The organism is Sulfitobacter albidus, assembly GCF_018200035.1.
GTDB classification, from domain to species: domain Bacteria; phylum Pseudomonadota; class Alphaproteobacteria; order Rhodobacterales; family Rhodobacteraceae; genus Sulfitobacter; species Sulfitobacter albidus.
Genome location: NZ_CP073581.1, coordinates 923777 through 980300, shown reverse-complemented (window position 1 = coordinate 980300; position 56524 = coordinate 923777). Strand labels below are relative to the sequence as shown.

Below are 56524 nucleotides of genomic sequence, written 5' to 3'. Positions count from 1 at the left end.
TTGTCATCCTCACGCAAGTATTGCGAGGCCGCCCCTTCGGTATCCTTGAAATTGATGCCGACGATGGGGATGCCTTCGGCCTCCATGCGCAAAAGGCGCGGATGCTCTGCCCGGCAGGGCGGGCACCAGCTGGCCCAGAAGTTCACCAGCGTCACCTCCCCGCTTGCCAGCATGGCGTCGCTGGCTTGCGGGAAATCGCTGAGCGCGCGTTCGGGCACGGCGGGGGCCGCGCGCCCCACAAGGGTCGAGGGCAGCGCGTCGGGGTCATCGCGGTACATCCCGACTGCGGCCAGCCCGACAAAGGCGGCAAAGATCAGCGGCGGGGCGATCATGAGGGGGCTTAATTTAGGCATCCGGGCTCCCTTCCCGTTCGATGTGTTTCAGCGCCGCACGCGCCCGGCGCCCGGCGCGCAGGGTCACGATCAGCAACACCGCAATCAGCGCCAGCGAGATCCCGTAGGCGCTCAGCACTTCGCCCGCGTATTTTCCCAGATCCGGCATCATGCCACCCGCTCCTGCCGGGCCGTCAGCGCGCGCGCCCGGCGCAGCGCGATCTCAGTGCCCGTTCGGTAAAGCACCAGCGCCAGAAACAGCAGCGTGAAGCCCGCGATGCAGATCACAAGCGGCAGCCAGAACACGTCAGAGATGTTCTCTTCCTTGTCGAGGCTCAGGCTCGCGCCCTGATGCAATCCCTGGCTCCAGAACAACACCGCGTAGCGCGACATCAGCGCAAAGACCGACCCGACGAGGCACAGCACAGATGTCAGATCGGCAGCGGTGTCGGGATCGTCAATCGCCGCCCAAAGCGCGATGTAGCCCAGATAGAACAGAAACAGGATCAGGAACGAGGTCAGCCGCGGATCCCACGCCCACCACGTCCCCCACATGGGCTGGCCCCAGATCGCGCCGGTCAGCAGGCCGATCACCGTCATCACGAGCCCCACGGGTGCCGCCGCCTTGGCGGCCAGCGCGCTGACGTGGTGCCGCCGCACCAGCCAAATGAGCGAGGCGACCAGCATCATGATCCACGCGTTGATCGCGATCCAGGCGGAGGGCACGTGCAAATAGATGATCTTGACCGTCGATCCCTGCCGGAAATCATCCGGCGTGCCGAAAAAGCCCCAGACAAGGCCCACGACAATCCCCACGGCGGCAAGACCCCAGGCATAGGGCTGCACCTTGGCGCTCAGGGCCAGAAACCTGACCGGATTTGCGTATTCCCAGATCGACATGAGGGGTATCTAATGCTCCGCCAGCGCAGGCTCAATGGACAAAGCGTCGCTCACCTGATCGTCATCCGCAGCGCGGCGGCGGCGGCAAAGGGCAAGAGCGCCACGCAGCCCAGCGAGATCCCCGCCAGCAGGATCAGCGGCGTCTCGACGCTCATGCCCACAGCCCCCCGGCGCGCGGCCTCGGCGCCGAAAATCAGCGTCGGCACGTAAAGCGGCAGCACCAGAAGCGACAACAGCAGTCCGCCGCGTTTGATCCCCACCGTCAGCGCCGCACCGAAGGTGCCGATCATCGACAACGCGGGCGTGCCGAGCGCCAGCGAGACCACCAGCCAGCCATACCCCTGCGCGGGCAGGTTCAGCAACACGCCAAGCGCGGGGGCGGCCACCACCAGCGGCAGGCCCGTGGTGATCCAATGGGCCACGCCCTTGACCGCCAGTGCGGCCTCCAACGGCAGCGGAGCGGTGGCCAGCACATCCAGCGTGCCGTCCTCATAATCCAGCGCCAGCAGCCGGTCGAGCGACAAAAGACACGCCAGCAACGCGCCCAGCCACAGCACGCCCGGTGCGATGGTCGATAAAAGCGTGCTTTGCGGGCCGACGCTGAAGGGCACCAGCACCGTGAGGATCAAAAAGAACGCAAGACCCAGACCAAAGCCGCCGCCCGCGCGCAGCGCCAGCCGCAGATCCCGCACCAGCAGCGCGATCACAGGAACGCCTCGTCGCTGGCGCCCAGCAATTCGGTGGGGGCGGCACGCAGATCGGTGATGTCGAATACCGTCGCCTCAAGGCCCAGATCAATGTGGGTGGCGATCACCGCCATGCCACCGCCCGCCAGATGCGCGCGCAAACAATCCGCAAACCACCCCACGGCCTCGCGGTCCAGCGACACCGTGGGTTCATCCATCACCCACAGGGGCCGCCCTGTCACCAGCAACCGCGCCAGCCCCGCGCGGCGTTTCTGCCCCGCCGAAAGCGAGCCCGCCAGCCGGTCCTGTAGCTGCGTCAGGTGATAGGCATCCAGCGCCGCACCGATATCATGCTGCCCGTAGATGCGCGCCCAGAACGACAGGTTTTCCGCGACGCTCAGCATCGCCTTTAGCCCGTCGGCGTGGCCCGCGTAAGCGACGGTATCCTCTGCCCCGGCGATCCGCCCCGTCAGCGGGGGTTGCAGCCCGGCGATGGTGCGCAGCAGCGTCGTCTTGCCCGCACCATTGGGGCCGCGCAGGATCAGCGTGTTACCCGGTTCCACCCGCAGGTTGACACCGCTGAGCACCGGCACGCCGCCGCGCGCGACGGCCACATCTCTCAGCCGCAGGCTCACCTAGATCGGCAACAGGGCCAGCGCCACGCGCCGCCCCTCGCTCAGCAGCACGTTGTAGGTGCGTGCCGCCGCCGGGGAGGCCATCGCCTCGACCCCCACACCGGCCGCTTCCAGGGTCGCGATCATCTCGGGCGGCAGATGCGCGATCTCGGCCCCGGTGCCGATGAAAATCACGTCCGTCTGACCGGCAAGGGCCACCAGAGGGTCGGTATCGCCAAGCCCGCCCCACGTCTGCGTCCCCGTCTGCGCCGTGATGACAGGGCCGTGGATCACCTGCCCCCCGATGCGGAAAAAGCCCGGGCCATACCCCTCGACCGGTTTGGCGTCGTTAAAGACCACTTCGTTCAATCGCATGTGTTCACCCCTTCCAGATCGGCAGGCCGATGATAGCCGACGCCGCGATGACGATATAGGCCACGCTGCGGAAAAGTCGCTCCGCGCCCGGATCGAACAGGCGCGCGCCGATGACGTTGGCCACAAGGTTGGGGATGCCTACCAAAAGGCCCAGCACGGCGATCGACCAGTTCATCAGCCCGAGGATCCACAGCAGCGGCACCAGCAGCAGGTCGAGCGCCAGAAGATAGAGCAGAAAATTCGCCCGAATGACCGAGATCGGCAGCGTCGACGCCATGTACAGCATGATGACAGGCGGTCCGGGGATGCCCGCAAAACCGGTCATCCAGCCGCCCACGGCGCCGGTGAAGATCGTCAGCCGCCGGGTGAGCGCGCCGCGCAGGCGCCAGCCCGTCATCATCAGCCCCAGCAGGGCGAGCACGGTCATTGAGACGATCCAGCCAAAGGCAGCGGGCTGCATCACGCTGAGCATCCAGACCCCAAAGGGCAACGCCAGCACGGCGCCCGCGATCAGCAGGCCTACGTCACGCGGCGCGCCCTCGCGCCATGCGGACCGCAGGTTGGGCAGCGGGCCGATCAGCTCAGCCGCGACAAGGAAAATCACCGCCTCCACCGGGCTGAGCACCGAGGACGCCACCGGCATGATGATCATCGCAGAGCCAAATCCCGCAAAGCCGCGCACCAGCCCCGCGACAAAGACCGCCAGAACCAGCCAATGCAGCCCCGGCACCGCCAGAGCTGCGATCAGCGTTTCAGGCATCGATATTGGCGTATTGGTTGCCAGCGTTCGCGTCGGGCTTGGACCAGTCCCGCTTGACCCCGAAATACAGCAGCGCCGCCGTGGCCACGAAGATCGACGAATAGGTGCCCACGATCACACCCCAGATCATCGCAAAGACAAAGCCGCGAATGACGTCCCCACCCAGCACAAACAGCGAAATCAGCGCCAGCAGTGTCGTGACCGAGGTCATGAAGGTCCGGCTCAGCGTTTCGTTGATCGAGACGTTAAGCACTTCTTTCAGCGGGCGTTTCTTGTATTTGCGCAGGTTCTCGCGGACCCGGTCAAAAACTACCACGGTGTCGTTCAGCGAATAACCCACGATTGTCAGCAAGGCCGCGATGATCGCGAGATCGAACCGGATCTGAAGCTCCGAAAAGACGCCGATGGTCAGGACGACATCGTGCACCAGCGCCAGCACGGCACCGGCGGCGAACTGCCATTCGAACCGCAGCCAGATGTAGATCAGGACCGCCCCGATCGCCAAGGCGACGGCGATGATCGCGGTATTGATCAGCTCCCCCGACACCTTTGGCCCCACGGATTCGACCGACACGAACTTGATGTCCGGGCGCACCTTGACCAGCGCTGCCTCGACCGCTTCGATCACATCCGTCGTGACCGCCTCCTGCCCGTCCTGGGCCTGAATGCGGATCATCGCCACGTTTTGGTCGTCACGGAACTGCGGATCGAACACTTCGGTGATCGAAATATCGCCTAGCTCCAGCGGCGCGATGGCATCGCGGTACAGGCCGATTTCGACCGGCAGCGGGCTTTCGGTGCGGATCGTCGTGCCGCCGCGGAAGTCGATGCCGAAGTTCAGCCCCTGCAACAGGAACGACACCAGCGCCACCACCATCATGATGCCGGAGATCCCCAGCCACATCTTCCAACGGTTGAAGAAATCGAAATTCGTATTCTGTTTGACCAGTCTCAGGCGCATATCAAATCTCGATTGTTTTGGGGCGGCGGCGTTCGTACCAGATCACGACCATCAGGCGTGTGACGAAAATCGCGGTGAAGACGGAAGTTACAATGCCGATGCCCAGCGTAATCGCGAACCCGCGCACCGGGCCAGACCCCATGGCAAAGAGGATCACGGCGGTGATGAACGTCGTGATGTTGGCGTCAAGGATCGCGCTGAGCGCCTTTTCATAGCCAAGCTGGATCGCGCGCGCCGGCCCCTTGGCCGATTTCGCCTCTTCGCGGATCCGCTCGAAGATCAGCACGTTTGCGTCCACCGCCATGCCGACGGTCAGCACGATGCCCGCGATGCCCGGCAGGGTCAGCGTGGCGCCGATGAGGCTGAGCAGCCCGAACAGCAGCCCGACGTTCACGATCAGGGCCACATTGGCGAAAATCCCGAACAGCCCGTAGCTGGCGAACATGAAAAACAGCACGGCGACAAAGGCCACGATGGTGGCCACCTTGCCTGCGTCGATGCTGTCCTGGCCCAGCTCGGGGCCGATGGTGCGCTCTTCGAGGAAGTCCAGCTCGGCGGGCAGCGCGCCCGCGCGCAACAGCACGGCAAGCCGCGTCGATTCCTCGACCGTGAAATTCCCCGTGATGATGCCCGATCCGCCTGGAATATGGCTCTGGATCGTGGGGGCGCTTACCACCTCGTCGTCGAGCACGATGGCAAAGGGCGCGCCGATATTCTCGGCCGTGTAATCCCCGAATTTGCGCGCGCCAGTGGTGTTGAACCGGAAGTTCACCGCCGGGTTGCCGTTCTGGTCAAACGCGGGCTGCGCATCGACCAGCTCTTCGCCGGTCACGACGGGGGCGCTTTCGATGACGTAGAACACGCCCGGCTCGTCGAGCGAGGGAATCGTTTCATTCCCGATCCCTGCGTTGTCTGAGCCATCATTGGTGCGGCGCACCACGGGGCTGAACGTCAGCTGCGCGGTCGTGCCGATGATCGCCTTCAGCTCAGCCGCCGAGCCGATGCCCGGCACCTGGATGAGGATACGGTCGGTGCCCTGACGCTGGATCGTCGGCTCGCGCGTGCCGACCTCGTCGATACGGCGGCGGATGATTTCGAGCGATTGCTGCATCGTGCGCTCGTCGGTGGCGGATTTCTCGGCCTCCGACAGCACGATGGTAAGGATGCCGTCAGTGGCGGAAACTTCGATGTCGTTGGCCCCCACCCCGGTGAGCGTTTGCACCGGCTGCGCCAGACCGCGCACGATCTGCAACGCTTCGGCGGTCTTTTCCGGCTCATTGAGGCGCAGGCGCAGCTCATCCGAGGGGGCCTGCTGGCGGCGCACGGGCGTCAGCGCGCGCAGGCTGTCGCGCACCTCGGGCCACATCGCCTCAAGCCGGGCGGCATAGACATCCTGCACGCGGACCTCGGCCAGCAGATGCGCGCCGCCGCGCAAGTCGAGGCCCAGATTGACCAAACCGCTTGGCAACCATTCGGGCCACAGATCGCGCTGCGCCTCAAGCGCGGCGGTGCTGCCCGCCTGCTCGATCTCCTGCACGGCGTCATTGTGGCCCTCGACCACCGTGTAGAACGCATTTGGCATCGCCAACAGCAGCCCCGCCACACAGGTCAGCACGATGGCGATACGTTTGAACAGACCGATCTGGAGCATGCCGCCCGCCTTTGTCTTGGAATCCGAGGGGGTGGTTACTTCGCCGGTTCGGTTTTGTTGATGACCGTGGCGATGGTGTTCTGGATCACGCGGACCTTGACGCCATCGGCGATCTCGACCTCGATCTCACCGTCGTCCTTGACCTTGACGACCTTGCCGACGATGCCGCCCTGCGTGACGACCTGATCACCCCGGCGCAGCGCGGCGACCATCGCCTGATGGTCCTTGAGCTTTTTCTGCTGGGGACGGATCAGCAGGAAATACATGATCGCGAAGATCAGGATCAGCGGGATAAATTGCTCGATACCACCCATGGTGAAGTCCTTTGCGGCAGGTCGCGGCACGCGGGCGCGCCGGGCGTTTGAATTTGGCAGAACCTATGCGGCGACCGGGGGGTTTGCAAGGCGCGGCGGCGGCTTATTTGACCGCGCGCGCGCCCGCATCAGCCCCCTACCCCGCGCGCCAAGATGGGCCATAACCCGGCCATCTGATTCACACCCTGGAGGACAGTATCATGCATGACATCCGTGCAATCCGCGACAATCCCGCCGCCTTTGACGCAGCCCTTGCGCGTCGCGGGGATGCGCCGCTGTCCTCCGAGCTGCTTGCCCTCGACAGTGCGCGGCGCGCCAAGATTCAGGCCGCCGAGGCCGCGCAGGCCGACCAGAACGCCGCCTCGAAACAGGTGGGTGCTGCCAAGGCGTCGGGTGACGAGGCCGAATTCGAGCGGCTGCGCGCACTGGTGGGCGAGAAGAAGGCCGAAGTCGCCGCCATGCAAGCCGAGGCCAAGGAGCTGGACGCGCAGTTGACAGATGCGCTCGGGCGCATCCCCAACCTGCCCGCCGAAGACGTGCCCGAGGGCGCGGATGAGGCCGACAACGTCGAGGTAAAGGTCTGGGGTGACAAGCCCGCCTTTGCCTTCACGCCCAAGGAGCATTACGAGATCGCCGCCGTTGCCCGCGCGATGGATTTCGAGACGGCGGCCAAGACCTCCGGCGCGCGGTTCGTGATGCTCAAACGCGGGGTGGCGCGCATTCACCGCGCGCTGGCGCAATTCATGATCGACACCCATGTGGATCAGAACGGCCTCACAGAGGTCAACACCCCCGTGCTGGTACGCGACGAGGCGATGTATGGCACCGACAAGCTGCCCAAATTCGGCGAGGAAAGCTACCGCACCGAGGAAGGCATGTGGCTGGTCCCCACCTCGGAAGTGCCGCTGACCTACACGGTCGCCGATCAGACGCTGGATGCCTCCGACCTGCCGCGCCGGATGACCGCGCATACGCTGTGCTTCCGCTCGGAGGCGGGCAGCGCCGGGCGCGACACTGCGGGCATGCTGCGCCAGCACCAGTTCGAAAAGGTCGAGATGGTGTCGATCACCCTGCCGGAGGACAGCGACGCCGAGCAAAAGCGCATGCTCGCCTGCGCCGAAGGGATCCTTGAGGCGCTCGGCATCCCCTACCGCACGGTGATCCTGTGCACCGGCGACATGGGCTTCGGCGCGCGCCGCACCTACGATATCGAGGCGTGGGTGCCCGGGCAGGACAGCTACCGCGAAATCTCCTCCGTCTCGACCACGGGCGATTTTCAGGCGCGGCGCATGAATGCGCGGTTCAAACCCGAAGGGGGGGCAAGCCGCAATTCGTGCACACGCTCAACGGATCTGGCCTTGCGGTGGGGCGCTGCCTGATCGCGGTGCTTGAGAACGGCCAGCAGGAGGACGGCACAGTGCTGCTGCCCGACGCCCTTGCCCCCTATCTGGGCGGTAAGCTGACGCTGGGCCTCGACGGTGATCTGATCTAGGCGATCAGCGCCCCGGCTCCGGCCGGTCGGGGCGCGTCTGCGTCCCGATAGGCGGCTCGCCGAACAGTTCTGGCATCAGATTTTTCAGCGAGCGCGGCCGGTAGTCGCGCCGTTTGGCCACGCGGGAATGCGCGCTTTCGTGCAGATCGATCGGATGCCCCGGCCCCGCCCGCCAGCGCAGCAGATTGCCGGTGATTTCGTACAAAAGCGGCGGCTGGCTCAGCGTTGCACTTTCCGCCAGCGGATCAGGATCGGCGTCAAGCAGATCCGCCATGTCGATCTCAAGCCCCGCCTGCACGGCCCCTTCGGCGATCCAGCGCAGCGATTGACCCGTCAGCTTGCGCGCCTTGGGGGCAGAGCCGCCGACAATCGCGTGGGTACCGGTGAACCACACCTGTTGATAGGGGCGACCGGGGCTCCGGTCGCCGTGGTTCAGGCCCGGCCCCTCGCGGCTGGCCTCCAGATTGTCCCAAAGGCTGGGTTTGTAGAACACCCGCCGCTCGTCCAGAGCGACCGCATGGCGCGCGGCCCGCACCATCGAGCTGAGTTTCGTGTCGTGAAACTGGTAGCGCGCGTTCCACAGCGTCGCGACAGGCCCCAGCAGTGGCGCCGGGATTCCCAAAGCGCCGACGGTATCCCAGATGCCCAGATAGGCGATCTGCACCCGGTGAAACCCCTCGGCCGGATCGTCATCGGAAGGCGTCACCGTCCGCCAATCCAGATCCGCCTGCGAGGTGGCCGCGCGCGGCGACAGGCGGCGGCGCTGTTTGAGGATGCGCAGCGCGTCGGGATGATTGGCCACCCCCGGCTTGCGGTACAGCCGGAACGCCGCGTCGAGCGCCTCATCGTCAATCGTCTCGATGATCCCGCATTTGCGCACCATCCCCGCAAGCGAGCGCGCGGTATAGGCCCCGCGCGAAAACCCGAAGATAAAGATGTCATCGCCGGGCTGGTAGCGGCGGCACAGCTCCGCGTAGGCGCGTTTGATATTCGCGTTCAACCCCCAGCCGAAGGCGCCGCCGCCGATCTTGAGGATGCCGCGCGACAGCGCGTTGGGCGCCTCGCCCGCGCCGACACCCTCGACATAGGCGGTGTCCTGCTGGGGTGTTTTTGGGGTTTTGTCAGACAGCCGGACCACATGGGTCGGCTGTGTCATGGCGGGGTTGTTCCACGTGCCATCGCAGAAAATCGCGATCCGGGCCATTGGCGGGAATCCTTTTTGGGTTAAGTAGCGTCGGGGCGGCCAATGCGTGCCGCGCCGTGAATGTTCAACAAAGTGAGCCCGATGTCACGCCCCCTTACCGCCTATCTTGCCCTCGCGCTCGCGGTCCTTTTTGCCGCCTCGCCGTTTTTCGTGCCTGACTTCGGCGGGTTTGACGCCGAACAATTCCCCGTCCCGCAGGAGGATCCGCCGGTGCAACCCGCGGGCTACGCATTCTCGATCTGGGGGGTGATCTATCTATGGCTCATCGCCGGGCTGGGCTACGGCGCGCTCCGGCGGGCGGAGGACGGCGCATGGCACGCGATGCGCCTGCCGCTGATCGTTTCGCTGGCGGTGGGGGCGGCGTGGCTGGCTGTGGCGGTGGCAAGCCCGGTGTGGGCGTCAGTGCTGATCTGGGTCATGCTGATCAGCGCGCTGGTCGCGCTCTTTCGCAGCCCGGTGCAGGACAGCTGGTTTGCCGCATTGCCCGTCGGCCTCTACGCCGGGTGGCTCAGTGCCGCCTCCTGCGTGTCGCTGGGGCTGCTGGCCGCAGGCTACGGCTTTGTCGAGGAGACGACCGCCGCGCTTGGTGCGATCTTTCTGGCGCTGGTGATCGCCTCCGCGGTGCAAAGCCAGCTGCGCCGCGCGCCAAGCTACGGCATCGCGGTGATCTGGGCGCTGATTGCGGTGGTGGTCCAGAACTACGCCACCAACAGCACTGTTGCAGCCCTTGCCGCCGGGGGCGCCATTGCGCTCATCTTCCCCACAGTGCGCGCCGCCCGCAGCTGAGCGCCGCAAACTTTGTCACCAAAGTTTGGGCCCAAAGTCTCTGCAGAGACTTTGTGGCGCCCGGCATCAGTCCTTGCGCCGCCCGTCGGTGTGTTTGCGCAGCTTTGACGGCGCGGCCTTCTTGCGCCCCTTGTAGGGGTTGGCATCGTTCTGGCCGCGCATCCACAGGCGGATGGGTGCGCCGGGCATGTCGAAATCCAGACGCAGCCCGTTCACCAGATAGCGGCTGTAGCTTTCGGGCACCTTGTCGGGGTGGCTGCACATCACCACAAACCCCGGCGGGCGTGTTTTGGCCTGGGTCATGTAGCGCAGCTTGATCCGCTTGCCCTGCGGCGCGGGGGGCGGATGCGCCTCCATCATGCCCGACAGCCAGCGGTTGAGCTGCGCGGTGGTGACACGGCGGTTCCACACCTCATAGGCGCGCATGATCGCGCTGTGCAGCCGGTCAAGGCCACGCCCCGTCTTGGCCGACACGGTGATCAGCGGCGCGCCGCGCAGTTGCGGCAGCAACCGCTCGAAGCTTTCCTTGAGTTCCTTGAGCTTTTCTTGCCGGTTCTCTTCGATGTCCCATTTATTGACCGCAACGACGACCGCGCGGCCCTCGCGTTCGGCCAGATCAGCGATGCGCAGATCCTGCTGCTCGAACGGGATTTCGGCATCCAGCAACACAACCACGACTTCGGCGAATTTCACCGCCCGCAGCCCGTCACTGACCGAGAGTTTTTCCAGCTTTTCCTGCACCTTGGCCTTTTTACGCATGCCGGCGGTGTCAAAGATGCGCATCGGCACCGCGTCGCCCTCGGGCCCGACCCAGTCGGTCGTCAATGAGATCGCGTCGCGGGTGATCCCGGCCTCGGGCCCGGTCAGCAGGCGGTCTTCCTTGAGGATCTGGTTGATAAGCGTGGATTTACCGGCGTTGGGCCGCCCCACAACCGCCACCTGCAGGGGTTTGGCGCGGGTCGGCACGGGCACGATGTCCTCATCGTCCTCGTCGATATCCACATCCGTTTCGGGCGTATCATCCTGCGCGCGCTCGGCAAACCCATCCGCCAGCGGCATCAGCGCGGAATAAAGCTCTGATATGCCCTCGCCGTGCTCTGCCGACAAGCGCAGCGGCTCGCCCAGACCCAGCGAATAGGCCTCCAGCGCGCCGGCCTCGCCCGCGTGGCCCTCCGCCTTGTTGGCGGCCAGGATTACCGTCTTGGCGCGTTTGCGCAGGATGTCGGCGAATACCAGATCGGACGGCGTGACGCCCACCCGCGCGTCCACCATGAACAGACAGACATCCGCCATGTCGACGGCGCGTTCGGTCAGGCGGCGCATGCGGCCCTGAAGGCTGTCGTCGGTGACTTCCTCCAGCCCGGCCGTATCAATCACGGTAAACCGCAGATCGCCCAGACGCGCCGCCCCTTCGCGCAGATCGCGCGTCACGCCTGGTTGGTCGTCGACCAAGGCCAGGCGTTTGCCCACAAGGCGATTGAACAGGGTGGATTTCCCGACATTCGGGCGCCCCACAAGGGCGAGGGTGAACGACATCTGCGTGCTCCGTCAGTGCTGAACACGCGCCATAGCGCAATCGCCCGGCGGGCGAAAGGGTCAGCGGTAGGCGAGCAATTGTCCGTTGGCGGACACAACGTACAGCGTCTGCCCCGCCACGATCGGCGCCGTGGTGGCACCACCCGGAATTTCGACCGACCCGACAAGGCGCCCGTCGCGCGGATCAAAACTGCGCAACACCCCATCGCCCGACGCCACGATGATCCGCCCCCCGCAAGGATGGGGCCATGGTGCGGCACGACGCGGCTTTGCTTGCGCGGTTTGCGTTCGGTGAAATTCGGGAGCGGCACGCCCCAGATCTTGGCCCCCGTATCGGCATCGAGGCGGACCAGTTCATTGAGATCGCTCAGCGCAAAGACACTGCCGCCCACCGGCCAGACCGGACCAATGGCCCCGTCACGTGCCGACCACAGCCGCGCACCCGACCCCAGCGAGAGCGCCGCGATGCGCCCGGACTGGTTTCCCACATAGACACGATCACCCGAGACCACCGGCGCCGACGTCACGTCGGAGACATTCGCCAGCGCGCGCCCCGGGCGTTTGCCCAGCACCGACGCATCCCACCGGTTCAACCCACCCCGGCGAAAGACCGCCTGCACCTCGCCCGACCCGAAGGCAAAGATCGCCAAATCGTCGGTCAACGCGGGCGCGGGTGCGCCCAGCACGTTCTTTGTCGCCTCGGAGCCGAAGATCTGCCACGCAACCTTGCCGTCGCGGCGGTTGACCGCCCAGCCGGTGCTGTCGCCGGCCGTGACATAGACCAGATCGCCCGAAACCGTCGGCGTGCCTGACCCGCTTGCGTCCAACTGCTGGCGCCAGCGCACGGCACCCGTCGACGCATCCAGCGCCGAGAGTTCACCGAAACCGACGGAGACGTAGACCGTGTCGCCCGCCACCACCAGACCACCGCCCGAGGCATCGCCCTCCTGATCGCGGGCGGGGCGCACATCGACCTGCCAGAGCGTTTGTCCGGAGGTGCCCGTCGCCGTCACGATGGATTGCGCGTCGAGGGTAAAGACGCGGCCATCGGCAACCACGGGATCGGCGGTAATGCGGAATTTGCGGCTGTCGCCTGCGCCGATATTGGCCGCCCAGGCAAGGCGCGGCGCGCTTGAGAGTGCTGCGTGCGGGACGCGGTTGGCGTCGGAGCCTGTCGTCTGGCTCCACGCGGCATTGACGCGTGGCGCGGGCAGCGAGATCGGACGCGATGTATTTTCGACAAACTCGGCCGCGTTTTCCTGCACGCCGCCGCCGTCCTGCAAGACCGCGCGCACGCCCTCGCGTTTGCCCGGAAGGATCACGTCGGGCTCGGTGCAGGCGGCGATCAATGTCAGGCCAAGGACGCCAAGCGTCCAGCGGGTCAAGGCACGCGGGCGCGCTGCGCGGATCATTTGTGTCATGGCCTGTTCACACCCCTGTGCCGTTCGTGCATCCGCATTTATGCGGTTTATTCAGTATCCAGCGGCGCCGTATCGTCAAGCGTCGGCGCCCCGCCCAGATCAGGCTCCCCGCCCAGCGCCACAATCACCTGCAACGCGCGCTGTTGCAAGTCCGGTGTCACCTCCGCATCGGTCAGGAGCGCCTGATAGCGCTCAATGGCCGTGGCGGTATCGTCCTCTTCGATGGCGATCAGCGCAATCTGTTCCTGTGCGAGCAGCCGCAGGGTGCCGCCGGCCGCCGCAAGCGCCTCGAAGCCCTGCGCACGCGCGTCGGCGGGCAGTGTGTCGGCTTGAAGGGTCAGCGCCTTGAACTGCGCGATCTGGCGGTAGATCTGCGGTGCGTCCCCGTTCACTGCCACGGCATTCAGGGTCTCGACCGCCGCCGCGCGATCCTCGGCGGCCAGATGTTCGGATGCGGTCAACAGGTCGAGTACCGCGCGTGCCGTCGGATCGTCAGCTTCAAGCGTGGCAAGCTGTGCCGCCGCATCCTCCGTCGCCAATGCGGCGGTGATGCCATCGCCCAGCGCCTCGGCCTCGGCCCGCGCCTGCGCCTTGCGGAATTCCGAAAACGCAGCCCCGCCCACGATCAGCACCACCACTGCCACCGCAATCCAGCCGTAGCGTTTCAGCGTGCCCATCATCCGGTCGCGCCGCAGTTCGTCGTTCACCTCGTCGATGAAACCATCGGTATCGCTCATGCGGCAGCCTCTCGTGATCCGGTCTTTTGCCCCTGTTAGCGAAACCCGCGGGCCAAGCCAAGACCCCCGCCACAGGGGTGTGGATGACCCCAGGTCAAAAAAACCTGCTTCTGAACTGGTCAGTTTAGTTTTATGATACTACATAGTGCTCAGGTTGATCCATCCGGCGCCCCGCGCCGTATCCGCCTGCAAACCTATCCGAATGGAACGAGGTCGATCCATGCGCTTTCTCTCAATCCTCGCTGCCGCGGCGATGGCCGTGCTTTTGTATATGACCGTGATCCAGCGCCCCGCGCTTTTGGCGTTTTTTGGCGTGGATCCCGCGCAGGCGGCCCAGCCCGAGGAAGAAGTGATCGCCGAGCAGGCCCCCGTCGCCGCCGCCGATCCCGATCTGGTCAAGGTCGTCGTGCGCAAGCTTGAGGCAGAGGGTATCGACAGCGCGGTGGTGCTGCGCGGCCAGACCGCCGCGATGCGGCAGGTCGAGGTACGCGCGGAAACCTCCGCCGTCGTCGTGTCGGAGCCGTTGCGCAAGGGCGCGCGGGTCGAGGCAGGCGAGATCATGTGCGAGCTGGACGCAGGCACCCGCCGCGCGGCGCTGAGACAGGCGCAGGCGCAGCTGGCCGAAGCGCAATCGCGGGTGCCCGAAGCCGAATCGCGCGTGGAAGAGGCCCGCGCCCGGCTTGAAGAGGCCCGCATCAATCAGAACGCGTCATCGCGGCTGAACGCCGACGGTTTCGCCTCCACCACGCGTCTGGCCGGAGCCGATGCCGCCGTCGCCAGCGCAGAGGCTGCCGTCAGCTCAGCGCAATCGGGCCTGCGCGCCGCGCGCTCGGGCATCGAGGCCGCCGAGGCCGCCGTCGCCAGCGCCGAGGCCGAGCTGGACCGGCTGGTGATCAAGGCGCCCTTTGCCGGGCAGCTGGAAAGCGATACCGCCGAGTTGGGCAGCCTGCTGCAACCCGGCGCGCTGTGCGGCACGATCATCCAGCTTGATCCCGTGAAACTGGTGGGCTTTGTGCCCGAAACGGAAGTGAACCGGGTCGAGGTCGGCGCCATGGCCGGTGCCCGTCTGGCCGCGGGCGGCGACGATGTGCGCGGTCGCGTGACCTTCCTGTCACGTTCCGCCGATCCGCAGACCCGCACCTTCGAGGTCGAGATCGAAGTGCCAAACCCGGACCTGCGTATCCGCGACGGGCAGACCGCCGAGATCCTGATCGCGTCGGACAGCACGCAGGCGCATCTGATCCCGCCAAGCGCCATGACGCTCAATTCCGAAGGGACACTGGGCGTGCGCACGGTGGTGGATGAGGATACCGTCAGCTTCAAGCCGGTGACGATCATCCGCGACACGGCGGACGGCACCTGGGTGTCCGGCCTGCCCGAGACCACCAATCTGATCGTCGTGGGACAGGAATACGTGATCGACGGGGTGCGCGTCGCGCCGACCTATCAGGAGGTCAGCCAATGACCGGAATCGTCGACTGGGCCGCCACGCGCGCCCGCATGGTGCTGGCGTTCATTCTGCTGAGCCTTGTCGTCGGCGGCTATTCCTATTCGACCCTGCCCAAAGAGGGCGAGCCGGACATCGAAATCCCTGCGCTCTTTGTCTCTGTCCCCTTCCCCGGCATTTCGGCGACCGATGCCGAAACGCTGTTGCTCAAGCCGATGGAGACGGAGCTGAGCGATCTTGACGGGCTCAAGAAGATGACCGGCACAGCCGCCGAAAACTACGCGGGCCTCGCGCTGGAGTTTGAATTCGGCTGGGACAAGACCAAGATCATCGCCGACGTGCGCGACGCCATGGGCACGGCAGAGGCGGATTTTCCCACCGGCGCCGAGACCTATTCGATCAACGAGATCAACTTCTCGGAATTCCCGATCATCATCGTGAACCTCACCGGCCCCGTGCCGGAGCGCACGATGAACCGCTACGCCAAACAGCTTCAGGAAGACCTTGAAGGGCTCGATGCCGTGCTTGAGGCAGGGATCGCCGGCAACCGCGACGAGATGCTGGAGGTGCTGATCGATCCGCTCAAGCTCGAAGCGTACAATGTCACCGCGAACGAGCTGATCTCGGTCGTGCAGAACAACAACCAGCTGATCGCCGCCGGCGAAGTGGAAAGCGACAACGGCACCTTCGCGGTCAAGATCCCATCAAGCTTTGACGAACCGCAGGACGTCTACAACCTGCCGGTCAAGACAAATGGCGACCGCGTCGTGACCCTGGGCGATCTGGCCGAGATCAACTTTACCTTCGAGGATCGTCTGGGCACGGCGCGCTTTGATGGCGATGCGACGGTGGCGTTGCAAGTGGTCAAGCGCAAGGGTTTCAACCTGATCGACACGTCCAATCTGGTCAAACAAACGGTGGCACAGGCGAGCGCCGACTGGCCCGAAGAGCTGCGCACCGCCGTCGAGGTCGGCACCTCGAACGACCAAAGCCCGTCGGTCGAGAGCATGGTCAACCAGCTTGTCGGCTCGGTGCTGACGGCGGTGGCGTTGGTGATGATCGTGGTACTGGCAGCACTGGGTATCCGGGCGGCCCTGCTGGTGGGTTTTGCGATCCCGACCTCGTTCCTTTTGTGCTTTGCACTTCTGGCGCTCATGGGGATCTCGATCTCGAACATCGTGATGTTCGGTCTGATCCTCGCCGTGGGGATGCTGGTGGACGGTGCGATCGTGGTGGTGGAATACGCCGACGCGCGCCAGCAACAGGGCGAGCGCCCGATGAAGGCCTACACCGAAGCGGCCAAGCGTATGTTCTGGCCGATCATCTCCTCCACGGCGACGACACTCTGTGCATTCCTGCCGATGCTTTTCTGGCCCGGTGTGCCGGGGGAGTTCATGGGGATGCTTCCCGTGACACTGATTTTCGTCCTGTCGGCCTCACTGGTCGTGGCGCTGATCTACCTGCCCGTTATGGGCGGCGTGACCGGGCGGCTGGAAAACTGGATCACCTCGATGATGGAGCGGTTTGCCAATCTCAAGTGGTACCTGCACCTGCCGCTCGCGATTCCGGGTGTCCTGATCTGGGCCGGGTTGATCTACGCGCTTGCAATGCTGCTGATCACGATCCTGATCGGCGCCCCCCCGGTCGATCCCGCACTCGCCACCGAAGCGGTGGTAGAGCCCAGCGCGCCGCCCTTCCCGTTCAGCTTCATCTCCGCGCAGTTCGCGCAGATGGACAGCACCATGATCCTTGAATCCGTGGTGCCGACCTTTGCCCTCGTGTTCGCCGTGCTGGCCGCCACCGCCGCCGTGATCGGGATCGTGCTGGCGCTGGCCGTGGTCTGCGCGCTTGCCGCACTTGCCCTGCTGACCCGGCTGGGTCGCGGCGGCCGCTGGGTTCTTGCCCGCCTCACCCCCAAAAGCCGCGAGGGCGTACGCTCGGGCTACCGCCGCAACGGGTTCGGCTACCTGATCGAGGCGATGACCGCCAATCCCGTCATGCCGCTGGTCACGGCGGGCATTGTGTTCGTCTTTGTCGGATCCGTGCTGATCCACTTCTCGAATAATTCACGCGGCACCGAATTCTTCGTCGAGACCGAGCCCGAGCAGGCCATTGTCTACGTGCTGGCGCGCGGCAACCTGTCGTTGTCCGAAAAGGACACGCTGCTGCGCGGCGCCGAGGACATCGTGCGCGCGCATCCCGGCGTTTCCACCGCCTTTGCCTTTGCCGGTGAGGGCGGTCTGGACAATAACACCGGCGGCGGCACGGCGCCAAAAGACACCATCGGCCAGGTCCAGTTCGAAACCATCCGCTGGGAAGACCGCGCAGGCCAGCCCGAACTCGATGGCGATGTCGTGGTGGCAGAGCTGACCGAGCAACTCTCCGCCCTGCCCGGTATCAGGATCGAGATCACACCGCTCAGCCAGGGCCCGGCCTCGGCCAAGCCCGTGCACCTGCGCTTTACCGGCAATTCCTTTGACGATCTGGTAGCCACCGTCGCACAGGCACGCGCCCATTTCGAAACCGTGCCCGGCCTCACCCTGATCGAAGACACCCGCCCCCTGCCCGGCATCGACTGGCAGATCGACGTCGACGTCGAAAAAGCCGGCCAATACGGCGCCGATGTGGTGGCCGTGGGGGCAATGGTCCAACTTGTCACGCGCGGCATCCTCCTGGACACCATGCGCGTGGACACCTCGGACGAGGAAATCGACATCCGCGTCCGCCTGCCAGAACAGGATCGGGTGCTCTCAACCCTCGATTCGCTGAAAGTACGCACGCCCGACGGGCTGATCCCGCTGTCGAATTTCATCACCCGCACCCCGGTCCCCAAATTGGCCGAGATCAGCCGCATCGACCAGAAACGCTATATGGACGTGAAGGCCGATGTGACCCCCGGTCTCGTCAAACTGGTCGAAACCCCGCCCCCCGGTGCGGAACTGGCGGCCATGCCCACCCTCGCCACCCTGCGCCCCGCGGGCCAGGATGCCGATTTCACCGGCACCGACGGCGCGCGCTACAAGCTGACCGACCGCACCGAGGCCGCCGAGGGGATGGACCTGCAAGCCGCCTTTGACGCGCAGGAAATCCGCGCGGTGCCGATCAACGCCAACGAACGGATCGCCGAGATCAGCAAATGGGTCGAAACGGCGGAATTTGCCGACGGCATCGGTTATGAATGGACCGGCGATCAGGAAGATCAGGCCGAAAGCCAGGCCTTCCTCAGCTCTGCCTTCACCGCAGCGCTTGGACTGATGTTCATCATCCTGCTGGCGCAGTTCAACAGCTTTTACAACGCGATCCTCGTGCTGCTGGCAGTGATCCTGTCCACGACAGGGGTACTGATCGGGATGTTGGTGATGGATCAGACCTTCTCGATCATCATGACCGGCACGGGGATCGTGGCCCTCGCGGGCATTGTGGTGAACAACAACATCATCCTGATCGACACCTATCAGGAGTTCAGCCAATACATGCCCCGGATCGAAGCGATCATCCGCACCGCTCAGGCGCGCATCCGCCCGGTGCTGCTGACCACCATCACGACGATGGCGGGGCTCGCGCCGATGATGTTCGGCCTCAGCCTCGATTTCGCCGAAGGCGGCTATACCATCGACAGCCCGACAGCCCTGTGGTGGAAACAGCTCGCCACAGCCGTGGTGTTCGGCCTTGGCGTGGCGACGGTACTGACATTGATGGTGACGCCCTCGATGCTCGCGATCCGGGTCTGGGCTACGACCTACCTGCGCTGGATCGCACGGCTCATGGCGCGCATGTCCATGGGCCGGGCAAGCCGCGCCGCACGCGACTGGGCCCTGCAACGCGAATCCCGCCGCGCCGCAAATCACGAAGTCATCTGGACCGACGAAGCCCTCGACATCCCGCGCAGCACCACACCAGCGGAATAATGCCCCTCACCGCAACGTGAGCAACGCCCCCTCGCCTTTCGGCGACGGGGCACTAAGCTTTCGGGGACCCAACAGGAAGGACCCCACTATGATCCGCGCCCTCACAACCGCCGCCGCCCTCACAGTCGCCGCGACCATCGCGCAGGCCGAAATGATCGCAAAAACCAGCCCCCATTCGGTCACCGTGACCATCGACCGCCTGCAAGCCGCCGTCGAAGGCGCAGGCGCCACGGTCTTCGCCCGCGTCGATCACGCCGCCGGGGCCGCGAACGTCGATATGGAGCTGCGCCCAACGCAAACCCTGATCTTCGGCAACCCAAAGCTCGGGACACCGGCGATGATCGAAAACCAAACCGCCGGTCTTGACCTGCCGCTGCGCGTGCTCGCCTACGCCGATGGCGAAGGGGTGGTGCATGTTGTCTACCATGCGCCCGCTGCGCTGGCAGAGACCCACGGCCTTCCCGCAGATGCCGACTACATCGCGATGATGACGGGCGCCCTCGACAAGCTCACGACAAAGGCAACGGCAGAAGAGTAAGGACCACACGCCCGCTTCATTGTGCCAAAAATACGCATTTTGCATCGCGCAATACCCTCTCGACGGCGCGATAAACGCACACCAGCCGGCCCCACGCGCCAATGAAACATCGCATCAAAGCCCCCGGGGGGCTTTGACATACGGGTCACGGCTTCTTTCTGGTGGCGGCGTCGCGATCCTCTTGACCCAGAGCGTCCCACCAATCGGCATAGCTTGAATTCTTCGGGTGTTTGCCACCCTCATCGGGCGCCCCGTCGTCCCACCAGACCGGGCCGCGTTCTCCCAATCTGCGCTTGGCCGCGTCGACTGCCGTACGGGCCTTTGCCGTCTCGTCCGCGTCTTTCGCCAGTTGGACCGCGCGGCGGGCCTGCATCAGCGCCTTGACCGCCGTGCGCCTTTCGCTGTCTTCCAAGGCCGGATCCGTACAGCGCCACAGCCGCGACCGGCTGACAAAATAGCGGCCGTCGGGGGTGCGGGGATAGACCTTGCGGCTCATTCCTCGGATTGCTGGCGCTGCCAGAGCTGGGCATAGCGTCCGTTGGCCTCCAGCAATTCGTCGTGTGTGCCGCGCTCCATCACCTCGCCCTGCTCCAGCACAATAATCTGATCCGCCTCCGCCACGGTCGACAGCCGGTGCGCGATGGTCAGCACAGTGCGCCCCTGCCCCGCGCGGCGCAGCGCGTCCTGGATCTCATGTTCGGTCTCGCTATCCAGCGCCGATGTCGCCTCGTCCAGCAACAGGATCGGCGGATCCTTGAGCAAGGTGCGCGCGATGCCCACGCGCTGTTTTTCCCCACCCGACAGCTTCAGTCCGCGCTCGCCCACGGCGGTCTCGTACCCTTCGGGCAGCCGTTCGATGAAATCGTGGATCTGTGCGGCGCGCGCGGCCTCTTCGATCTCCTCCTGCGTGGCGCCATCGCGTCCGTAGGCGATGTTGTAGCGGATCGTGTCGTTGAACAGCACCGTATCCTGCGGCACCACGCCGATCTGTTGGTGTAGCGATGTCTGCGTCACGTCACGCACGTCCTGCCCGTCGATCCGCAAGCTGCCCGACCCCACATCGTAGAACCGAAAAAGCAGCCGCCCGATGGTCGATTTGCCCGACCCGGTGGAGCCCACGATCGCCACCGTCTCCCCCGGCTTGGCGGTCAGGCTCACCCCTTTGAGGATCTTGCGATCGGGATTGTAGCCAAAATGCACGTTTTCCAGCTGCACCTCGCCGCCCGTCACTTTCAGCGGGCGGGCGTCCGGCTTGTCAGTAATCTCCGCCGGCTGTTCGAGCAGGTCAAACATCTCGCCCATGTCCACCAGCGCCTGCCGGATCTCGCGGTAGACGGTGCCAAGGAAGTTCAGCGGCACGGTGATCTGGATCATATAGGCGTTGACCAGCACAAAATCCCCGACAGTGAGATCGCCGTTCTGCACGCCAATCGCTGCCATGATCATCACGGCCACCAGCCCGGTGGTGATGATCAACGACTGCCCAAAGTTCAGAAAGGCCAGCGAATAGTTCGTCTTGATCGCGGCCGCCTCATAACCTTCCATGGCTGTGTCATAGCGGCCCGCCTCGCGCTCTTCTGCGCCAAAATATTTCACCGTCTCGTAATTCAGCAGGCTGTCGACGGCCTTTTGGTTGGCGTCGGTATCCTGATCGTTCATCTGGCGACGCAGTTTCACGCGCCATTCGGTGACCTTGAAGGTGAACCAGATGTAGATGGCGATGGTGACGGCCACGACCAGCAAGTAGCTGACATCGAAGAGATAGGCGAGCATCGCGCCGATCATCAGCAGCTCTAGGATCAGGGGTCCGATGTTGAACAGCAAGAAGCGCAGGAGGAACTCGACCCCCTTCACACCCCGCTCGATAATGCGGCTCAGCCCGCCAGTCTTGCGGGTGATGTGATAGCGCATCGAAAGGCGGTGGATATGCTGGAACGTCTCGAGCGCCAGCGTGCGCAGCGCACGCTGCGCCACACGGGTAAAGATCACGTCGCGCAGCTGTTGAAAGCCTACGTTCATCGCGCGCGCCATGCCGTAGGCGATTGTGAGGCCGATGGCGCCCACGGCGATCATCGGCGTGCCCTCGCCCGCCAGGACGTTCGTGGCATCGCGGTAGAACAGCGGCATGATCGTCGCCACCACCTTGGACATCAGCAGCGCCACCATGGCCCAGACCACACGGCGGCGCACCCACGGCTTGTCGGCGGGCCACAGGTAGGGCGCTACCTTGCGCAGCACACGCAGGGCGGACTGCCGCTCTGCCGCGTCCGCATCAACCTGTGGCGTCTGGGAGGGATCTTCGGTCGTCGTGTCGGCGGCTGTATCGGTGGCCATGTAGCTTCCTGTTCTCGTTGCTACACGACATAGCCCTCGGGGCCCCCGACCGCCAGTCAGGCGACGCGGTTTATTGCCCTCAGTCCTCGGGCAGATCGAAAACCTGACCGGGATAGATCAGATCGGGATCGCGGATCGACTTTGCATTGGCCTCGAACACCCGCACGTAAAGTGTGCCGTCGCCGTAACGGTCGCGCGCAATCGCCCAAAGCGTGGCACCCTGCTGCACCGTGATCTCTGCAATCGGGCGGTCGGATTGCGCCGCCGCTTCGGCCAGAACGTCGGCGGCTTCGCGTTTGAACGGTGTCTCGACCCGGCTGGAGACATCGCCGCCCGCGCTCACCTCGTCGACGCGCAGGGTATAAACGCCTTCGTCCACATTCGGCAGATCACCCTGCCAACGACCCTGCGTGTCGACTGGCAGGCTGACAACGGCGCGGTTGTCCAGGTAGATGCGGACCTCCGCCGCGCTGTCCTGCGCCCGGCCGGCCAGTTGCACGTCGCCCACCGCGCTATAGCCGATGGTGTCGAGCGCGACACTGGTCATTGCCTCCGGTCGCGCAGCCTGCAACAGGCGCACGCCGTCCGCGTCGGATTTGAGCACGGCAACGGGCGCGGATGTCTGCGGCGCCTGCGCGTCATCGACCGCTGCGGTCACGGTCGGGGCCGGTTCCGCGGAGCTGTCGTCCGGCGCGGCCGCCTTGGGTGTATCCGGCTCGGCGCGCACGTCCTGCGGAGGCGTGTCCCCCGTCGGCTCAACCTCTGCGACGGCTTCGGGCTGCGCGGTGGTCGGCGCCGGCGCGGGCGCTTCGGGGGCTGTCTCGCTCAGCGCGACGGGATCGCGCGGCGCCACGGGAGCAAGGATGATCTGATCGTCCGAGCGGACATCCGTTTCCCCCTCACGGGCGGAAAGGGTGACGACCTGCGGCGCATCTGCCGCCGGGAGCGCTGCAAAGGCCGCAAACCCACCACCGCTGTCTGCAGTTGTTTTTGCGACTTCGACACCATCAACGAGGATCTTGACCTCGCTCAGCGGTGCGGCGCGGCCCGCAATCACGGTGCTCCCATCGGTTTCGCGGCGCAGCTCGTCGAAGGTGGGCGCGGTCGGCTCCGCAACGGGGACGGGCGTGGCGGCCTCACTTTGCGCGGGCGGCGCTATCGACACTGCGGGCGCTGCCGCAACCTGCGGCGCGGTGGCTGTGGCAGGCGTTGCCGTCCCCGCACCGGGTTGGGGCTGGCCGCCAAAGCTCAGGTAGGCGCCGACACCAACGGCCAGCACCAGAACGCCACCGGCCGCTACCAGACCGGCGTTGCCGCCCAAACCTGCCAAAATCTTACTCATCGGACCATCCCCAAGGCCAAAATCGCGCACGCGCGTTGAGACCTTGTAGCCGGCGGGCTATCTGCGGTCAAAACCGTCTGTCTGCCGACCGATAGTTTTTCCGTTATTCGAGAGGTTTTTGCCATGTTGACCAAGTCCGTCTGCGTTTTTTGCGGCTCCCGCACGGGCGACCGACCTGTATTCGGCCAAACTGCGACAGATCTGGGTGCCGGCATCGCCGCCCGCGGCTGGCGATTGGTCTACGGTGCGGGCGATGTCGGATTGATGGGTGCCGTCGCAAACGCGGCGCAGGTAGGCGGTGGGGACACTTTTGGCGTCATCCCCCAGCACCTCGTTGACTGGGAAGTCGGCAAGACCGATCTGACCCGCTACATCGTGACCGAAACCATGCATGAGCGCAAAAAGGTGATGTTCATGAACTGCGATGCCGTCGTGATGCTGCCCGGGGGGCGGGCTCCCTCGATGAATTTTTCGAAGCGCTGACATGGCGTCAGCTGGGTCTGCACGCAAAGCCCGTGGTGATTGTAAACACCGACGGCTACTGGGATCCGTTGCGCGCATTGCTCGACAGCGTGGTCGCGCGCGGATTTGCCGATGAGAGCCTGTTGGGCTTTGTGCACTGGGCCACCGACTCCGCCCACGCCCTTGCTCTTTTGGAAGATACGTTCGGCGGAAAATGAAAACGCCCCCACCTTCACCGGCGGGGGCATACCCAGACTCCGAGCCTCACATCCTGGAAGCTATATCTTGTCGGCTCCCCAGACGGCCCGCGCGCCTAGGTGGCTGGGAGCGCACGGGTCCAATCACATGCTCGAGGCGACGTTCTCCCAGTTCACCAAGCGTCCCGCATCAGCGGGGCGCGTCGGTGGCTGGGAGAGCACCGGTCCAATCACATGCGCGAGGCGACGTTTTCCCAGTTCACCAGATTGTCGAGGAAGTTCGACAGGTAGTCGGGACGCGCGTTGCGGAAATCGATGTAGTAGGAATGCTCCCACACATCGCAGCCCAACAGGGCAGTCTGGCCAAAGCAGACGGGATTCACGCCATTTTCGGTCTTGGTGACTTTCAGTGCGCCGTCAGTATCCTTGACCAGCCACGCCCAGCCCGAGCCGAACTGACCCGCGCCTGCAGCCTTGAAATCATCCTTGAACTTGTCGACGGAGCCAAAGCTTTCCACGATGGCCTTTTCGAGCTCGCCGGGCATGGCAGAGCTGTTCGGCCCCATCATTTCCCAGAACTGATTGTGGTTCCACAACTGGCTGATGTTGTTGAAGATACCGGACTGGGCAACGGCGTTCGCGTCGTAAGTGCCCTTGATGATTTCTTCGAGGGATTTGCCCTCCCACTCGGTTCCTTCGATCGCCTTGTTGCCGTTGACGACATAGGCATTGTGGTGCTTGTCGTGGTGGTATTCGAGCGTCTCCGCGCTCATGCCCTTTGCGGCGAGGGCGTCGTGGGCGTAGGGAAGATCGGGGAGTTGAAAAGCCATGGGTCGGGCCTCCTGCATTAAGTTCCGGTTCATGCAAATGAAGCGCGGGCGGGCGCGGCGTCAAGGGGCGCGGGCTGACTTCTTGTGCCAGCAGGCGTCAGCTGCGCGGAAAACCGTTGAAGTTCTTGCGGATCTGGCAGCGCCCCTTGCCCGAGAACCGCTGCGGAAACCCTACGGGCTTGGCCACCACAGACAGTCCGAGGTTTTTCGTGTCGAGCCACGCCTGGTAGGAGAACGTCGGGACGCGCTGCCCAGCTGAATCGATGGCACCGGCAATCTGCCAGCTCAACCGCAGACTGTCGCCCCGGGCACGGGCGCGCACCTGAAGTGGCTTTTCCAGCAGTGTGAGGATGATATTGTCGAGAACTGTCGCCTTGCCAGCCTCATCCACGACAATCCCGATCTTGGGCGACACCCATCCATTGGGGACATCCACATTCATGTCGCAATCGTAGAACGTGCCCTTTGCGGCCACGGATGTGGCCAGAACGGTGATCAGGGAGGCGGCGGCAAGCAAGTTTTTGATCGGCATGGTTTATTTCCTCGGTTGAGGAGCCAATTTGCGCGAACGCGCCAGCCGCGTCAATCGGTTAGCCGTGAAAGACACCGACTTGCGAGCCGGGCTGCGCCGCGACCTTGAGCACATCAAACGTATACTGCGCGACCGAGCGGAAACAGATGATGCGAAATACATCCGGTGCAGGCATCCAGAGCGCCGCCGCAGCCTGCGCAAGCCGCGTGCGGCGCATGTCGCCGGGGCCGAACTGGCCGGGGGCAAGATCCACGGGCGCAAGCTTGGCCAGAACCTCCCGCGCGTGCGGACCGCTGACCTCGAACAGGGCGCGTGCATCCGAAACATTGACCGCCAGCGCGTGGAAATCCCGAAGCTCATCGGCAAGCTGCTGCGTCCGGTCGAGCGCTTGCATATGTGGGCAGATCAACAACAGCTCATCCGATGACATCCACGCAAGCGAGAGATCGCCGTCGTGCAGGATTTCGCGCGTCCCGGGTACGTCCAGACCCGTGGCGGCGCGCAGGGCCTTGGCAAAGCCCTTGTCCGCAAGCGCGCCGCGCAGTGTAATCATCCCCGTGGGGATAACTTCGGAAATCTTTGCGATTCCATGGGTGTAGACGGCACCGTTCATGGGGGTAACCGGATCAGACATTCTGCTTTGCCCCTTGCTTGTCATAGAACACCGGATCAACGATCCGTGCGCGGTAGGTTTTGCCATCGGTGCCGGGGAATTCCAGCGTCTCGCCCATTCGGTCGGGCCCGTGCAACACCAGACCCATGGCGATCCCCCGGTCAAGGTTGGGGGAATGATAGCTCGACGTCACGCGCCCGATGACGTTGCGCTGGCCGTTGGCGTTGGTGCCCTCGCCCACGGCATAAGCACCGTCCGGCAGGGTCGATCCATCCTCGGTTTCCAGACCGACCAGCTTCCAACGGTCGGGATCGGCCATGTGGCTGCGCTGCTGTGCGCGCTTGCCGAGGTAGTCTTCCTTCCTTTTAGACAGGGCCCAGTGCAGGCCCAGATCCTGCGGGATCACCGTTCCGTCGGTTTCATCCCCGATCATGATAAAGCCCTTCTCGGCGCGCAGGATGTGCAACGCTTCGGTGCCGTAGGGCATCACGCCCAGATCGTTGCCGACCGTCATCAGCGCGTCCCAGAATGCCTGCCCCTGCCCGGCATCCACCGCGATCTCGTAGGACAATTCCCCAGAAAAACTAATGCGGTAGACGCGGACCTTGAAGCCGCCGATCTCGCCATCCGCCCACTCCATGAAGCCGAGTGCCTCTGCGCTCACATCCATGCCGCCGAGCTTCTCCAGCGCCTTGCGGGCATTGGGCCCAACCACGGCGATCTGCGCGAATTGCTCGGTCACATTGGCCACATAGACCTTCATGTCCCACCATTCGGTCTGCAGCCATTCCTCCATATGGGCGTGGATGCTGTCGGCCCCGCCGGTGGTGGTGTGACATAGGAAGGTATCGTCGTCGATGCGCGCCACAACCCCGTCGTCGATCAGGAAGCCATTGTCGTTGCACATGAGACCATAGCGACATTTGCCGGGCTTCAGCGTGCTCATCATATTGGTGTAGAGCATGTCGAGGAATTTGCCCGCGTCCGGCCCCTTCACCACCAGTTTGCCCAGTGTCGACGCGTCGAGCAAGCCCATGTTTTCACGCACGTTCTTTGTCTCGCGCATGACCGCCTGATGGATGCTCTCGCCGCTGCGTTTGTAGGCGTAGGGGCGGCGCCACGCGCCTACGGGTTCGAACTCTGCGCCGTTGGCCTCGTGCCATGCGTGCATGGGCGTGCGGCGGATCGGTTGGAACACGTCGCCGCGCGCCTCCCCGGCGATCGCGGCCATCGAGATGGGGTGGTACGGCGGGCGGAAGGTGGTCGTGCCCACGCTCGGGATCTGCTCACCCAATGCATGAGCAAGTGTCGCGAGACCATTGATATTGCTCAGCTTCCCCTGATCCGTTGCCATGCCCAGCGTGGTATAGCGCTTGGCATGCTCGACCGAGACAAAGCCCTCCTGCGCGGCCAGCCGCACGTCGGATACTTTGACGTCGTTCTGATAATCCAGCCACGCCTTTTCGCGCAGCTTGACGCTGGCGCCCTGCGGCATCAGCCAGACCGGCGCCATCGCGGCCTCTTCCACCCGTTCGCCCTGGCTGGCGCGGGCGGTTTTCGGCAGCTTGCGCCCCAGACAGCGCGACACGCCATCGGCGGCGGCAAAGGCATCGCCCAGCACATCATCCAGCGCGAACATCCCCGAGGCCGCCCCGGCGGTGGAGACGAACTGCATCCCGTCCGCGCCGGTGGGCGGGCGGTTCACGTCCGGCGAGAAGCACGCCTGCGCCTCGTCCCAAACCAGCTTGCCACCGCAATGCGACCACAGATGGACCACCGGCGACCAGCCGCCCGACATGGCGACCGCGTCGCAGGCGATCTCTTCGATCACGGCGCCCTCGCCCGCCTGGCTGCACACGGCGACGCCGGTCACCCGTTTGGTGCCCTTCACAGAGGCCACCGCGTGGCCCATCAGCACCCGCACGCCGAGCGCCTTGGCCTGTGTCATCAGCGGGCTGTCTTCGGCCAGCACCCGCGCATCGAGGATCGCGGGCACGTCGAGCCCCGCGTGTTTCAGCGCAATCGCCGTGAGATAGGCGTCGTCGTTGTTGGTCACGACCACCGTGCGGTCCCCGACCGAGACGCCGTAGTTGACCACGTAATCGCGGACGGCGGCGGCCAGCATCACGCCCGGCACGTCATTGCCCGCAAAGCTCAACGGCCTTTCAATCGCCCCCGTCGCGGTGATGATGTGCCCCGCCCGGATGCGCCACAGGCGCTGGCGCGGCCCGTCCGCCTCGGGCGCGTGATCGGTCAGCCGCTCGTAGCCCAGCACGTAGCCGTGATCATAGACGCCCGCGCCCATGGTGCGCGTGCGCAGGGTGACGTTCTCCATCCCCTCCAGCTCGGCCACGGTGGCGTCGATCCAGTCCTGCGCGGGCTTGCCGTCGATCTCACCGCCGTCCACGGGCGCGCGTCCGCCCCAATGGGCCGTCTGCTCGATCAGCATCACGCGCGCGCCGGTAAGTGCGAGGCCCCGCGCGGCCTCAAGCCCCGCAACACCGCCGCCGATGATCAGCGCATCGCAAAAGCTGTAGAAATGCTCGTAGGTGTCGACATCCCGTGCCTTGGGCGCGCGGCCAAGGCCCGCCGACTGGCGGATAAACGGCTCATACACGTGCTTCCACAAGGGCCGTGGGTGGATGAACATCTTGTAGTAAAAGCCCGCGGGCAAAAACCGGCTGAGATGCTTGTTGATCGCGCCCACGTCGAATTCGAGGCTGGGCCAGTGGTTCTGGCTCTCGGCGCGCAGACCGTCAAACAGCTCGGTCGTGGTGGCGCGGGCGTTGGGCTCGAACTGGCCCTCGCGCCCGAGGTTCATCAGCGCGTTGGGCTCCTCCGGGCCTGCCGCCACGATGCCGCGCGGGCGGTGGTATTTGAAGGACCGGCCCACCATGACCTGATCATTGGCCAGCAGCGCGGAGGCGAGCGTGTCGCCCTCGAACCCGGTCATGTGTTTGCCGTTGAAGCGGAATTTCACCTGTTTGGCGGTGTCGATCAGACGACCACCGGTGGCAAGACGCGTGCTCATGTCCGGGACTCCTCGGCGCTGTCGCGCCAGCCGGGGCGGCGGTTGTCGATGTGGGTCAGCAGATCCTCGGGGGTCCGTAGGTCTGCGCGCTGTAGGTGCCGAACACCTCAAGCGTCATGGTATCGCGCGCCATATGGAACCACTTCCCGCAGCCGTATTGGTGCCGCCAGCGTTCAAAATGCACCCCTTTGGGGTTTTTGCGCATGAACAGATATTCTTCCATCTGGTCATCTGAGGCGCCGACCGTGTGGCGCGTGATATGTGCCTCGCCATGGGCGTGGAATTCGGTTTCCTCGGCGGTCACGCCGCAGTTGGGGCAGGTAACGATCAGCATGGTGCCGCGCCTTTCATGCTCGCAAACACGACAAGGCCGACGCCCCGGAGGGCGCCGACCTGCGTTCTGTCATAGTGGAGAGTGATATTACTCGGTTTCGGCAGCGCCTTCGACAGCGTCCGCCGCACCTTCGACGGCATCGCCGGCGCTCTCGACAGCGTCGCCCGCGCTTTCGACGGCGTCACCGCCACCTTCGACCGTGACGCTGACGTTGCCGGATCCGCCGTCGGCACTGTCACCGCCGCCGGATGCACCGCTAAAGACAAAATACGCCAGACCCGCGACAACAACGACGAGGATGCCGACGATAAAGGCAAGCCCTCCACCGCCGTTTGTCGTGGTGGTTGTGGTCGTGTGACGTTCGACAACGGGTTTTTGTTCGTCGGCCATGCAGAAATCCTTTTTTGACTGGGCGCGTTTGCTGATGAAACCCCCGAGCCGTCAAAGTTGTTCCGCGTGCAAGATGTGATTTCAAACCGCATCAGTGCGCCACCCCCGCCGCCACGCTCTCGTCGATGAAGCGGCCTTCGGTAAACCGTTCCAGCCCGAAGGCGTCGGTGAGCGGCGAATAGCCCTTGGCCATCAGCTCTGCCATGGCCCAGCCGGAGCCGGGGATCGCCTTGAACCCGCCGGTGCCCCAGCCGCAGTTGATGAAGACACCCTCCACCGGCGTTTTGCTGAGGATCGGGGAGCGGTCGCCGGTCACGTCCACGATACCGCCCCACTGGCGCAGCATTTTGAGGCGCGACACCATCGGGAAGGTCTCGACCAGCGCGCGCACGGTTTCCTCGATGTGGTGAAACGATCCGCGCTGGGTGTAGTTGTTATAGCCGTCCGTGCCGCCGCCAATGACCATCTCGCCCTTGTCGGACTGGCTCATGTAGCCGTGCACGGTGTTGGCCATCACGACCACATCCATGCAGGGTTTGATCGGCTCTGACACCAGCGCCTGAAGCGCCACGGATTCGATGGGCAGACGGAAGCCCGCCATATCCGCCAGGTGCCCGGAGTGACCCGCCACTACGATCCCGAGCTTGTCACAGCCGATGTCGCCACGGTTGGTGCTCACCCCCGTGACCTTGCCCCCGTCGCGCGTGATACCGGTGACTTCGCAGCGCTGGATCACGTCCATGCCCATGTCAGAGCACGCGCGCGCGTAGCCCCAGGCCACCGCATCATGGCGCGCGGTGCCGCCGCGCGCCTGCCAGAGCCCGCCCAGAACCGGGTAGCGCGGCCCGTCGAGGTTGATGATCGGACACAGCTCCTTGACCTTTTGCGGGCCGATGAATTCGGTCGTCACACCCTGCAGCGCGTTGGCGTGGGCCGTGCGCTTGTAGCCGCGCACCTCATGTTCGGTCTGCGCCAGCATGATGACCCCGCGCGGGGAGAACATGACGTTGTAGTTGAGATCCTGGCTCATCGTCTCGTACAGGCTGCGGGATTTCTCGTAGATCGCGGCCGAGGGGTCCTGCAGGTAGTTCGAGCGGATGATGGTGGTGTTACGACCGGTATTGCCGCCGCCCAGCCACCCTTTTTCAAGGATGGCGACGTTGGTGATGCCGAAATTCTTGCCAAGGTAGTAGGCCGTCGCAAGCCCGTGGCCACCGGCGCCAATGATAATCACGTCATAGCGTTTCTTGGGCGCTGCATCGCGCCATGCGCGGGTCCAGCCGGTGTGATGGCGCATCGCTTCGCGTGCGATGGCAAAGGCAGAGTATTTTCTCATCTGACGTCCCCGGGATTGGCTGGCGTGGATTCGGCGCGGGCTGGCGGCGCTGGGTTCTTCATGGGGGAGTGGCCGGAAAAGAGGATACTCCGCGCGGCACTCCGTATCAATTTTGCGACATGCCCCGCAAGGGGGGAGCCTGTGGCGGTGTCCATTCGTCGCGGGCCGGTCTTTTGGGCCTTTTGCAGGCCGACGCAAGCGACTAGATCAGATCCAGTTGAGGGAGACAGGCATGTTCGTGTTCTGGGCCACCGTGGCCGTCATCACTGCGCTGGTTGCCGCAATCCTGCTGCGCGCACTCTTGCGCGGTCGCGACACGCCGGGTGCGACGCGCGCGGCCTCCGATGTGGCCGTCTACCGCGCGCAGCTGGATGAGGTGGACCGCGACGTTGCGCGCGGCGTGATCGAGCCTGCGGATGCGGAACGTGTGCACGCCGAAATAGCCCGCCGCCTGATCGCCGCCGACCGCGCCGCGCGCGGCGAAGAGATCCGCACGGGACGCGCGCCCGCGGTCGTTGCCGTCGTCGTCGTGCTGATCGGGGTGCTTGGCAGTCTGGGCGCCTATCTGCGCCTCGGTGCGCCGGGCTATGGCGACATGGCCCTCGCGGACCGTATCGCCTTTGCCGAAGAGGTACGCACGTCGCGCCCGGCCCAAGAGGTCGCCGAACGCTCCCTGCCCCCCTTTGCCCCGCCCGAGGATTTGGGCGAGGACTACGCCCGTCTGCTTGACCAGCTGCGCAGCACCGTGGCCGGGCGTCCAAATGATCTGCAGGGCCACACGCTGCTGATGCAGCAGGAACGGCGGATCGGCAATTTTGCCGCCGCGCGCGATGCGCAATTGCGGGTGGTGGCCCTGCGCGGTGAGGACGTCAGCGCGACCGAGCTGGCCGAGCTGGGCGAGCTTCAGGTGCTGGCGGCCGGCGGCTATGTCTCGCCCGAGGCAGAAATGCCCCTGCGCGCGGCCCTCGCACAGGATCGCCGCAATGGCACCGCGCGCTATTACATCGGCCTGATGCTGTCGCAGACGGGGCGGCCGGATCAGGCGTTCCGCATCTGGGATGCGCTTCTGCGCGAGGGCCCCGAGGACGCGCCATGGATCCCGCCGATCCTCGCGCAGATCGAAGAGATGGCGGATCTGGCCGGCGTGCGCTACGCCATTCCGTCGATAGGCTCAGGCGCGCCCGGCCCGTCGGAGGACGACATCGCCGCCGCACAGGACATGAGCCCGCAGGAGCGGATGGAGATGATCGGATCCATGGTCGAGGGCTTGTCGAACCGCCTCGCGACAGAGGGCGGACCCGCGACCGATTGGGCGCGCCTGATCTCGTCACTGGGCGTGCTGGGGCGCTGGCAACAGGCACAGGCCATCCATGCCAATGCCTTGGAGGTGTTTGCGGGCAACCCGCAAGCGATCGACCTGATCAATCGCGCGGGCCAGGACGCGGGTGTGGTCGATTGATCCTGCCCGGCATCCCCGAGCTGGCAGCGGCCCTGCCGCCCATGCGCGCGCTGATCGGGCTGGATCTGGGCGAGAAGACCATCGGCGTCGCTGTCTCCGACAGCCTGCTGTCTGTCGCGACACCGATGGAAACGGTAAAGCGCCGCAAATTCACCCTGGACGCCGCGCGGCTGGGCGAGATCATCGCAGAGCGGCGCGTCGCCGGTGTGGTGCTGGGCCTGCCGCTGAACATGGACGGATCCGAAGGGCCGCGCTGCCAGTCGACACGGGCGTTCGCGCGCAACTTCGAACGCCTGCACCCGGATCTGCCGATCACGTTCTGGGACGAGCGTTTGTCCACCGTCGCAGCGGAACGCGCCCTGCTGGAGGCGGATACGACCCGAAAGCGTCGCGCTGAAGTGATCGACCACGTCGCGGCCGGCTATATCCTGCAAGGGGTGTTGGACCGTCTGCGCGTGCTGCGCTCCTGAGAAATGAGAATGGAAATGAGATGAGCGATCAGGTCTGGAAGCGCAACGAGATCGAAAGCCCCTGCATCAAGATCTGCGTGGTGCACCCGCAGGCGCGCCTGTGCACGGGATGTCTACGCTCCATCGACGAAATCGGTGCATGGTCGCGCATGACACCCGAGGCGCGCCGCGCAGTGATGGATGATCTGCCGGCGCGCGCCGATGCCTTCAAGGTGCGCCGCGGCGGGCGCGCGGCGCGATTGGCCGACCGCTCCTAGCTTTCGCCGCGCCTGCCCGGCGTTCCGAACAACTCTACCGCCGCCCGAGCGCGCCGACGGCGGGGCAACTGCACCACGCCCGGCGCCGATGGGCTGTTCGCTGCCGCACTCTCCTGCCCGCGCGCAAACCCGCAATCGGGGATATTGAGCGCAGGATAGCACGCCGCCGCCTGTCGTGGCGCGTGGTAGGCGATCAACCCGTAGGGTCCGGTAATGACCTGTTTCATGCTCTGCCTCATCTTTCCGGTGATCCCTCTTTGACGGAGATCTCCGGGGATGATGCTCGCCCGGGGCCGTGGCAACAATATGGCGCGTCCAAGTTTATTGTGTGCCATGGCGAAACGGCATCACACGGGGTCGCTGGCCAGCCAATCCGATCCGCCGCCGGGCATCTCGGGGCGCAAGAAGGCAGTCATGCGGCCATGGCCGGCCTTGTCCGCGATCCGATTTTCCCAAGGCGCCGTGCCGTGCAGCAGGAAGCGGTGCAGCAGGGCGCTTTGGCCCGGTCCGATCAATAACCGGACCGGATCAATCGAGGCGAATACCTCACGCCGCGCGGCCTGATACGCGTCGGTCAGGTCAACCTGCGCGACCGGGCGCGCCCCAACCGCCTCTTGCAGGGCGGTCTGCATGATCCGCTGGCTGCCGGGCCAGACCACTGTCGCCGCAGCCCGAACGTCCGTCAGCGGCAGCGCGAGGATGTAGGCGTGAAATTCCCGCGCAAAACGGCGGCGCTGCGGGCCGATGGGCAGCAACCCATCCACGTGCGCGGCCATCCTGTCGCGGCGAAAGCGGTGGTTGGCGTCGCTCTCGCCCGCGTCCTGTTGCGGGTAACCGGGATAGACGATCGACAGCTGTGCGGGGTGCAGTGGGATGTCGGGCACGGCGCCGCGCCAGGGCCCCAGCAGCGGCACCCCGTCGATGGCACCATCCGACGCGTTGGGCAGCGCATCCACGCCGACGAACCACGTGCCCCCGTGCCTCAGATTGTCGGGTCCGTGCCACGCGGGATCGCGCGCGATGCGCCGGGCCACCCGCCCTGCCGCCTGCGCCCAGCGCGCCACAGAAGGGTCGTGCGGATAGAGGACAAAGCCCTCTGCCCTCATCCCCACAGCGCTTTGCGCAGCATGTTCAGCGCCACGAGGATCAGGAACACCGCAAACACCCGTTTGAGCGGTTTGGGGTCCATCGCATGGGCCAGCCGCGCGCCATAGGGCGCCGTGATCAGCGTCATCGCGATCACCAGCACAAAGGCCACCCCGTTGACCGCGCCCAACGTGAAGGGCGGGCGCGTTGCGGGATCAAGCGGGGTGAGCAGGAAACCGATAACCGCAGGAACCGCGATCAGCACGCCAAACCCCGCCGCCGTTGCAACCGCGCGGTGGATGGGGACGGCGTAAAGGCTCATCAACGGCACGCCAAAGCTGCCCCCCCCGATGCCCATCAGCACCGACAGGAACCCCACGGCAGGCGACAGCGCGGCGCGCAGCGGGCCGCGCGGCATGGCCGCCCCCAGCCGCCAGTCGCTGCGCCCAAATCCCATGTAGAGCCCGACGACCAGTGCCAGCACCCCGAAGATCGCCTGCAACGTGGTCGAGCGCAGCTGTGCCACCACCAGCATCCCGATAACGGCGCCGATCACGATGCCGGGCGCCCAGGCGCGCAGGATCTCCCAATCGACCGCGCCCTTTCTATTATGGCTCATCACCGAACGCACGGAGGTCACGATGATCGTCGCCAGCGACGTCGCCAGACACATCTGCATCAGGTCCGCCCCACCATAACCAAGCGTCTGGAAGGCGTAGAAAAATGCGGGCACCAATACGATGCCACCGCCCACGCCCAGCAGCCCTGCCAGCACGCCGGCAAAGGCCCCGATGACCAAGAGCATCACCCCCATCTGGATCAGCAGCATCGTCTCGGGCATGGCACTCTCCTAAAGGTTTGCGGCTCTTTACACGGGCGCGGGGCTGGCATCCAGTGCGGTGACCTCTGCCAGCGCCTCCAGCACCAGATCGGTGCCGGCGCCGGGACGATGCGCGCCCTCCGACAGCACCCGCCGCCAGCCGCGCGCACCGGGGCGACCGGCAAACAGGCCCAGCATGTGCCGCGTGATCTGGCCCAGCTTGCCGCCCTCGGCCACATGCGCCTCGATATAGGGGAGCATGGCGTGCACGGTGTCCTCGGCGGTGGTGACGGGTCCGTCGCCAAAGATCCGCGCATCCGCCGCACAAAGAATGTCGGCGGGCTGGTGATAGGCCGCCCGCCCGATCATCACCCCGTCCAGCCCGCCGCCCAGAAACGCCTGCGCCTGATCCAGCGAGGTAATCCCACCGTTGATCGACAGATGCAGATTTGGAAACAGCTCTTTCATCCGGTGTACGAGCGGGTAGTCGAGCGGGGGAATATCGCGATTTTCCTTGGGACTCAGCCCGTCAAGCCACGCCTTGCGCGCGTGGATCGTCACCCGGGTCACACCGGCGGCAATGATCTGGGCCAGAAATTCGGGCAGTACGGTTTCGGGGTCTTGGTCGTCCACGCCGATGCGGCATTTCACGGTGATCTCGGCATCGGTTGCGTGGATCATCTCGGACACGCAGCGCGCGACCAGCGCCGCGTCCTTCATCAGCACCGCGCCAAACGCGCCCGATTGCACCCGGTCGGACGGGCAACCTACGTTGAGATTGATCTCCCCATAGCCCGCCCGCGCGCCCAGCCGTGCGGCTTGCGCCAATTCATGTGGATCGGAGCCGCCCAGTTGCAAGGCCGCCGGATGCTCGGCGGGGTGGTGATCAAGCAAATGCAGCGCCCCCCCGCGCACAAGGGCCGGCGCGGTCACCATTTCGGTGTAGAGAAGCGTATGCGCGCTCATCAACCGGTGAAGATAGCGACAGTGCCGGTCGGTCCAGTCCATCATGGGGGCCACGGACAGGCGGGCGTTTTGATTCAATTGCATAGTGTTCGATACATTCAATCTGTTGCGCCGCACCGTCGCCACGCGAAGTACGCCCCGATAACTCCTGGTCCAGCCCTTTGCGACGACGAGGCGCATAGGACATCGCCAAGATAGGGCTCTTTCCTGCCGTAGATACCGCGGCCGCACAAAACCCGCACCCCCCTAGTCACCACAAAATGCGGTATTGCGCGAGGGTCGGCGAAACGCAAGGCATCCAGATGCGGCCCAGCGCATTAAACTGCGTTCGTGGCGAGCCCCTTCTTATCGGCGGAAAAGATTGAGCCGCTGGCTTTGCACGACCAGGCCTGGGCCATCACACAAAACGCGCAAGCAGACCGGCGGCGCAAGCCGAAGAGGCTGCTCTCCTCCGTCAGCCCGGCACTACCTTTGAGCGTTGTTCGCCCAACCCGGCAATGCCCAGGGTGACAACCTCACCACCGTGCAGATAGTGCGGGGGGGTCTGGCCCATGCCAACGCCCGGCGGCGTCCCGGTCGAAATCACATCGCCTGCCTGCAAGCTCATGAACTGACTGCAATAGGACACGAGGTGCGGGATCTTGAAGATCAGTGTCGACGTTGATCCGGTCTGCATCCGCTTGCCATCCACATCCAGCCACATATCCAGGTTGTCCATGTCCGCGATCTCATCAAGTGTGACAAGCCACGGACCTGTCGGGCCAAAGGTGTCGCAGCCTTTGCCCTTGTCCCACGTACCGGCACGGTTAAGCTGAAAATCACGCTCGGACACGTCATTGATGACACAAAAACCCGCGACATGATCCATCGCATCGGTCTCGTCGATATACGACCCCGGTTCGCCGATCACGACGCCCAATTCGACCTCCCAATCCGTCTTGACCGAGCCGCGCGGGACCCGGATATCATCGTTCGGGCCGACCACCGCAGAGGTCCACTTGTTGAAGATGATGGGTTCTTCGGGGATTGGCATGCCCGCCTCTTCGGCGTGATCGGCATAGTTCAGGCCGATGCAGACGAATTTGCCGATATTCGCAACACAGGCCCCAAGGCGCAGATCGTCTTGCGGCGTCCCATCGACAAGGGGCAGCGTCTCGGGATCCAGCGCCTGCAAGGTCTTCAGACCGGCGGGGCGCAATGCGTCCCCGGAGATGTCCGGCACGACGCCTGACAAATCGCGGACCCGGCCCGATGCATCCAGAAGGCCTGGTTTTTCTGCGCCGGGCGCACCATAGCGGAGAAGTTTCATAGCGTATCCTCGTGTTTGATCGGAGATTTTGTTGGCATCAGGCTGTGTCGCGTGCCGCCCACAGCGCCCCACGGCGAATGATCTCGGTCACCTGCGGCACCTTCAGGTCATCCAGTTCATGGCCTATCGAGCAATAGAAGACGCGCCCCTTGTCCCAGCGGCGCTTCCAGACGACCGGGATCACGGTGCCTTCGATCCACCACAGGTGATCGCCCGAAAATGTCGTGGTCGCCAGAACCTCGTTCGAGGGATCGACGAGCATGTAGTATTGCTCGCTCGTCAGCCGGAAGCTTTTGATGCCTTGCACGATTGGATCGTCCGGCTTGCAGATCGTCACATCATAATCAATGTAGTCTTCGCGCGGCTGAAGATTGTCGGGCCATCCGGGCGGGTGCGCGACGAACTGGCCTCCGATCAGAAAATGATAGGTCGGGCGGTCGCGAAACGCGTCCCCCATGTGCCCGTGCCAGCCCGCGATCCCGCAGCCATTCGCGATCAGCTGCAACAGACCGTCCTCCTGCGGCTTTGTCATATTGCCGAACTCTTCACGGTGGCCCGAGCGCGCAGAGGACCAGATCGGCGTGATCAGATCGACATCCGCCAAGTCTTCAGGCTGCGAGAGCGGTTCAAGCGTGTCGTAGACCTCGACGCCAAAACCGTTTTCTTCCAGCAAATCTTTGTACCACCCCGCAAAATCGGTCGGCGTGTGGCCTTCCCAGCCGCCAACAAAAAGCGCTGCTTTCATGGTCTTTCCTTTCGCATAAAATCCAGGACTGACGCCATATCGCGGGCGCCGTAGCCCGCCTTTTCCGCGTCGATCAATTTGGCCAGGGTCGCACGGCCTTGTGGCATCGCGGTGCCAAGCCGATCTGCAAGCCCTGCCGTCACTTCCATATCCTTGCGCGCCAGCGCTACCGTGAACGTGACATCGTGCTCCGCCTCATTGAGATAAAGCGAACGCCGATATTTGAGCATCGGCGCACAGGCAGCGGAGGCTTCTATCACATCGAAAGCGAGAGCGGGCGCAATGCCGGAGGCTTCGGCCAAGGTCATTGCTTCGGCAAGCGTCTGATTGATCCCGTGGATCAGCGAATTCACCGCCAGTTTCATCACCGCCCCCGCGCCGGATTGCCCCAGGTAGATGGTCTGCCGTCCAAGCGCATCGAAGACGGCCGCCAGATCTGGATCGGCATGACGACATCCCGCCATTATCAGCAGATCCGCATCTTCGGCGGCTTTTGTCGCGCCCGAAACGGGCGCATCGATCACCCGAATTTTGTCAGGGGCCCTAGCGACAAGTTCGCTGATGTGGTCCGGGCTCATCGTACCCATCTCGACGAGGGTTGCGCCGCTGGTTGAGGCAAACAATCCGCCTTCGCCCAGATGCACGGCATCGGATGCACTGTCATCGGCCAGCATGGTGATGACGATCTGCGCCTGCGCGATCAGATCGGAAGGATCTACCACGGCGATGCACGCCTCGTTTTTCGCAAAATCCTTTGCCGTTTCCGCGGTCCGGTTCCAGACGTACACCTCATGACCGGCCGCGATCAGGTTGCGCGCCATGTGCTGGCCCATGCGGCCCAGCCCTGCAAAGCCAACGCGCATGTCAGGCGACCTTGTCGCTGGCTGTGATCCCTGAAATCGCCTGAATGAGGCTCTCTTCGGTGACTTCTTCGGAGGTGAAGGTCCGCATGACCCTGCCCGAGAACATCGCGACGATCCGGTCGCTGACGTGCAGCACTTCGGGCATCTCGGAGCTGACCACGATGACAGCATAGCCCTGGGCGGCCAACGATCGGATCAGGTTGTGAATTTCGGACTTTGATCCCACGTCGATCCCGCGGGTCGGCTCGTCCACGATCAGGACCTTGGGGTGCATCGACAGCCATTTGCCAATGACGATCTTTTGCTGATTGCCACCGGAAAGGTTGCCCACCGTCTGCTTCCAGCCCGGCGTTCGGATATCCAGCTTGTCTTTGTACGTATCAAAGATCTCTGTCTCGGCACCGGTCGCGACAAACGGGCTGGATGACAGATCACCCACCTGAGGCAGGGTCATGTTGTCACGGCAGTTCATGCCCAGGACCAGACCCTGACCTTTGCGATCCTCCGGCACCAGCGAAATGCCCTTGGCGATGGCATCGGCGGGGGAGGAGATTCGAACCTCCTCGCCGTCCAGCAGAATTTGCCCCGCACTCGGGTCGCGCAAACCAAAGAGCGTCTCTGCGATTTCGGTGCGCCCTGCCCCGACCAGACCGTAAAACCCCAGCACCTCGCCGCGGCGGACCTCAAAACTGACATCCGTGAACAGGTCTCCGCACGACAGCCCACGCACTTCAAGAGCGACATCACCCAGCGCGTGACGGCTTGGTTCACGCGACAAATCAAGCGCGCGGCCAATCATCAGTTGCGTGATTTCTTCCTCGCTGGTGGCACGGGTTTCCAGCGTTCCGCGATAAGAGCCGTCCCGGAGGACGCTGATCCGGTCGGTGATCTTGAAAATCTCTTCCATTCGGTGAGAGATGTAGATGATGCCCACCCCCCGGCTTTGCAGGTCGGCTATGACATCGAACAAAACGACCTTTTCCGCGTCGGTCAGCGACGCCGTCGGCTCGTCAAAAATCACCGCCTTGGCATCCACCGTCAGCGCGCGGGCAATCTCGACCATTTGCTGGTTGGCAATGGACAGATCACCGACAATCGTCTTTGCGTCGAAGCCGACGTTCAACTTCTTCAGGATTGCGTCGGTTTGCGCATAGAGCGTGGCCCAATCGACGCGCCCGAACGAGCGGCGCGGCAGCTCCCCCAGATAGATATTTTCGGCGACTGTCAGCTCTTCGGCCAGGCTGAGTTCCTGATGAATAAAGACGATCCCCTTTGACTTGGCCTGCAACGGGGACGTCATGACGGTCGGGACTTCCTCCACGATGATCTGGCCTTCCTCGGGCTGGTAAATACCGCCCAGAACCTTCATCAATGTCGATTTTCCGGCCCCGTTCTCCCCCATCAGCGCGTGGACTTCGCCCGGCATCACCGAAAAGGAAACGCCATCAAGCGCGCGCACACCGGGGAAGGTTTTGACGATCCCTTCAAGACGCAAGGCAGGTGTTTGTTTGGTCATATCTTCAACTCCTCTTTGCCCTTGGCGTTCAACTGGCGGTCAAGAAACAGCACGGCGATCAGGATCAGTCCGATCACGAGATTGACGGTCGAGGTATCCGCACCAATGTGGCCCAAACCCTTGCGCAGGAGTTGAATGGCCAAAACCCCGCCCAGGGTCGCAACGATAGATCCCGAGCCACCCGTCAATTTGGTTCCGCCAAGGACCACCGCAGTGATGACCCAAAGCTCGTAGAGCTGGCCGTCATTCGGATTGACCGAGCCGGATTCGGAATAGAAAACCACCGCCGACAAGGCCGCAAGAAAGCCGATGATCATGAAATTGATCAGCATGTGCGGTCCGACCTTGATGCCCGCATTCACCGCCGCCTCGCGGTTGTCGCCGATGGCGTAGGCGTTGCGCCCGTGGATGGTGCGCGTCATCACGTACCAGATGACCAGCGTAACGACGGCCAGAAACCATGTCGCGGTGTGCAGCCCCAGAAACTGCGCTTCGGCAAAATCCACCAAGGTCCAGTTCAGGCTCGATGTCGGATTTTCACCGTTGTACATGAACACCAGCCCGCGAAAGCCCAGCATCGACCCAAGCGTGACGATGAAGGCATCGACCCCCGTTTTCCACACGATCAACCCGTTGATCGCCCCCAGGACGACGCCCGTCAGCAAGGCCAGACCCCAGGATACGGGGATGACCCAATCGCCCAGCCCCGCAAACGCCGCCCACGTCATACTGTCGAGCAGGATCACCGCCGAGAGCGCAAAAATCGCACCCACGCTCAGATCGATGTTTCCGTTCACCATGATGATCGTCATCCCCATGGCGATAATGCCGATGGGCGCCGACTGCTTGAGCAACAGCAGCATGTTGTCGAGATCCATGAACGCCTTGTCGGACAGGGACAGGAATTCACCCGCCACGCTGAAAAAGATCAGCTCAAGCACGATAAAGCCCCAGATCGCGCCATTCTTGAGAAATTTGGACAGTTTTCCGGCTTCCATTCTTCCGCTCCCTTACGCGATGCTTGACCAAAGCTTACCGCGCTTGGCCGCGATATCGAGCCAGACCGCAAGAATGATGATCACCCATGTCACCACGAATTGGACGTAAAATTGCAGGCCGACCAACAGGAGGCCATTCTGGATGAACCCAAGGATCAGCACGCCAATCACGGTTTTGAAGATTGTGCCCGACCCGCCAAGCAAGGACGCGCCACCCAGGATCACCGCCGCCAGAACATCAAGTTCAAGCCCCTGGCCAACCGTGTTTTGCGAGCCAAGGGAGCGGCTGGCCTGAATAAGCCCCGCGACGGCCACACAGAACGCGGACATCACGTAGCACAGGAAAACCACACGCGCGCGCTTGATCCCCGAGAAGGTCGCGGCCGTCCCGTTGCCACCAACCGCATAGACTTTGCGCCCGAAGGGCGTCTTTGCCAAAATGATGCCCAGAAGGGCAGCCAAAGCCACGAAAATGAGGATGGGCACCGGAATTCCGAGCGCAGTTCCCTGCCCGAAAACGCCGAACCACGTGCCTTCCTTGTCAGCCAGATCCATGTTCTGGCCCCCGAGTATGTCAGTGTCAGGCCGTGAATGGCCGACAACATGCCCAGGGTGACAATCAGGGAATTGAGCTTCAGATACCCCACCAGAAACCCGATGAAAGCCCCCAGACACAGCGTCATGCCAAACATCGCAGGAATGGCAAGGGCGGGGCCAATCTTGTCATGCAGATCCAGAACCACGATCGTCGAGAACGACATCATTGAGCCGACCGACAGATCGAGGTTCCCGCTGATGACGACAAATGTCACCCCTAGCGCCATGACACCCAGGATCGCGGACGACCGCAGAACGCCCATCACATTGTCAGGGCTCAAGAACCGTTCGTTCGCGAGCGTGAATCCGATGATGAACACCGCAAAAGCAATCAAAATGCCCTGCCGTGCCAAAAACCGGCCAATGTCTGATTTGGACATCTCTGCCATAGTTCCCTCCCAAGTGCCCGGCGTCAGACCAGTGTCATCCCGCCGTCGATCATGACGATCTGCCCGGTCATGTAGTCGCTGTCGCGCGACGCCAGATACGTCGTTGTGCCGGTGATATCCTCGGTTGTCGCGACGCGACCGCGCAGGATCTCCGACGAAAACTCCTCCATCGCCTGTCCCGGCCGGTCTGCGGCGCCGATTTCCATCAGGTTCTGATCGACCTGCTCCCACATTTCCGTCGCAACGACCCCGGGGGCAAATCCGGTAACTGTGATGTTGTGCTTTGCCAAATCGCGCGCGCCCGATTGGGTCAGCGCCACGACCGCAAATTTGCTGGCGCAATACGGAGCGACATTGTCAAATCCCTGACGGCTCGCGATCGAGGCCGTGTTGATGATCTTGCCGCCCGTCCCTTGGGCGATCATTTGACGGGCCGCTTCCTGCATACCGATCATGCAGCCCAAGCCGTTGACCCCCATGATGAAATTCCAGTTGTCCTCGGTGACTTCAAGGAAATTCATTGGCCGGTTCACACCGGCATTGTTGAATTTGACGTCAAGTTTGCCAAAGTGATCGACCGCCTGAGCAATCATCGCCTTGACGGATGCGCGATCGGTGACATCGACCTGCCGATGCGTCACCTTGCCGCCGTATTGCGCGGCCCGGTCAACGTTCGCAGCCGCGACCTGCGCGACCTTGTCGCCGTTGATGTCCGCAAAACAGACGTCAGCGCCTTCATCGAGTAACGCTTCGGCAATTGCGCGACCGATACCTTGGGCGGCACCTGTGACGATACAGGATCGACCGTTCACACGTCCCATGATGTATCTCCCCGTTTTTGAGCAGTTGTTCAGCGGGGAGCCACGAGGCGCCCCGCACCACGGGAAGTGCTTAGAACACAGGCTTTGTAAATTCCGTCATATTGTCCTGCGTGATCTTCGGCGTGTCGAAGTAGTTCAGAAACGGAAGGTCTTCACCGCTAATCAGGTCAATCGCGGACTTGAGCGCCGCTTCCGCATCATCAACGGGCGACTGGTAGATCGACCCCCAATACTCGCCCCGTTCCATGGCCTCATACCCAACCGCAAAGTTGGTCGCGCCAACGAAGGTGATGCCTTCGGCACGGTCGGCCGCAAGAGCCGCGTTCAGGGCACCGACACCCATGTTGTCATCGCCGGCGTAAACGCCATCGATGTCATCGTATTTGACCAGGAATGCCTCCATGACCTGCTGGGATTTTTCACGGTTCCAGTCGCCCGGCTGTGTCTCGACCAACGTAACGTCCGGGCACACTTCCGGCAGACGATCATCAAAACCCTGCTGACGCTCGATGGCAGTCGTGTAGCCGGGTTGACCCGAAATCTGCACAACGCGTGCTTCGGTCTCGATCCCCAGCGCCTTGAAGCGATCACACATGATCTCGGCAGAACGCGCCCCCTGCGTGACGTTGTCGGGGCCAGAGAAGGTCGCGACAAAATCGAAACCGGCCTCAGCGATGTTTGAATTGGTCACGACGACCGGGATATCGGCGGAATGCGCCTTGCGTACTGCTGGGATCACGGCCTCACCGTTTGTGGGCCAGATGATGATGGCGTCGACCTCCTGCTGGATCAGATCTTCCATCTGCGCGATCTGCCGGGCCACATCGCCACCTGCATCTAGAACGACGACCTCGACGTTCTCGTTTGCTTCTGCAGCAGCAATGAACGCCTTTTCATACGTCGTCTGGTAGCTGTCGACGCCCACGTTGTTTTGCGTGATGCCGATGCGCATCGGGCTGTGGCCATCTGCATAGGCTGCCCCGGCAAGCGTCAGTGCTGTCGTTGCGGCGGTTGCCGTAAGGGTTGTGCGTAGTGTCATTTTGATCTCCTCCAAGAGTATTCAGGCTTTTTCTCTTCTCCCCGCCCTCCCGCAGGGGGGAATCACCATCGGCTGACCGACGGGATCTCCCCCACGTTGCATTGCGCTCGGCAACATAACCTCCCGAATAGTATCCAATTTGGATAGAAAATTATCCATTATGGATATTTTTGCGATACATCTCAAAGCCAGTCCCACATCACAATGAGGTCAATACCGTGGTGAGTCAAAAATCATCCAAAGTGAACAATCCGCGGAGCCGAGACCAATCGGACCCACGCTCAAAGAAACGGAAGGCAACGGCTGAGGGTATGAACGCGATGAGGGGAGAGAGTTTCAATCACCTGATGCCGCCTCAGGCAAAAGCAGATGTGCTGAGCGTTCTCTCCTTTCTGGAAAATCTCGGCGATGAGCTTGAAAGCACGTCCGAGCTGTTTGCCGCCACGCCGAACCTGCGCATTACGATGCACCTGATCCGCGGACATCTCGAAGGGCGGCTTACCACGATGTCGTCCCTGATCGGTGCAAGCCGCGCCCCCTACGCAACGGCAAATCGCCGCATAAAGGACATGCAGCTGGCGGGCCTGATTGATCAGCGGCCACGCACAGACACGGGAAAAAGCTTTTCGCTGCACCCAAGTGTTGAGTTGCTCGATCAATGGACGCGATTGACCAGCCGCGTACAGCGCCTTGCACACGCCCAGTTTGGCGGGGCTGCAGCAGATGAGACATCAGAATACTATTTTGGTGAATCCTATCTCAGCGCCAAGTCGATCCCGCCAATGAAGGTCCTTTCCGAGCCGCTGAAGCTCGCGGGTGGGCTGCGTGTTCTGGTGCATGGCGATCCGACTTTCATGGTGATGGACAATCTCAAGCGCCAGTTCGAACAGACAATCGGCACGCAAATCCACCAACGGGCCTTTTCAATTGATCGTCTGCGGGAAGAAACGATGCGCAATGCCGCGCGCAAGTCCAGCACCTATGACATCGTTGCCGTTGATCTGCCTTGGGTCGGAGGCTTTGCCGAAAATGACGTCCTGATGCCGCTTGATGAAGCCATGGACATTGCTCGCATTGATCCATCGGATTTTCACACGGCTGGCTGGCAAGCCGCCCATTGGGGCGGACGCGCGTACGGTATCCCGGCACAGACGACCCCGGAATTGCTTTTCTACCGCAAGGATCTTTTTGCGCAGGCGGGCCTGAAGCCGCCGCAAACGACACAGGATCTGCTGACCGCCGCAAGAGCGCTGCACGATCCGCAGCGCGGCCTGCACGGCATTGCCTGGAACGCGGCGCGCGGGACGGCATTGGGTCACACGGTTCTCATGACACTGGCGGATTTCGGACAACCCATTTTGGATTTGAAGCCGATTGCAGGGGGCTACGAGACGCAACATCTCGCCAACCGCGATTACCGCTTCACGATCGACACCCCGGCAGGATTGCAAGCGGCGGAATTCCTCAAGGAGCTGCTGAACTATTCGCCGCCCGATATCCTGTCGATGTCGTGGTACGAACGCATCCGGCCCTATGCCGCCGGGCAGATCGCGATGGCTTACGGCTACACCCTGCTCGCTCCCTATTTTGAGCTCGATGATGCATCGCCCGCCAAGGACCAGACCGGCTACCTGCCGCACCCGGCAGGGCCGAACGGGGCGGCCATCGCCCCGGTAGGCGGCTATATCATGGGAATACCGGCCAACCTGCCCAAGGAACGCGTCGCCGCAGCGGTTGAGGCCTTGCTGGTCTTCACCTCTCCTTCCGCGCAAAAGCTGTATGTACAAAATGGCAGCCGGACCAATCCGCGCTATTCCGTCGCCTCGGATCCCGACGTGCGACGTCTGTCCCCGATATTCGAAGCCGTCGACGGGATGTGCTGGCGCGATGAGCTGCAGTTCTGGCCACGGCCGCCGATCCCCGAAATCGACGAAGTCATCCAGATTTGCGGAGAAGAGTTTCACGACATGCTGCGCGGCATCATCAGCCCGCAGGACGCGTTGCGCCGCGCCCAGCAACGGGCGGACGCAACTTTATCACCACCGTAGTCATGACGTCAGGAGGAGACACCCATGGACCCCAAACGCCTTCAAGGTAAGAATATTCTCATCACAGGTGCCGCGCGCGGCATGGGTGAGGCCAACGCGCGATCCTTTGCCGGGCAAGGGGCAAACGTGTGCCTTGGTGATCTTGATGCCGACACGGCTCAGACCGTCGCAGACGAGATCAACGCAGCCGGAAACGGCAGGGCGATTGCCGTGAAAATGGATGTCACCAAACGTGCGGACAATGCCGCAGCCGTGGCCGCAACGGTCGAGGCGTTCGGGTCCATCAATGTCGGCGTCTTTAATGCAGGCCTGAACAAGCCCCGGTTCTTCATGGATATCGACGAGGACAACTGGGATCTCATCATGAACGTCAATACGAAGGCGATGTGGCTGGGCATGCAGGAAACCGCCCGCCAGATGATCGCCCAGGGCCCGATGGACGATCACCCCTACAAGCTGATCAATGTCGGCTCCATCGCGTCGCGCAAACCGCTGGTGGATGTCACCGTCTACTGCACGTCGAAATACGGCTGCCTTGCCCTGACCCATTGCGGCGCCATCGGTCTTGCGGAGCATGGCATCACCGTGAACGGGTACGCGCCCGGCGTCGTTGTGACGCCGCTTTGGGAACAGCTCGACAAGGATCTCGTCGATATCGGCTTCAAGGAAAAGGAAGGCCAGGCCTACGACGATATCGTGCGCGACGCACTTCAGATCAAACGTGTGTCCTACCCAAAGGACATCGTCGGGACCGCATCCTTCCTCGCGTCCGATGACAGCGACTACATGACCGGCCAGATGATCCACGTCGATGGCGGCTGGTGCATCCAGTAACGCACCCCCCCTTTTCCAACCTGAACTTCAGAACGGGGCCCAGCGCGCCCCGAAGGAGACTTCCATGTCAGAACGTCCGGGCAATGCCCTTATGCCGAACCTGCTTACACCGCAGGACCTCGAACCGAACTGGGAATGGCGCGAAAAGCTGCCGGCGCATGGTCACATGTCCGTGGATTTTGAGCGCCGCATCGATCATGACCGCCTGCGCCGCTACCGCCTCGCGCGGACACGGCAATCGCTCAAGGCGTCGAATGCGGGCACGCTGCTTTTGTTCGATGTGAACAACATCCGCTATGTCTCGGCGACCAAGATCGGCGAATGGGAGCGAGACAAGATGTGCCGTTTCTGTTTGCTGACAGGCGACGACAGCCCCTATGTCTGGGATTTCGGATCCGCCGCCGAACACCACAAGCGGCATTCCGACTGGCTGGAGCCCAGCCATTGCCTTGCTGGCGTCGTCGGGATGCGCGGCACGATCCCGCCTGAATTCGGCTTGATGCAGAAATACGCCAAGCAGATCGCCGGATTGATCCGCGACGCCGGCATGGCCGACATGCCCGTTGGTGTGGATTATGCTGAAACGGCGATGTTCCACGCGCTGCAACAGGAAGGCCTGAACGTTGTCGACGGCCAACAGATCATGCTGGCCGCGCGCGAGATCAAGAACACCGATGAGATCCAGCTTTTGACCCAAGCGGCTGCAATGGTCGATGGCGTGTACCACATGATCTACGAAGAGCTGAAACCGGGTGTGCGCGAGAATGATATCGTCGCGCTGTCCAACAAGATGCTCTACGAGATGGGATCGGACGATGTGGAGGCGATCAACGCCATTTCCGGTGAGCGCTGCAATCCGCACCCGCACAACTTCACGGACCGTTTGATCCGGCCCGGCGATCAGGCCTTCTTTGACATCCTGCAATCCTATCAGGGCTATCGCACCTGTTACTACCGCACCTTCAACGTGGGCCGCGCAACCCCGTCGCAGAACGACGCCTATACCAAGGCACGCGAATGGATTGATGCGTCCATCGCGATGATCAAACCGGGCGTGTCTACCGACAAGGTGGCCGAGGTCTGGCCGACCGCGCAATCGCTTGGCTTTGCGAATGAAGATCAGGCCTTTGGGCTACAATTTGGCCACGGACTCGGACTTGCCCTGCACGAGCGACCGATCATTTCGCGCGCCGTGTCGATGGATCACCCGATGGAGATCAAGACAGGCATGGTCTTTGCACTGGAAACCTACTGCCCTGCGACCGATGGCTATTCCGCCGCAAGGATCGAGGAAGAAGTCGTCGTGACCGAAACCGGCTGCGAGGTCATCAGCCTCTTCCCCGCGGAAGAGTTGCCGATCGCGAACCGGTACTGACATGGGCAACCCGTTTGATTTGACAGGCCGCCGCGCCTTGGTCACCGGAGGGGCGACCGGCATCGGCGAAGGCATCGCCCTTGGCCTTGCCGCCGCCGGGGCCAACGTGGCGCTGACCTATCGCAGCCATCAACCCGACGACACCCTCGCCAGGATCGGGGAATTGGGCGTCAAGGGCGCCGCCGTGCAGGCCGACTTTGCCGACATGGATGAAGCAGCCGCAAAGCAGGTCATAGGCTTTGCCAGCGACGCCCTCGGCGGGCTGGACATCTTGGTCAACAACGCTGGCATCATCCACCGCGAAGAGAGCACTGACATGCCGCTCAAGGACTGGCGGCGCGTGCTCTCGGTGAACCTCGACTCCGTCTGGTTGCTATCTCAGGCGGCGGGGACGCACATGGTTGCCCAGGGCGCTGGCAAGATCATCATCGTGTCCTCTGTCCTCGCATCGCAGGGCGGCCTGCGCGTACCCGCGTATGCCGCCAGCAAACACGCGGTTGTCGGCCTGACCAGAGCTCTGTGCAACGAATGGGCACCGCACGGTGTCAACGTCAACAGCATCGCGCCGGGCTACACCGCTACCGACAACACACAAGCGCTGCGCGACGATCCCGACCGCTCGAGGGCGTTGCTCGAACGCATTCCGGCGGGCCGTTTCGCGGACCCGTCGGAAATCGCGGGGGCGGCGGTTTTTCTGGCGTCAGACGCGGCCAACTATTGCCACGGAAGCGTGGTCACCGTCGACGGTGGCTGGCTCGCCCGGTAGGAGGAAGACTATGGATCAATCCCTGACAGGCAAGACCGCGCTAATCACCGCGGCGGGTGCAGGTATCGGACGGGCGAGTGCCGAGGCGCTTGCCGCACGGGGTGCACAGGTCATCGCGACCGATCTGGACAGCGCGGCCGTTACCGAATTGGCCCGCACATCCCCGAATATCACAGCCCACGAACTCGATGTGCTGGACGCGGCAGCTGTGCAGGCACTTGTGGCGTCCGCCGGTCCCTTGGACATCCTGCTCAATTGCGCAGGCTGGGTACACGATGGCACGATCCTTGATGTCGACGAGGACGTCTGGGATCGCGCCTTCGCTCTGAACGCCAAGGCCATGTACCGCGTCACAAAGGCCGTGCTGCCGGGCATGCTCGCCAACAAGTGCGGTTCGATCATCAATATCTCCTCCATCGTTTCCAGCGAAAAAGGCGCGCCGCGCCGCTTTGCCTACGGCGCGTCAAAGGCGGCGATCATCGGGATGACAAAGGCCATCGCCGCCGACTTTGTCCGTGACGGCATACGCTGCAACGCGATCTGCCCCGGCACAGTGCAAAGCCCGTCCCTGAACGACCGGTTGAGCGCGACCGGCGACTTCGACAAAGCTCTCGCCGCATTCAAGGAACGCCAGCCCATGGGCCGACTTGGCCGCCCTGCGGAAATTGCCGAAATGGTCTGTTATCTGGCCGGGGACCTGTCGGCCTTCACCACCGGCCAGGCCTTTGCCGTGGATGGCGGGTGGTCGATCTGATGGGGCTCGACCGCGCGGCCTCTATCGAAGACTTGCGGCTGCGCGCCAAACGCCGCATCCCGCGCTTTGCGTTTGATCTGGTGGATGGCGGGGCGGAAAACGAACGCAACATGCGCCGCAACACCGAAGCCTTCGAGAATGTCGAACTGACCCCCCGCTACATGGTGGATGTCTCCACCATCGACACAAGCGCAACCGTGTTCGGACAGACTTTCGATGCGCCCTTCGGCATGGCTCCCATCGGCATGCTCAACGCATTCTGGCCGGGGGCGGACCTGACGCTTGCGCGATTGTGCAAGGCGCAAAACATCCCCTACACGGCCAGTTCAGCCTCCTCGACCACGCTGGAACAGCTTGCCGAAGCCGCGGACGGAAACGGCTGGTTTCAGCTATATGTGTCCAGCGATGCGGATGTCACCGAAGGGCTGATCGCGCGGGCAGAGGCCGCAGGCTACACCACGTTGATGGTCACGGCGGACGTCCCTGCCGCGGGCAAGCGTGACCGCGACATCCGCAACCAGCTTGCGGTGCCGTTTCGGTTTACACCCGAGGTGATCCTGCAATGCGCCATGAACCCGCGTTGGGCGCTCACCAGTCTGAAACACGGCACGCCGAACGTGGCGAACTACGCTGATCTTTTGAAAAGCGCTACATCCTACGCGGAGGTGCAGAAAACCCTGATTACGCCCGGATTTACATGGGAAGACCTCAAACGCTTGCGGGCCCGCTGGCGGGGCAGGCTTTTGGTCAAAGGTATTCTGCATGCAAAGGATGCGGTGGCCTGCGCCGACATTGGCTGCGACGGGATTGTCGTGTCCAACCACGGCGGCCGTCAGGTAGCCTTTGGCCCGCCGACGATCGACGCCCTGCCCGCCATCGCCGAAGCCGTCGCGGGCCGCATGACCCTGATCCTCGACAGTGGTATCCGGCGGGGTGCGGATATCCTGCGCGCAAAAGCCCTTGGGGCCGATTTTGCCTTTGCCGGGCGCGCGTTTGCCTACGGTGTCGGTGCCGGGGATGACGCGGGCGCCGGGCGCGCGTTCGATATATTGCAATTGGAACTGACCCGCGCATTGGGTCAGCTTGGCATCCCGTCTTTCAAGGATGTCAGTTCGTCTGAACTCAGCCGTTTCGATGCAGCGCCGCCCGGGCGCAGTCTTGGTCCCGCCTGATCCTCACAAGAACCGCACGCCGAACATTCGCCGTATCTTGAAGCCTCTAAGGCGGTGTTGCAGGCCGCTTAGCCGATTTCGCGCGGCTCTGGCCGGAGGCGCCCAACAACCACCGCCGAGAGTACCACCATCCCCGTCGCAGTCCCCAGCATCAAAGGCAGGCCACCGGTCTGGTAGGTCATCCCCGACAGAAGCGTCCCCACCAGCCGCCCGCAGGCGTTGGCCATGTAATAAAAGCCCACATCCATCGTCACGCGCTCGGCCTTGCTGAAAGACAGGATCAGATAGGAGTGCAGCGATGAATTCACCGCAAAGATCGCGCCAAACATCAGCAGGCCGACAACCAGCGTCGCCGTCAGCCACATCTGCGGCGCGCCGGCGATCAGCGCGGCAATGGTCAGCCCGGCGGGCACCACCGCAAGCGCCCAACCCCAGCCGCGCGCGGCGCCGATCAGATCCGCATGGCCCCGCGTTCGGGCGCGCAAAAGGCGCGGCGCATTGGCCTGAACGAGGCCGTAGAGGATGATCCAACCGGCCATGAAGGTGCCGATGGCAAAGAATGCCGCGCGGTTCGACGCGGTCGTGCCATCCGACAGCACGGCGTAGAAATAGATCGGGATGCCAACGACAAACCAGACATCGCGCGCCCCAAACAGGAACACCCGCGCCGCGCTGAGCCAGTTGACGTTGGCCGATGTCGACAGCACGTCGGAAAATTTCGCCCCCTTGCGCCCCCGTGGCAGGCCCGATGGCATGGCGATCAGCACCGCCAGCAAGATCGCGGCAAGGATGGCAGCCATGCCGAGCACCGCCCAGACGAACCCCAGCGTCGCCAGCAACCCCGTCCCCAGAAGAAAGCCAGCCCCCTTGACCATGTTCTTGGACCCGGTCAGCAGCGCGACCCAGCGGAAAAGGCCACCGTCCTGCGCCGGTGCGAGGATCTTTACCGCCGATTTCGACGACATCTTGGCGAGGTCTTTGGCAACGCCGCTCGCCCCCTGCACGAGCATGACGAAAACAACCGACGCCGCCACCGTCCACGAGGGATCAAGCTGCGCGAGCGCCAGCAACGCCAGCACCTGAAGCGCCAATCCCGCGTAGAGCGTCGAGGCCAGCCCGAAGCGCGCGGCAATCCATCCCGCGCACAGATTGGTCACAACCCCGGCGATTTCGTACAGGACAAAGAGATAGGCCAGCTGGACGGGCGAAAACCCCAGCGTGTGAAAATGCAGCAGCACCAGCATCCGCAGGGCTCCGTCGCTGAGCATGAATGCCCAATAGGCCGCCGTGACCGCGACATAGGCCGATAGCCCTTCGGGGCGCCCGGCGGGCTGGCTCACAGGCTGTCCCCGACCATGCAGGCCACATCCACCAACCGGTGCGCATAGCCCATCTCGTTATCGTACCAGGCATAGATTTTCACCTGTGTGCCGTTGATGACCATGGTGCTGGGCGCGTCGACGATGCCGGAGCGGGTGTCGTTGGTGTAATCGGCTGACACCAGCGGGCGGGTCTCATACCCCAGAATACCGCGCAACGGGCCATCGGCTGCGGCCGCGAAGAGGGCGTTGACCTCCTGCACGCTCGTTTCGCGTGCGACTTCGAACACGCAGTCGGTCAACGATGCGTTGAGCAAGGGCACCCGGACCGCGTGCCCGTTCAACCGGCCCGCCAATTCCGGGTAGATCAGCGTGATCGCCGTCGCGCTGCCGGTGGTCGTGGGGATCAGTGAATTCAGCGCCGAGCGGGCGCGACGCAGATCCTTGGCCGGGCGGTCCACGATGGTTTGCGTGTTGGTCACGTCGTGGATCGTCGTGATGGAGCCGTGTTTGATCCCGAGCGCCTCGTGGATCACCTTGACGACGGGGGCGAGGCAATTGGTCGTGCAGCTCGCCGCCGTCACGATGTCGTGCTGCGCGGGGTCGTAGAGCTCGGTATTGACCCCGTAGACGATGTTGGCGGCACCGCCGTCCTTGACCGGCGCCGAGACCACGACCTTGCGCACGCCCGCGTCGAAATAGGGCGCAAGCTTGGCTTGCGTTTTGAACACGCCGGTACAGTCGATCACCACGTCGACACCGTCGAGCGGCAGCGCGGCAATGTCGCGTGTCCCGAAAAAGGGGATCTTCGTGCCGTCGATGGTGATGCTGTCGCTGTCGTAGGCAAACTCAGCCTGCCAGCGGCCGTGCACCGTGTCGAACTCCAGCAGATGCGCATGCATTTCGGGATCGCCGACGGCGTCGTTGATCCAGGCAATGCGGGCCCCGCGTTGCAACAGCGGTTTCAGCGCCAGCTTACCGATGCGGCCAAGGCCGTTGATGGCGTAGACAATCATGTGCGGGCTCCTTTTCGCGCAGATGTCGCCGGACGGTCCCCGCGTCCGCGTTTTAACGCCCGAGGGTTATTTCAATTGCGCGCGTGCTGAAAGTGAAGGTTTTGTAACACGCAGCTTGCGCCGCCCCCTAGCCTTCCAGTGTCAGCGTTAGACGGTCGCCCGCAAACCAGGTGCGGCCGAATTCCACCGGCTGCCCCTGCCCGTCGACGTTTACGGATGTGGCGCGCAAAAGCGGATCGCCCTCTGCCAGCCGCAGGTGCAACGCCTGCGTGGCACTGGCGCGCACCGCAGTCAGACGGGTGGAGGCGCGGGTATAGTCATCGATGCCCGCCGCGCGTAGCGCTTCGGTCACGCTGCTGTGCTGTGTCAGGGCGGTGGCGATTCCGGGAAGCCTGCGCACGGGAAACAGGCTCTCGAACAGGGCGATGGGCTGGCCGTCCGCCAACGACAGACCGTGATAGACGCAGACCGGATCGATGGCGGGAAGGTTCAGCGCCAGCGCTTCGTTTGACGTCGCCGCGCGCGTCTCGATGGTCAGCACGCGTTTTTCCGGCCTGCGCCCGGCGGCACTCAGATTTTCGTGAAAGCGCACACGCCGTGAGAGCGGGTAATCGGTCGGCGTGGCCGCGACAAAGGCGCCGGCACCGCGCCGGGTGCGCACCAACCCCTCCTTGACCAGTGCGGAAATGCCGTGGCGGACCGTGTGACGGTTGACCCCGAACCGCTGCGCCAGCGCGGCCTCAGTCGGCAAGCGGTCACCCAGCACGTAGCGCCCCTCGGCAAGATCATCGCGCAGGGCCGCCGCGATAGCCTTCCAGATCGGGGTTTTTGCAGGAATATCGCTCAAACTCTCACATCTCCCCTTCCGCGCCGCCCGGTATCTGCTAATATATGTATAGTTGTATAGGGATACCAAAACTTGTCCAGATCAAAGCTCCGGTGCCTCCCGTGAATGGGCGTAGCCACCCATCGAACGATCTGTGTCTCGCGAATGCGCGGCTCGTGCTGGCCGATCGGGTGATGCAGGGCGCACTGACCGTTCGGGACGGCCTCATCACCGATATTGCCGAAGGGGATCACCTGCCGCCCGGCGCAATCGATTGCGACGGTGATCTGGTCTTGCCCGGACTGGTAGAACTGCACACCGACAACGTCGAGCGCCATATCGAGCCGCGCCCCGGGGTCGACTGGCCACATCTGCCCGCCCTTCTTGCCCATGATGCAGAGCTGGCCTCGACCGGGATAACGACCGTATTCGACGCGATGCGCGTGGGGTCCATCCACGGCGGCAAGGGCCGATATCTCAGATATGCCCGCACCCTTGCCGACGCCCTGCTTGCCGCGCGCGCACAGGGGTATTTCAAGATCAGCCACTTCCTGCATCTGAGGGCAGAGATCTGTTCCGATACGCTGCTGGATGAATTCGCGACCTTTGGTCCCACGGACCGGGTCGGCATCGTCAGCCTGATGGATCACACCCCTGGGCAGCGGCAGTTTCGCGACCTGGAGGTGCTGAAAAACTACGTCGCCAAGAAACGCGGGATGAATGACGCTGAATTTGCCGCCCACGTGGAAAACCTGATGAGCCTGCAGCGGCGCTTTGGCGCGCGCCACGAGGTTGGCGCGGTGACCGAGGCCGCCCGCCTCGGCGCGGTGCTGGCCAGCCACGACGATACCACCGCCGAACATGTTGCCACCTCGGCGCGCAACGGCGCGGGCTTTGCCGAATTTCCCACGACGCACGCCGCTGCCGAGGCCTGCCGCGCCCACGGCATTGCGGTGATGATGGGGGCGCCGAACCTGATCCGCGGCGGCTCCCACTCCGGCAATGTCGCGGCAGAAGCGCTCGCGCGGGCGGGCCTGCTGGATATCCTGTCGTCCGACTACGTGCCCTCGGCGCTGCTGCTGTCGGCCTTTCGCCTCGCGTCGATCTGGGATGATCTGCCGCGCGCCATTGCCACGGCAACCGTAAACCCGGCCCGCGCCGCCCGGCTGCACGATCGCGGCACGCTGGCGCACGGCCTGCGTGGCGACGTTCTGCGGGTGCGCATGATCGGGGAAACCCCGCTGCTGCGCGGTGTGTGGAGCCAGGGAATCAAAGTTGCCTGAGCGAGGCGCGCCCCGACCGACGCGCCCCTTGGCCGCGCCTAGAAGTCGCGAGCCGCGCGGTACGCCTTTGGCGACAGGCCGAAGGCGCTGCGAAAGCTGCGGCTGAAAAACGACGGATCGCGAAAGCCCGATCTATGCGCGATTTCGGCAACGCCAAGACGGGTGTACTCAAGCAGCCGCTTGGCCTCGAGCAGGCGGCGTTGGCGCACCAGCGCGTTGGGCGCCGCCCCAGGATCCGCCGACACACCCGCGTCAGATGCGGCGCGGAGACATCCAACCTGTCAGCGTAGCCTGCCACGCTCACATCCTCGCGAAAACATTTTTCGACCAATGCGCAAAACTGCTCCGCCTGCAACTCGTGGCGCGTTGCCTGCACCTGCGGGGCCGGTCCGGCCAGGGATGTCTCACGGCGCAAATCACCGCTGATGGCGGTCAGAACCAATTGCGTCAACGTCTCGAGCAGGGCCGCGCGTTCGATCTGCATCCCGTGGTAGGCCTGCCCGAGACGGCCAATCGCCTCCGCAATCAGATCGAAATTCTCGCAGCGCGCGCGGGGCATCAATCCGCCCGCCTGCATTTCGGGACGAGCAAGCAGCGCCGCGACGGGCGCGCCAAGTGCGCTGATGCGCAGGCTCAGCACATCGCCCACCACATCATCGGCAAATCGAAATCCGTGGGCGACCCCCGCAGGCACGAACAGCGCCAGCGGCGCGGTGCTGGTATGGGCCAGATC

General features: G+C 63.7%; 52 protein-coding genes and 4 pseudogenes (2 of these 56 cut by a window edge). 16 read left to right on the top strand and 40 right to left on the bottom strand.

What is annotated here, in order from left to right; translation table 11 throughout:
* The 10 genes in view from KDD17_RS04605 to yajC are tightly spaced (at most 50 nt apart) and all read right to left on the bottom strand, a layout consistent with a single transcriptional unit that may run on beyond the window.
* Positions 1 to 353 carry the 5' portion of a DsbE family thiol:disulfide interchange protein gene (locus tag KDD17_RS04605; RefSeq protein ID WP_254796890.1) on the bottom strand. The gene continues 196 nt to the left of window position 1, outside the view, so the window shows 353 of its 549 coding nt (coding positions 1-353); the start codon lies at positions 351 to 353; its stop codon lies beyond the left edge, outside the window.
* Positions 346 to 504: a heme exporter protein CcmD gene (gene ccmD, locus KDD17_RS04600; RefSeq protein WP_431358140.1), complete on the bottom strand. Its 159-nt coding sequence runs from the start codon at positions 502 to 504 to the stop codon at positions 346 to 348. The genes KDD17_RS04605 and ccmD overlap by 8 nt, the downstream gene beginning before the upstream one ends.
* Complete coding sequence (locus KDD17_RS04595; protein WP_212705493.1) at positions 501 to 1232, bottom strand: heme ABC transporter permease; 732 nt, start codon at positions 1230 to 1232, stop codon at positions 501 to 503. The genes ccmD and KDD17_RS04595 overlap by 4 nt, the downstream gene beginning before the upstream one ends.
* A gap of 50 nt (positions 1233 to 1282) precedes the next feature.
* Positions 1283 to 1939 (bottom strand): heme exporter protein CcmB, encoded by a 657-nt coding sequence (gene ccmB / locus KDD17_RS04590; RefSeq protein ID WP_212705492.1) that lies wholly within the window; start codon positions 1937 to 1939, stop codon positions 1283 to 1285.
* Entirely contained in the window at positions 1936 to 2553 is a 618-nt protein-coding gene (gene ccmA / locus KDD17_RS04585) for a heme ABC exporter ATP-binding protein CcmA (protein WP_212705491.1), read from the bottom strand. Before ccmA ends, ccmB begins: the two co-directional genes overlap by 4 nt.
* The gene (locus tag KDD17_RS04580) at positions 2554 to 2907 is read right to left on the bottom strand and encodes an Mth938-like domain-containing protein (protein ID WP_212705490.1); all 354 of its coding nucleotides are present in this window, start codon (positions 2905 to 2907) and stop codon (positions 2554 to 2556) included.
* Positions 2908 to 2911: 4 nt separating this feature from the next.
* The gene (locus KDD17_RS04575) at positions 2912 to 3667 is read right to left on the bottom strand and encodes a sulfite exporter TauE/SafE family protein (RefSeq protein WP_212705489.1); all 756 of its coding nucleotides are present in this window, start codon (positions 3665 to 3667) and stop codon (positions 2912 to 2914) included.
* Entirely contained in the window at positions 3660 to 4628 is a 969-nt protein-coding gene (gene secF, locus KDD17_RS04570; protein WP_212705488.1) for a protein translocase subunit SecF, read from the bottom strand. Before secF ends, KDD17_RS04575 begins: the two co-directional genes overlap by 8 nt.
* A gap of 1 nt (position 4629) precedes the next feature.
* A complete protein-coding gene (gene secD / locus KDD17_RS04565; protein WP_212705487.1) occupies positions 4630 to 6279 on the bottom strand; it encodes a protein translocase subunit SecD in 1650 nt (549 codons plus the stop codon).
* Positions 6280 to 6314: 35 nt separating this feature from the next.
* Positions 6315 to 6593, bottom strand: coding sequence for a preprotein translocase subunit YajC (gene yajC / locus KDD17_RS04560; RefSeq protein ID WP_212705486.1), 279 nt, complete (start codon positions 6591 to 6593; stop codon positions 6315 to 6317).
* 200 nt (positions 6594 to 6793) lie between these two features.
* Here yajC and serS point away from each other — a divergent pair.
* Positions 6794 to 8085 (top strand): annotated as a pseudogene (gene serS, locus KDD17_RS04555) (serine--tRNA ligase).
* A 4-nt stretch (positions 8086 to 8089) separates the two neighbouring features.
* On the opposite strand, the gene KDD17_RS04550 reads toward serS, so the two are convergent.
* Positions 8090 to 9289, bottom strand: coding sequence for a T6SS phospholipase effector Tle1-like catalytic domain-containing protein (locus KDD17_RS04550; RefSeq protein ID WP_212705485.1), 1200 nt, complete (start codon positions 9287 to 9289; stop codon positions 8090 to 8092).
* An 81-nt stretch (positions 9290 to 9370) separates the two neighbouring features.
* Here KDD17_RS04550 and KDD17_RS04545 point away from each other — a divergent pair, with 81 nt between their 5' ends.
* Entirely contained in the window at positions 9371 to 10075 is a 705-nt protein-coding gene (locus KDD17_RS04545; protein ID WP_212705484.1) for a tryptophan-rich sensory protein, read from the top strand.
* 66 nt (positions 10076 to 10141) lie between these two features.
* Here KDD17_RS04545 and der read toward each other — a convergent pair whose 3' ends face one another.
* The 3 genes from der to KDD17_RS04530 are packed head-to-tail and all read right to left on the bottom strand — an operon-like array spanning position 10142 to position 13769.
* Positions 10142 to 11611: a ribosome biogenesis GTPase Der gene (gene der / locus KDD17_RS04540; protein ID WP_212705483.1), complete on the bottom strand. Its 1470-nt coding sequence runs from the start codon at positions 11609 to 11611 to the stop codon at positions 10142 to 10144.
* A complete protein-coding gene (locus KDD17_RS04535) occupies positions 11503 to 13032 on the bottom strand; it encodes a PQQ-binding-like beta-propeller repeat protein (protein ID WP_431358139.1) in 1530 nt (509 codons plus the stop codon). The genes der and KDD17_RS04535 overlap by 109 nt, the downstream gene beginning before the upstream one ends.
* Positions 13033 to 13079: 47 nt before the next feature.
* Positions 13080 to 13769: a hypothetical protein gene (locus KDD17_RS04530; protein WP_212705482.1), complete on the bottom strand. Its 690-nt coding sequence runs from the start codon at positions 13767 to 13769 to the stop codon at positions 13080 to 13082.
* Between the two features lie 220 nt (positions 13770 to 13989).
* Between KDD17_RS04530 and KDD17_RS04525 the strand changes: the two genes are divergently transcribed.
* The 3 genes from KDD17_RS04525 (at position 13990) to KDD17_RS04515 (ending at position 19662) form a co-directional block, all read left to right on the top strand.
* A complete protein-coding gene (locus KDD17_RS04525) occupies positions 13990 to 15234 on the top strand; it encodes an efflux RND transporter periplasmic adaptor subunit (protein ID WP_212705481.1) in 1245 nt (414 codons plus the stop codon).
* Positions 15231 to 19124, top strand: coding sequence for an efflux RND transporter permease subunit (locus KDD17_RS04520; protein WP_212705480.1), 3894 nt, complete (start codon positions 15231 to 15233; stop codon positions 19122 to 19124). The genes KDD17_RS04525 and KDD17_RS04520 overlap by 4 nt, the downstream gene beginning before the upstream one ends.
* Before the next feature lie 88 nt (positions 19125 to 19212).
* Positions 19213 to 19662 carry a DUF302 domain-containing protein gene (locus tag KDD17_RS04515; RefSeq protein WP_212705479.1) on the top strand — a complete coding sequence of 150 codons (450 nt, stop codon included), beginning with the start codon at positions 19213 to 19215 and terminating at the stop codon, positions 19660 to 19662.
* Positions 19663 to 19807: 145 nt separating this feature from the next.
* Here the strand turns inward: KDD17_RS04515 and KDD17_RS04510 are convergent, their stop codons facing one another.
* The 3 genes from KDD17_RS04510 to KDD17_RS04500 form a co-directional block, all read right to left on the bottom strand.
* On the bottom strand, positions 19808 to 20158 hold the full coding sequence (locus tag KDD17_RS04510; RefSeq protein ID WP_212705478.1) for a hypothetical protein: 351 nt from the start codon (positions 20156 to 20158) through the stop codon (positions 19808 to 19810).
* Positions 20155 to 21996 carry an ABCB family ABC transporter ATP-binding protein/permease gene (locus KDD17_RS04505; RefSeq protein ID WP_212705477.1) on the bottom strand — a complete coding sequence of 614 codons (1842 nt, stop codon included), beginning with the start codon at positions 21994 to 21996 and terminating at the stop codon, positions 20155 to 20157. The genes KDD17_RS04510 and KDD17_RS04505 overlap by 4 nt, the downstream gene beginning before the upstream one ends.
* A gap of 79 nt (positions 21997 to 22075) precedes the next feature.
* Positions 22076 to 23338 (bottom strand): LysM peptidoglycan-binding domain-containing protein, encoded by a 1263-nt coding sequence (locus KDD17_RS04500; protein WP_212705476.1) that lies wholly within the window; start codon positions 23336 to 23338, stop codon positions 22076 to 22078.
* Between the two features lie 123 nt (positions 23339 to 23461).
* Here KDD17_RS04500 and KDD17_RS04495 point away from each other — a divergent pair.
* Positions 23462 to 24018: pseudogene (locus tag KDD17_RS04495) on the top strand (LOG family protein).
* 209 nt (positions 24019 to 24227) lie between these two features.
* Here KDD17_RS04495 and KDD17_RS04490 read toward each other — a convergent pair.
* The 7 genes and pseudogenes from KDD17_RS04490 to KDD17_RS04460 form a co-directional block, all read right to left on the bottom strand.
* A complete protein-coding gene (locus KDD17_RS04490) occupies positions 24228 to 24827 on the bottom strand; it encodes a superoxide dismutase (protein ID WP_212705475.1) in 600 nt (199 codons plus the stop codon).
* A gap of 97 nt (positions 24828 to 24924) precedes the next feature.
* Positions 24925 to 25359, bottom strand: coding sequence for a hypothetical protein (locus tag KDD17_RS04485; protein ID WP_212705474.1), 435 nt, complete (start codon positions 25357 to 25359; stop codon positions 24925 to 24927).
* Positions 25360 to 25417: 58 nt separating this feature from the next.
* The gene (locus KDD17_RS04480) at positions 25418 to 25993 is read right to left on the bottom strand and encodes a sarcosine oxidase subunit gamma (RefSeq protein ID WP_212705473.1); all 576 of its coding nucleotides are present in this window, start codon (positions 25991 to 25993) and stop codon (positions 25418 to 25420) included.
* Positions 25986 to 29003: a sarcosine oxidase subunit alpha family protein gene (locus KDD17_RS04475; RefSeq protein ID WP_212705472.1), complete on the bottom strand. Its 3018-nt coding sequence runs from the start codon at positions 29001 to 29003 to the stop codon at positions 25986 to 25988. Before KDD17_RS04475 ends, KDD17_RS04480 begins: the two co-directional genes overlap by 8 nt.
* Positions 29000 to 29337: pseudogene (locus KDD17_RS04470) on the bottom strand (sarcosine oxidase subunit delta). The gene KDD17_RS04475 and the pseudogene KDD17_RS04470 overlap by 4 nt, the downstream one beginning before the upstream one ends.
* 87 nt (positions 29338 to 29424) lie before the next feature.
* Complete coding sequence (locus KDD17_RS04465; protein ID WP_212705470.1) at positions 29425 to 29727, bottom strand: hypothetical protein; 303 nt, start codon at positions 29725 to 29727, stop codon at positions 29425 to 29427.
* 91 nt (positions 29728 to 29818) lie between these two features.
* On the bottom strand, positions 29819 to 31063 hold the full coding sequence (locus KDD17_RS04460; protein WP_212705469.1) for a sarcosine oxidase subunit beta family protein: 1245 nt from the start codon (positions 31061 to 31063) through the stop codon (positions 29819 to 29821).
* Positions 31064 to 31295: 232 nt separating this feature from the next.
* On the opposite strand from KDD17_RS04460, the gene ccmI reads away from it, so the two are divergent.
* The 3 genes from ccmI to KDD17_RS04445 are packed head-to-tail and all read left to right on the top strand — an operon-like array spanning position 31296 to position 33249.
* Complete coding sequence (gene ccmI, locus KDD17_RS04455) at positions 31296 to 32522, top strand: c-type cytochrome biogenesis protein CcmI (RefSeq protein ID WP_212705468.1); 1227 nt, start codon at positions 31296 to 31298, stop codon at positions 32520 to 32522.
* A 41-nt stretch (positions 32523 to 32563) separates the two neighbouring features.
* Positions 32564 to 32992: a Holliday junction resolvase RuvX gene (gene ruvX / locus KDD17_RS04450; RefSeq protein ID WP_212706147.1), complete on the top strand. Its 429-nt coding sequence runs from the start codon at positions 32564 to 32566 to the stop codon at positions 32990 to 32992.
* A 20-nt stretch (positions 32993 to 33012) separates the two neighbouring features.
* A complete protein-coding gene (locus tag KDD17_RS04445; protein WP_212705467.1) occupies positions 33013 to 33249 on the top strand; it encodes a DUF1289 domain-containing protein in 237 nt (78 codons plus the stop codon).
* Here the strand turns inward: KDD17_RS04445 and KDD17_RS04440 are convergent.
* The 12 genes and pseudogenes from KDD17_RS04440 to KDD17_RS04385 form a co-directional block, all read right to left on the bottom strand.
* Positions 33246 to 33476, bottom strand: a complete 231-nt coding sequence (locus KDD17_RS04440) for a hypothetical protein (RefSeq protein ID WP_212705466.1) — start codon at positions 33474 to 33476, stop codon at positions 33246 to 33248. The two genes, KDD17_RS04445 and KDD17_RS04440, sit on opposite strands and share 4 nt — an antisense overlap.
* A 120-nt stretch (positions 33477 to 33596) precedes the next feature.
* A complete protein-coding gene (locus KDD17_RS04435; protein ID WP_212705465.1) occupies positions 33597 to 34355 on the bottom strand; it encodes a hypothetical protein in 759 nt (252 codons plus the stop codon).
* Complete coding sequence (locus KDD17_RS04430; RefSeq protein ID WP_212705464.1) at positions 34352 to 35176, bottom strand: sulfite exporter TauE/SafE family protein; 825 nt, start codon at positions 35174 to 35176, stop codon at positions 34352 to 34354. Before KDD17_RS04430 ends, KDD17_RS04435 begins: the two co-directional genes overlap by 4 nt.
* A gap of 27 nt (positions 35177 to 35203) precedes the next feature.
* The gene (dusA, locus tag KDD17_RS04425; RefSeq protein WP_212705463.1) at positions 35204 to 36205 is read right to left on the bottom strand and encodes a tRNA dihydrouridine(20/20a) synthase DusA; all 1002 of its coding nucleotides are present in this window, start codon (positions 36203 to 36205) and stop codon (positions 35204 to 35206) included.
* Between the two features lie 370 nt (positions 36206 to 36575).
* Positions 36576 to 37430 carry a fumarylacetoacetate hydrolase family protein gene (locus KDD17_RS04420; protein ID WP_212705462.1) on the bottom strand — a complete coding sequence of 285 codons (855 nt, stop codon included), beginning with the start codon at positions 37428 to 37430 and terminating at the stop codon, positions 36576 to 36578.
* Positions 37431 to 37467: 37 nt separating this feature from the next.
* A complete protein-coding gene (locus KDD17_RS04415) occupies positions 37468 to 38175 on the bottom strand; it encodes a ThuA domain-containing protein (protein ID WP_212705461.1) in 708 nt (235 codons plus the stop codon).
* Positions 38172 to 39008, bottom strand: a complete 837-nt coding sequence (locus tag KDD17_RS04410; RefSeq protein WP_212706293.1) for an NAD(P)-dependent oxidoreductase — start codon at positions 39006 to 39008, stop codon at positions 38172 to 38174. The genes KDD17_RS04415 and KDD17_RS04410 overlap by 4 nt, the downstream gene beginning before the upstream one ends.
* 31 nt (positions 39009 to 39039) lie before the next feature.
* Positions 39040 to 40554, bottom strand: coding sequence for a sugar ABC transporter ATP-binding protein (locus KDD17_RS04405; protein ID WP_212705460.1), 1515 nt, complete (start codon positions 40552 to 40554; stop codon positions 39040 to 39042).
* A complete protein-coding gene (locus KDD17_RS04400; RefSeq protein WP_212705459.1) occupies positions 40551 to 41552 on the bottom strand; it encodes an ABC transporter permease in 1002 nt (333 codons plus the stop codon). The genes KDD17_RS04405 and KDD17_RS04400 overlap by 4 nt, the downstream gene beginning before the upstream one ends.
* A 12-nt stretch (positions 41553 to 41564) precedes the next feature.
* Positions 41565 to 42538, bottom strand: a pseudogene (locus KDD17_RS04395) (ABC transporter permease).
* A 23-nt stretch (positions 42539 to 42561) separates the two neighbouring features.
* Entirely contained in the window at positions 42562 to 43359 is a 798-nt protein-coding gene (locus KDD17_RS04390; RefSeq protein ID WP_212705458.1) for an SDR family oxidoreductase, read from the bottom strand.
* A 70-nt stretch (positions 43360 to 43429) separates the two neighbouring features.
* The gene (locus KDD17_RS04385) at positions 43430 to 44398 is read right to left on the bottom strand and encodes a sugar ABC transporter substrate-binding protein (RefSeq protein ID WP_212705457.1); all 969 of its coding nucleotides are present in this window, start codon (positions 44396 to 44398) and stop codon (positions 43430 to 43432) included.
* Positions 44399 to 44709: 311 nt separating this feature from the next.
* On the opposite strand from KDD17_RS04385, the gene KDD17_RS04380 reads away from it, so the two are divergent.
* The 6 genes from KDD17_RS04380 to KDD17_RS04355 all read left to right on the top strand — a co-directional run bounded on the left by KDD17_RS04380 (position 44710) and on the right by KDD17_RS04355 (position 51347).
* Complete coding sequence (locus tag KDD17_RS04380) at positions 44710 to 46446, top strand: ABC transporter substrate-binding protein (RefSeq protein ID WP_212705456.1); 1737 nt, start codon at positions 44710 to 44712, stop codon at positions 46444 to 46446.
* 24 nt (positions 46447 to 46470) lie between these two features.
* Entirely contained in the window at positions 46471 to 47280 is an 810-nt protein-coding gene (locus tag KDD17_RS04375) for an SDR family NAD(P)-dependent oxidoreductase (protein WP_212705455.1), read from the top strand.
* 64 nt (positions 47281 to 47344) lie between these two features.
* Positions 47345 to 48655, top strand: a complete 1311-nt coding sequence (locus tag KDD17_RS04370) for a M24 family metallopeptidase (RefSeq protein ID WP_212705454.1) — start codon at positions 47345 to 47347, stop codon at positions 48653 to 48655.
* Position 48656: 1 nt separating this feature from the next.
* Entirely contained in the window at positions 48657 to 49421 is a 765-nt protein-coding gene (locus tag KDD17_RS04365) for an SDR family oxidoreductase (RefSeq protein WP_212705453.1), read from the top strand.
* A 10-nt stretch (positions 49422 to 49431) separates the two neighbouring features.
* Positions 49432 to 50175 (top strand): SDR family oxidoreductase, encoded by a 744-nt coding sequence (locus KDD17_RS04360; protein ID WP_212705452.1) that lies wholly within the window; start codon positions 49432 to 49434, stop codon positions 50173 to 50175.
* Complete coding sequence (locus KDD17_RS04355; RefSeq protein ID WP_212705451.1) at positions 50163 to 51347, top strand: alpha-hydroxy acid oxidase; 1185 nt, start codon at positions 50163 to 50165, stop codon at positions 51345 to 51347. The genes KDD17_RS04360 and KDD17_RS04355 overlap by 13 nt, the downstream gene beginning before the upstream one ends.
* Before the next feature lie 68 nt (positions 51348 to 51415).
* On the opposite strand, the gene arsJ is transcribed toward KDD17_RS04355, so the two are convergent.
* The 3 genes from arsJ to phnF form a co-directional block, all read right to left on the bottom strand.
* Positions 51416 to 52615, bottom strand: a complete 1200-nt coding sequence (gene arsJ, locus KDD17_RS04350; RefSeq protein WP_431358147.1) for an organoarsenical effux MFS transporter ArsJ — start codon at positions 52613 to 52615, stop codon at positions 51416 to 51418.
* A 68-nt stretch (positions 52616 to 52683) separates the two neighbouring features.
* Entirely contained in the window at positions 52684 to 53682 is a 999-nt protein-coding gene (locus KDD17_RS04345) for an ArsJ-associated glyceraldehyde-3-phosphate dehydrogenase (RefSeq protein WP_212705449.1), read from the bottom strand.
* Positions 53683 to 53809: 127 nt separating this feature from the next.
* Positions 53810 to 54520, bottom strand: coding sequence for a phosphonate metabolism transcriptional regulator PhnF (gene phnF / locus KDD17_RS04340; protein WP_348541494.1), 711 nt, complete (start codon positions 54518 to 54520; stop codon positions 53810 to 53812).
* A 182-nt stretch (positions 54521 to 54702) separates the two neighbouring features.
* On the opposite strand from phnF, the gene KDD17_RS04335 reads away from it, so the two are divergent.
* Entirely contained in the window at positions 54703 to 55791 is a 1089-nt protein-coding gene (locus tag KDD17_RS04335; RefSeq protein WP_254796939.1) for an alpha-D-ribose 1-methylphosphonate 5-triphosphate diphosphatase, read from the top strand.
* Here KDD17_RS04335 and KDD17_RS18720 read toward each other — a convergent pair.
* A protein-coding gene (locus KDD17_RS18720; protein WP_254796889.1) for a cupin domain-containing protein crosses the window boundary here: on the bottom strand, positions 55778 to 56524 show its 3' portion. Its footprint extends 270 nt past the window's final position; only the last 747 of its 1017 coding nucleotides appear in the window; its start codon lies off the right edge, out of view; it ends in the stop codon at positions 55778 to 55780. The genes KDD17_RS04335 and KDD17_RS18720 overlap by 14 nt on opposite strands.

Bases quoted from the DNA above. Each gene is read 5' to 3' on its own strand.
- ccmD (WP_431358140.1), bottom strand. From the start codon at position 504: ATGATGCCGGATCTGGGAAAATACGCGGGCGAAGTGCTGAGCGCCTAC.
- KDD17_RS04595 (WP_212705493.1), bottom strand. From the start codon at position 1,232: ATGTCGATCTGGGAATACGCAAATCCGGTCAGGTTTCTGGCCCTGAGC.
- KDD17_RS04580 (WP_212705490.1), bottom strand. From the start codon at position 2,907: ATGCGATTGAACGAAGTGGTCTTTAACGACGCCAAACCGGTCGAGGGG.
- KDD17_RS04575 (WP_212705489.1), bottom strand. From the start codon at position 3,667: ATGCCTGAAACGCTGATCGCAGCTCTGGCGGTGCCGGGGCTGCATTGG.
- secF (WP_212705488.1), bottom strand. From the start codon at position 4,628: ATGCGCCTGAGACTGGTCAAACAGAATACGAATTTCGATTTCTTCAAC.
- secD (WP_212705487.1), bottom strand. From the start codon at position 6,279: ATGCTCCAGATCGGTCTGTTCAAACGTATCGCCATCGTGCTGACCTGT.
- yajC (WP_212705486.1), bottom strand. From the start codon at position 6,593: ATGGGTGGTATCGAGCAATTTATCCCGCTGATCCTGATCTTCGCGATC.
- KDD17_RS04550 (WP_212705485.1), bottom strand. From the start codon at position 9,289: ATGGCCCGGATCGCGATTTTCTGCGATGGCACGTGGAACAACCCCGCC.
- KDD17_RS04545 (WP_212705484.1), top strand. From the start codon at position 9,371: ATGTCACGCCCCCTTACCGCCTATCTTGCCCTCGCGCTCGCGGTCCTT.
- der (WP_212705483.1), bottom strand. From the start codon at position 11,611: ATGTCGTTCACCCTCGCCCTTGTGGGGCGCCCGAATGTCGGGAAATCC.
- KDD17_RS04535 (WP_431358139.1), bottom strand. From the start codon at position 13,032: ATGACACAAATGATCCGCGCAGCGCGCCCGCGTGCCTTGACCCGCTGG.
- KDD17_RS04530 (WP_212705482.1), bottom strand. From the start codon at position 13,769: ATGAGCGATACCGATGGTTTCATCGACGAGGTGAACGACGAACTGCGG.
- KDD17_RS04525 (WP_212705481.1), top strand. From the start codon at position 13,990: ATGCGCTTTCTCTCAATCCTCGCTGCCGCGGCGATGGCCGTGCTTTTG.
- KDD17_RS04520 (WP_212705480.1), top strand. From the start codon at position 15,231: ATGACCGGAATCGTCGACTGGGCCGCCACGCGCGCCCGCATGGTGCTG.
- KDD17_RS04515 (WP_212705479.1), top strand. From the start codon at position 19,213: ATGATCCGCGCCCTCACAACCGCCGCCGCCCTCACAGTCGCCGCGACC.
- KDD17_RS04510 (WP_212705478.1), bottom strand. From the start codon at position 20,158: ATGAGCCGCAAGGTCTATCCCCGCACCCCCGACGGCCGCTATTTTGTC.
- KDD17_RS04505 (WP_212705477.1), bottom strand. From the start codon at position 21,996: ATGGCCACCGATACAGCCGCCGACACGACGACCGAAGATCCCTCCCAG.
- KDD17_RS04500 (WP_212705476.1), bottom strand. From the start codon at position 23,338: ATGAGTAAGATTTTGGCAGGTTTGGGCGGCAACGCCGGTCTGGTAGCG.
- KDD17_RS04490 (WP_212705475.1), bottom strand. From the start codon at position 24,827: ATGGCTTTTCAACTCCCCGATCTTCCCTACGCCCACGACGCCCTCGCC.
- KDD17_RS04485 (WP_212705474.1), bottom strand. From the start codon at position 25,359: ATGCCGATCAAAAACTTGCTTGCCGCCGCCTCCCTGATCACCGTTCTG.
- KDD17_RS04480 (WP_212705473.1), bottom strand. From the start codon at position 25,993: ATGTCTGATCCGGTTACCCCCATGAACGGTGCCGTCTACACCCATGGA.
- KDD17_RS04475 (WP_212705472.1), bottom strand. From the start codon at position 29,003: ATGAGCACGCGTCTTGCCACCGGTGGTCGTCTGATCGACACCGCCAAA.
- KDD17_RS04465 (WP_212705470.1), bottom strand. From the start codon at position 29,727: ATGGCCGACGAACAAAAACCCGTTGTCGAACGTCACACGACCACAACC.
- KDD17_RS04460 (WP_212705469.1), bottom strand. From the start codon at position 31,063: ATGAGAAAATACTCTGCCTTTGCCATCGCACGCGAAGCGATGCGCCAT.
- ccmI (WP_212705468.1), top strand. From the start codon at position 31,296: ATGTTCGTGTTCTGGGCCACCGTGGCCGTCATCACTGCGCTGGTTGCC.
- ruvX (WP_212706147.1), top strand. From the start codon at position 32,564: ATGCGCGCGCTGATCGGGCTGGATCTGGGCGAGAAGACCATCGGCGTC.
- KDD17_RS04445 (WP_212705467.1), top strand. From the start codon at position 33,013: ATGAGCGATCAGGTCTGGAAGCGCAACGAGATCGAAAGCCCCTGCATC.
- KDD17_RS04440 (WP_212705466.1), bottom strand. From the start codon at position 33,476: ATGAAACAGGTCATTACCGGACCCTACGGGTTGATCGCCTACCACGCG.
- KDD17_RS04435 (WP_212705465.1), bottom strand. From the start codon at position 34,355: ATGAGGGCAGAGGGCTTTGTCCTCTATCCGCACGACCCTTCTGTGGCG.
- KDD17_RS04430 (WP_212705464.1), bottom strand. From the start codon at position 35,176: ATGCCCGAGACGATGCTGCTGATCCAGATGGGGGTGATGCTCTTGGTC.
- dusA (WP_212705463.1), bottom strand. From the start codon at position 36,205: ATGCAATTGAATCAAAACGCCCGCCTGTCCGTGGCCCCCATGATGGAC.
- KDD17_RS04420 (WP_212705462.1), bottom strand. From the start codon at position 37,430: ATGAAACTTCTCCGCTATGGTGCGCCCGGCGCAGAAAAACCAGGCCTT.
- KDD17_RS04415 (WP_212705461.1), bottom strand. From the start codon at position 38,175: ATGAAAGCAGCGCTTTTTGTTGGCGGCTGGGAAGGCCACACGCCGACC.
- KDD17_RS04410 (WP_212706293.1), bottom strand. From the start codon at position 39,008: ATGGGCCAGCACATGGCGCGCAACCTGATCGCGGCCGGTCATGAGGTG.
- KDD17_RS04405 (WP_212705460.1), bottom strand. From the start codon at position 40,554: ATGACCAAACAAACACCTGCCTTGCGTCTTGAAGGGATCGTCAAAACC.
- KDD17_RS04400 (WP_212705459.1), bottom strand. From the start codon at position 41,552: ATGGAAGCCGGAAAACTGTCCAAATTTCTCAAGAATGGCGCGATCTGG.
- KDD17_RS04390 (WP_212705458.1), bottom strand. From the start codon at position 43,359: ATGGGACGTGTGAACGGTCGATCCTGTATCGTCACAGGTGCCGCCCAA.
- KDD17_RS04385 (WP_212705457.1), bottom strand. From the start codon at position 44,398: ATGACACTACGCACAACCCTTACGGCAACCGCCGCAACGACAGCACTG.
- KDD17_RS04380 (WP_212705456.1), top strand. From the start codon at position 44,710: ATGAACGCGATGAGGGGAGAGAGTTTCAATCACCTGATGCCGCCTCAG.
- KDD17_RS04375 (WP_212705455.1), top strand. From the start codon at position 46,471: ATGGACCCCAAACGCCTTCAAGGTAAGAATATTCTCATCACAGGTGCC.
- KDD17_RS04370 (WP_212705454.1), top strand. From the start codon at position 47,345: ATGTCAGAACGTCCGGGCAATGCCCTTATGCCGAACCTGCTTACACCG.
- KDD17_RS04365 (WP_212705453.1), top strand. From the start codon at position 48,657: ATGGGCAACCCGTTTGATTTGACAGGCCGCCGCGCCTTGGTCACCGGA.
- KDD17_RS04360 (WP_212705452.1), top strand. From the start codon at position 49,432: ATGGATCAATCCCTGACAGGCAAGACCGCGCTAATCACCGCGGCGGGT.
- arsJ (WP_431358147.1), bottom strand. From the start codon at position 52,615: ATGCTCAGCGACGGAGCCCTGCGGATGCTGGTGCTGCTGCATTTTCAC.
- KDD17_RS04345 (WP_212705449.1), bottom strand. From the start codon at position 53,682: ATGATTGTCTACGCCATCAACGGCCTTGGCCGCATCGGTAAGCTGGCG.
- KDD17_RS04335 (WP_254796939.1), top strand. From the start codon at position 54,703: ATGCAGGGCGCACTGACCGTTCGGGACGGCCTCATCACCGATATTGCC.